Consider the following 57,671-nt stretch of genomic DNA (forward strand, 5'->3'; position numbering starts at 1 on the left):
CGTCTTCCCGTGGTCAACGTGGCCGATCGTGCCGATGTTAACGTGCGGTTTCGTCCGTTCGAACTTTGCCTTACCCATGGTGGCCTCCTCTAGTTCCTTGATGGCGGGCGCTGCCGAGGGGCGCGCGCCCGGCCCGTGTCACGTTCAGGCGTATTTCGCCTGGATCTCGTCGCTGATGTTCTGCGGGACCGGCTCGTAATGGTCGAACTGCATCGTGAACACGGCGCGGCCCGAGGACATCGAGCGCAGCGTGTTGATGTAGCCGAACATGTTGGCCAGCGGCACCATGGCGTTGATCACGTTGGCATTGCCGCGGGTATCCTGGCCCTGCACCATGCCGCGACGGCTGGTCAGGTCGCCGATGATCCCACCGGTATATTCCTCGGGCGTCACCACCTCGACCTTCATGATCGGCTCAAGCAGCCGGGCACCGGCCTTCTTGAGACCTTCGCGCATCCCTGCGCGGGTCGCGATTTCGAACGCCAGAACCGACGAGTCGACGTCGTGGAAGGCACCGTCGACGAGCGCGACCTTGAGGTCGATCACCGGGAAACCGGCCAGCGGGCCCGAATCCATGACCGACTTGATGCCCTTCTCGACGCCGGGGATGTATTCCTTCGGCACCGCACCGCCGACGATCCGGCTTTCGAACGAGTAGCCCTCGCCCGGTTCGGTCGGCATGATTTCCAGCTTGACGCGGGCGAACTGGCCCGTGCCGCCGGTCTGTTTCTTGTGGGTGTAGTCGACCTCGGCCTTGTGGCTGATGGTTTCGCGATAGGCCACCTGCGGAGCGCCGATATTCGCCTCGACCTTGAACTCCCGCTTCATGCGGTCGACCAGGATGTCGAGGTGAAGCTCGCCCATGCCCTTCATGATGGTCTGGCCGGATTCGATGTTGGTCTCGACGCGGAAGGACGGGTCCTCGGCCGCGAGACGCTGCAGCGCCAGAGCCATCTTTTCCTGGTCGGCCTTCGATTTCGGCTCGACCGCGATCTCGATCACCGGATCGGGGAAGGTCATGGTTTCCAGAACCACCGGCTTGGAGACGTCGCAAAGCGTGTCGCCCGTGGTGGTTTCCTTCAGACCGGCCAGCGCGATGATGTCGCCCGCAAAGGCTTCATCGATTTCCTCGCGGTTGTTCGAGTGCATCATCATCATCCGACCGACGCGCTCTTTCTTGCCCTTGGTCGAGTTGAGGATCGACTCACCCTTCTTCATCACGCCGGAATAGATCCGGGTGAAGGTCAGCGAGCCGACAAAGGGGTCGTTCATGATCTTGAACGCCAACGCCGAGAAGGGCTCGTCATCGGCAGCATGACGGGCGATGTTGCGCTCTTCGGTCTCGTCATCGGGCAGGAAGCCCATATAGGCGGGCACGTCCAGCGGCGAGGGAAGATAGTCGATCACGGCGTTCAGCAGCGGCTGCACGCCCTTGTTCTTGAAGGCCGAGCCCGCGGTCACCGGCACGAAGGCCAGCGCCAGGGTGCCCTTGCGGATCAGCGCGTGCAGCGTTTCGGTGTCGGGCTCGTTGCCTTCCAGATAGGCCTCCATCGCGTCGTCGTCCTGTTCGACGGCGAGTTCGATGAGGTTCGAGCGCCATTCATCGGCCTCGTCCTTCAGCTCGGGACGGATCTCCTGACGGGTCCAGGACGCGCCCAGATCCTCGCCTTTCCAGGTCCATTCTTCCATCGTGACGAGGTCGATGATGCCTTCCAGCTTGTCCTCGGCGCCGATCGGCAGGGCGATCGGGCACGGGGTCGCGCCGGTGCGGTCCTTGATCATCTTCACGCAGTTGAAGAAGTCGGCACCGATCTTGTCCATCTTGTTGACGAAGACGATGCGCGGAACCTTGTAGCGGTCCGCCTGACGCCAGACGGTCTCGGTCTGCGGCTCGACACCGGCATTGGCGTCGAGAAGGCAGATCGCACCGTCGAGCACGGCCAGCGAGCGTTCGACCTCGATGGTGAAGTCGACGTGGCCGGGGGTGTCGATGATGTTGAACCGGTACTTGGTGTCCGAGGTCCCTTCCGCGGACGGATCTTCCTGGCGCTGCCAGAAGGTCGTGGTCGCAGCCGAGGTGATGGTGATCCCCCGCTCTTGCTCCTGCTCCATCCAGTCCATGGTCGCGGCGCCGTCATGGACTTCGCCGAGCTTGTGGGACTTGCCGGTGTAAAAGAGGATGCGCTCGGTCGTCGTGGTCTTGCCCGCATCGATGTGGGCCATGATCCCGAAGTTCCGGTAGCGTTGAAGAGGATAAGCGCGGGCCATTGGAAGGGTCCTAGAGGCTAAAGGTCAGTTACCAGCGATAATGGCTGAACGCTTTGTTCGCGTCGGCCATCTTGTGGGTGTCTTCGCGTTTCTTGACGGCGGTGCCGCGGGACTGGACCGCGTCCATCAGTTCGCCGGCAAGCCGTTCTTCCATGGTGTTCTCGTTGCGCTTGCGGCTGGCATCGATCAGCCAGCGGATCGCAAGGGCCTCGCGGCGCTCGGGGCGCACTTCGACCGGAACCTGGTAGGTGGCACCGCCGACCCGGCGCGAGCGAACCTCGACGGCGGGTTTCACGTTGTCGAGCGCTTCGTGGAAGACCTCGACCGGAGCGCGTTTCAGGCGGGTCTCGACGCGGTCGAGCGCGCTGTAGACGATGCGTTCGGCGACCGATTTCTTGCCGTCGACCATCAGGTTGTTCATGAACTTCGTCAGCACGCGATCGCCAAACTTGGCGTCGGGCAGGATTTCGCGCTTCTCGGCAGCGTGACGGCGGGACATCTACGTCTCTCCTTACTTCGGACGCTTCGCGCCGTATTTCGAGCGGCGCTGCTTACGGTCTTTGACGCCCTGGGTGTCCAGCACACCGCGGAGGATGTGATAGCGGACACCGGGAAGGTCTTTCACCCGGCCGCCGCGGATCAGCACGACCGAGTGTTCCTGCAGGTTGTGGCTTTCGCCGGGGATGTAGCTGATGACCTCGAAGCCGTTGGTCAGACGCACTTTGGCGACTTTCCGCATGGCCGAGTTCGGCTTCTTCGGAGTGGTGGTGTAAACGCGCGTGCAGACGCCGCGTTTCTGCGGGCAGGCCTGCAGGTGCTGCGACTTCTGGCGTTTCACTTTCGGCTGCCGCGGCTTGCGGATCAGCTGTTGGATCGTCGGCATTCCGGTTCCCCGTATTGCAACCCGTTCAAATCTCGTCTTCGGTGCGCACCCGCCATTCTCAAACGGCAACGCGAAAACCGCATGCGTTCCCCTGTTCGCGGGAACGACGCGGTGTAGCTCCAGAGGATCGGGGCATGGGAGCCCGGATCATGACCACATCAGTTTCGGTATCAGGCGCGGCAGGTGGATCCACCAGCCCGAAGTGGGCGCGGTATAGGGCGAGTCGAACGGGGTGTCAACACCGCTTGGCCCGCCCGGGCCCCGCGCCCTGCCCCGGCTAGCGCATCCGAAGCGGAACCGGCCCCTGACGGATCGCCAGCCGCCGCTCGCGGTGGAAGGTGTAAACCCCCGTCGCGACCACGATCGAGGCACCGAGAATGGTCAGCCCCGACGGCCATTCGCCGAACACCGCCGCCCCCAGCAGCAGCGCCCAGAGAAGCGCGGTATAGCGGAATGGCGAGACCACGGCCACGTCGCCCACGCGCATCGCCGCGACCGAGGTGACATAGCCGAAGATCAGGAAAAGCGTCGCCCCGGTCAGCTGTGCCCAGGCCAGCGGCGCGATGGGCAGCCAGCGCGCGTCGCTGACGGCAAGCCCGGTCGCGGCGAACAGCATGACCCCCAGCGAGGCGGAGGTCGCGACCGCGGTCGAGGGCACCGCCCCCGACAGCCCTCGGGTCACGAGGTCGCGCAGCGTGACGCAGGCGACCGAGATCAGCGCATAGACCGAATAGAGGGTGAAGCCCTCGGTCCCCGGCCGGACGATCAGCAGGACGCCCGCGAACCCGACCAGGATCGCCAGCCAGCGCCGCCAGCCGACAGGGGCGCCCAGGAAGACCGCGCCCGCCAGCGTCACCGCCAGCGGGATCGCCTGGATGATGGCGGTCACATTGGCCAGCGGCGCGTGAAAGAGCGCGGTGATGTAGAAATAGGCCGCCCCGACCTCGGCCAGGGTCCGCAGCGCAATCCGGCCCTGATCGCGGCGCGGCAGGCGCAGCCTGAGGCCGCCCGTGGCCAGCCCGAAAACGATCAGAAGCGCCGAGGTGCCAAGCCCGCGCAGGAACACCGCCTGAAAGAACGGTACGCTGTCCGAAGCCGCCTTCATGCAGGCATCGTTGAAGGTGAAGGCGGCCATGCTGATCATCATCAGGACGGCGCCGCGCATGTTGTCGGAGAGGGTGGTCATGGAACTGCCTTAGCATCCCGGGCGCCCGGGCGAAGGTCTGTTTGCGGCATTCTCGACAAAGCGGCAAGAAACCTTTGTCGCCAATGCGCTATCCGCGCGGGACGGCCTGCCGAAAGACTGCCGAAAGCCGGTCTGGGGCCTGCACGGGGCCTGCACGGGGCCTGTCTGGGGCCTGTCCCGGACGCGACCGGGGAAAGAAAAACGCCCCCGCCGGTACGGGCGGGGGCGTTCGATGGTCAGGCGGTCTGCCGGATTACTCTTCGCGGCTTTCCGGGGTCTCGACCAGACCCAGATCGTCGTCGTCCAGCGGGCCGAAGGGATCCATCGGCGCGGCCAGGGCGGCGGCTGCCACCGCATCGGCCTGACGTGCCTCGATCACCTTCTGGTCGCGCTCGGCCGCGATGCGGCGCACGCGCTGGCTGGCCCCGCCGGTGCCCGCCGGGATCAGTCGGCCGACGATGACGTTTTCCTTCAGGCCGACCAGCTTGTCGCGCTTGCCCTGCACGGCCGCCTCGGTCAGCACCCGCGTCGTTTCCTGGAACGAGGCCGCCGAGATGAAGGACCGGGTCTGCAGCGAGGCCTTGGTGATCCCCAGAAGGATCGGTTGGCCCTCGGCGGGACGTCCGCCGCGCGCCAGCACCTTGTCGTTGGCTTCGTCGAACTCGGACTTGTCGACATGTTCGCCCTTCAGAAGCGTCGTGTCGCCGGAGTCGGAGATCTCCCACTTCTGCAGCATCTGCCGGACAATGACCTCGATGTGCTTGTCGTTGATCTTCACGCCCTGCAGCCGGTAGACGTCCTGCACCTCGTCGATCATGTAGTTCGCCAGAGCCTCGACACCCATGATGGCGAGGATGTCATGCGGCGCCGGGTTGCCGTCCATGATGTAGTCGCCCTTCTGCACGAAGTCGCCTTCCTGCACCGGGATGTGCTTGCCCTTCGGCACCATGTACTCGACCGGCTGCAGCGTGTCGTCCGCAGGCTCGATCGTGATCCGCCGCTTGTTCTTGTAGTCGCGGCCGAACCGGACATAGCCGTCCACCTCGGCGATGATGGCGTGATCCTTCGGACGCCGCGCCTCGAACAGTTCCGCCACCCGCGGCAGACCGCCGGTGATGTCCTTGGTCTTGGCGCCCTCGCGCGGGATCCGCGCCACCACGTCACCGGCCCGGATGTCCTGCTGGTCCTCGACCGACAGAATGGCGTCGACCGACATCGGGTAGGTCACCGGGTTGCCCGCCTCGTTGCGCACGGGTTCGCCGGTTTCGGGATCGACGATGATGATCTCGGGCTTGAGCTCGTTGCCCTTGGGCGCGGTCCGCCAGTCCGACACGATCTTCTGGGTCATGCCGGTGGCATCGTCGGTGTCCTCGCGGACCGAGATCCCGGTCACGAGGTCCACGAACTTGGCGCGCCCGGCCTTCTCGGCGATGATCGGCAGGGTGTAGGGGTCCCATTCGAAGAGCTTGTCGCCCCGTTTCACCCGGGCCTCCTCGGCCACGAAGACCTTGGTGCCATAGCCCAGCTTGAAGCTCGCCCGCTCGACGTCGTTGTCGTCGACGATCGCCAGCTGCATGTTGCGGCCCATCACGATGTGTTCGCCCGCCGCATTGGTCAGCAAGTTCGGGTTGCGGAACTCGATCCGGCCCTCCTGGCTGGCCTCCTGGAAGGATTGCTGACCGCCCTGGGCGATGCCGCCGATGTGGAAGGTCCGCATCGTCAGCTGCGTGCCAGGCTCGCCGATCGACTGCGCGGCGATGATGCCGACAGCCTCGCCGATATTCACCTTGGTGCCGCGTGCCAAGTCACGGCCGTAGCAGGCCGCGCAGACGCCCTCTTCGGCCTCGCAGGTCAGCGGCGACCGGATCCGGACGGTGGCGACACCGGCCTTCTCGATCGCATCCGCCTTGCGTTCGTCGATCAGCTCGTTGCGGGTGACCAGCACCTCGTCGGTGCCGGGTTTCAGCACGTCATCGGCCGCGACACGGCCAAGCAGCCGCTCCGCCAGGGTCGCCACGACCTCGCCGTCGTTGATCGCCGCCTCGCAGGTGATGGCGTTCTCGGTGCCGCAATCGTCGCTGCGCACGATGCAGTCCTGAGCGACGTCGACCAGACGCCGGGTCAGATACCCCGAGTTCGCCGTCTTCAGCGCGGTATCGGCCAGACCCTTCCGGGCACCGTGGGTCGAGTTGAAGTACTCGAGCACGGTCAGGCCTTCCTTGAAGTTCGAGATGATCGGCGTCTCGATGATCTCGCCCGAGGGCTTGGCCATCAGGCCGCGCATGCCGCCCAGCTGTTTCATCTGCGCGGGCGAGCCCCGCGCCCCCGAGTGGGACATCATGTAGACCGAGTTGGGTTCCATCTCGGCGCCCGCGTCATCGACGCGGACCGCAGAGATTTCCGCCATCATCGCGGTGGCCACCTCGTCGGAGCATTTCGACCAGGCATCGACGACCTTGTTGTACTTCTCACCCTGGGTGATCAGGCCGTCCATGTATTGCTGCTCGAACTCCTTGACCTGGTCGCGGACGCCCTCGACGATCTCCCACTTGGTATGCGGGATCACCATGTCGTCCTTGCCGAACGAGATCCCGGCCTTGAACGCCTCGCGGAAGCCCAGCCCCATGATCTGGTCGCAGAAGATGACCGACTCTTTCTGGCCGCAATAGCGGTAGACGGTGTCGATGACCTGCTGGACCTCTTTCTTGCGCAGCAGCCGGTTGACCAGCTCGAACGGCGCCTTGGCGTTCATCGGCAGCAGCGCGCCAAGCCGGATCCGGCCGGGCGTGGTGTCGTAGCGCTTGTAGACCTCGTTGCCATGCTCGTCGATCTGCTTGATCCGCGCCTTGACGCGGGCATGCAGATGCACCTCGCCCGCGTCCAGCGCATGCTGGACCTCGTCGACATCGGCGAAGGCCATGCCCTCGCCCTTCATGCCCTTGCGCTCCATCGTGATGTAGTAAAGCCCGAGGATCATGTCCTGGGACGGCACGATGATAGGCGCGCCGTTGGCGGGCGACAGCACGTTGTTGGTCGACATCATCAGGACCCGCGCTTCCAGCTGGGCCTCGAGGCTCAGCGGGACGTGCACGGCCATCTGGTCGCCGTCGAAGTCGGCGTTGAAGGCCGAACAGACCAGCGGATGCAGCTGGATCGCCTTGCCCTCGATCAGCGTGGGCTCGAACGCCTGGATGCCCAGACGGTGCAGCGTCGGGGCCCGGTTCAACAGCACCGGGTGTTCGCGAATGACCTCGTCGAGGATGTCCCAGACCTCGGGACGTTCCTTCTCGACCAGCTTCTTGGCCTGCTTGACGGTCGAAGAAAGACCCTTGGCCTCGAGCCGCGAATAGATGAACGGCTTGAACAACTCGAGCGCCATCTTCTTCGGCAGCCCGCACTGGTGCAGCTTGAGTTCGGGACCGGTCACGATCACCGACCGGCCCGAGAAGTCGACCCGTTTCCCCAGAAGGTTCTGCCGGAACCGGCCCTGCTTGCCCTTCAGCATGTCGGACAGCGATTTCAGCGGCCGCTTGTTGGCGCCGGTGATGACCCGGCCGCGGCGGCCGTTGTCGAACAGCGCGTCGACCGCCTCCTGCAGCATCCGCTTTTCGTTCCGGACGATGATGTCGGGCGCGCGCAGCTCGATCAGCCGTTTCAGACGGTTGTTCCGGTTGATCACCCGACGGTAGAGATCGTTCAGGTCCGAGGTCGCGAACCGGCCGCCATCGAGCGGCACCAGCGGCCGCAGTTCCGGCGGAATGACCGGAATGACCGTCAGCACCATCCATTCCGGACGGTTGCCGGATTCGATGAAGCTCTCGACAACCTTCAGACGCTTGATGATCTTCTTCGGCTTCAGTTCGCCGGTGGCTTCCTTCAGCTCCTCGCGCAGCTTCTCGGCCTCGGCCTCGAGGTCGATCTGAGACAGCATCTCGCGGATCGCCTCGGCCCCGATCCCGGCGGTGAAGGCATCGGTGCCGAACTGGTCCTGCGCGTCGAGATACTCTTCCTCGGTCAGCATCTGGCCGTAGCTCAGGTCGGTCAGACCGGGCTCGATCACCACATAGTTCTCGAAGTAAAGCACCCGTTCCAGATCGCGGAGCGTCATGTCCAGCATCAGGCCGATGCGGGAGGGCAGCGACTTCAGAAACCAGATATGCGCAACCGGGGCGGCCAGCTCGATATGGCCCATCCGTTCCCGGCGGACCTTCTGCAGCGTCACCTCGACGCCGCATTTCTCGCAGACGACGCCGCGATACTTCATGCGCTTGTACTTGCCGCAAAGGCACTCGTAGTCCTTGATAGGCCCGAAGATCCGCGCGCAGAAGAGACCGTCACGTTCGGGCTTGAACGTGCGGTAGTTGATGGTTTCGGGTTTCTTGATCTCGCCATAGGACCACGAAAGGATCCGTTCGGGCGAGGCCAGCGACACCTTGATCTCGTCGAACTGCTTGGGCGAGGCCAGCGGGTTGAACGGGTTGGTGGTCAGTTCCTGGTTCATTTTGAAGTCCTCAAATCAGCGCAAAGAGATGGGCAAGGGCGCGATTTTTCGCAGAAAAATCGGGCACCCTTATTCCTCATCCTCCACGTCCAGGAGTTCCATGTTCAGCCCGAGGCCGCGGACTTCCTTCACCAGAACGTTGAAGGATTCCGGCACGCCGGCCTCGAAATTGTCCTCGCCCTTGACGATCGATTCGTAGACCTTGGTCCGGCCCGCCACGTCGTCCGACTTCACCGTCAGCATTTCCTGCAGGGTATAGGCGGCGCCATAAGCTTCGAGCGCCCAGACCTCCATCTCCCCGAACCGCTGACCGCCAAACTGCGCCTTGCCGCCCAGGGGCTGCTGGGTGACGAGGCTGTACGGACCGGTCGAGCGCGCGTGGATCTTGTCGTCGACCAGGTGGTGCAGCTTCAGCAGGTACTTGACGCCCACGGTGACTTTCCGGGCAAAGCGCTCGCCCGTCCGGCCATCGAAGAGTTCCGACTGGCCCGACGTGTCGAAGCCCGCGCGGGTCAGGGCGTCGTTGACGTCCTGTTCCTTGGCGCCGTCGAAGACCGGAGTCGCGATCGGAACGCCGCGGACCACGGTCGAGGCGGACTCGACCAGAGACCTCTCGTCCATGTCGCGCAGGATCTCCTCATAGGCCTCCTCGCCATAGGCAAGCCGCATCGCCTCGCGCACCGGGGTCAGATCGCCCGAGCGCTTGTACTCGCCAAGCGCGTCGTCGATCTTCAGCCCCAGACCGCGCGCGGCCCAGCCCATATGGGTCTCGAGGATCTGCCCGACGTTCATCCGCGAGGGCACGCCGAGCGGGTTCAGCACCAGATCGACCGGTGTACCGTCGGCCAGGAAGGGCATGTCCTCCATCGGCACCACGCGGGAGACGACCCCCTTGTTGCCGTGACGGCCAGCCATCTTGTCGCCGGGCTGAAGCTTGCGCTTCACCGCGATGAAGACCTTGACCATCTTCATCACGCCCGGAGGCAGATCGTCGCCGCGGCGGACCTTCTCGACCTTGTCCTCGAAGCGGTGCTCGAGCGCGCGTTTCTGCGCCTCGAACTGGGCGTTCAGCGCCTCGACCTGACCGGCATCGGCCTCGTCTTCCAGCGCCAGCTGCCACCATTGCCCCTTGGACAGGGTCTCGAGCAGCTCTTCGGTGATTTCCGAATTGGGCTTCACGCCCTTCGGACCCTTCACCGCGACCTTGCCGAGGATCATCGACTTCAGACGCGCGTAGATGTTGCGCTCGAGGATCGCCTGTTCGTCGTCCCGGTCGCGGGCCAGTCGTTCGACCTCTTCGCGCTCGATCTGCAGCGCACGCTCGTCCTTGTCGACGCCGTGCCGGTTGAAAACCCGCACCTCGACGACGGTACCGTAATCGCCCGGCGGCAGACGCAGCGAGGTGTCGCGCACGTCCGAGGCCTTTTCGCCGAAGATCGCCCGCAGCAGTTTCTCTTCGGGCGTCATCGGGCTTTCGCCCTTCGGAGTGATCTTGCCGACAAGGATGTCGCCCGGCCCCACTTCGGCGCCGATATAGACGATGCCCGCCTCGTCGAGGTTGCGCAGGGCTTCCTCGCCGACGTTCGGGATGTCGCGGGTGATCTCTTCCGGCCCGAGCTTGGTATCGCGGGCCGCGACCTCGAATTCCTCGATATGGATCGAGGTGAAGACGTCATCGCGCGCGATGCGTTCCGAGATCAGGATCGAGTCCTCGTAGTTGTATCCGTTCCAGGGCATGAACGCGACGATCACGTTCTTGCCGAGCGCCAGCTCGCCCATGTCGGTCGAGGGACCGTCGGCGACGACCTCGCCCTTCAGGACGGTGTCGCCCACCTTCACCAGAGGCTTCTGGTTGATGCAGGTGTTCTGGTTCGACCGCTGGAACTTGCGTAGCCGGTAGATATCGACGCCCGGATCGCCGGGTTCAAGATCCTCGGTGGCCCGGATCACGATCCGCTGGGCATCGACCTGGTCGATGATCCCGCCGCGGCGCGCCATGATCGCGGCGCCCGAATCCTGCGCCACCACCTGCTCGATGCCGGTGCCCACGAAGGGCGCATCGGCCTGCAGAAGCGGCACCGCCTGACGCTGCATGTTCGCGCCCATCAGCGCGCGGTTGGCGTCGTCGTTTTCCAGGAACGGAATCAGCGAGGCCCCGACCGACACCAACTGCTTCGGCGAAACGTCGATCAGGTCGACGCTTTCGCGCGGCGCCATGGTGTATTCGCCGGCCTGCCGGGTGTTCACCAGATCGTTGATGAACTTGCCCTCGCCGTCGAGATTGGCGTTGGCCTGGGCCACGGTGTGCCGCATCTCTTCGGTCGCGGACATGTAGTGGACCTCATCGGTCACCTGCCCGTCGATCACCCGGCGATACGGGGTCTCGATGAAGCCGTACTTGTTCACCCGCGCATAGGTGGCAAGGCTGTTGATCAGACCGATGTTCGGGCCTTCCGGCGTCTCGATCGGGCACATCCGGCCGTAGTGGGTCGGGTGCACGTCGCGAACCTCGAAGCCCGCGCGCTCGCGGGTCAGACCGCCCGGCCCAAGCGCCGACAGACGCCGCTTGTGGGTGACTTCCGACAGCGGGTTGGTCTGGTCCATGAACTGCGACAGCTGCGACGAGCCGAAGAACTCGCGCACGGCGGCAGCGGCCGGTTTGGCGTTGATAAGGTCCTGCGGCATCACCGTGTCGATTTCGACCGAGGACATCCGCTCCTTGATGGCGCGTTCCATCCGCAGCAGGCCGACGCGGTACTGGTTCTCCATCAGCTCGCCGACGGAGCGGACCCGGCGGTTGCCGAGGTGGTCGATGTCATCGACCTCGCCCTTGCCGTCGCGCAGTTCGACCAGCGCCTTGATGCAGGAGATGATGTCGTCGCGGCGCAGCGTCCGCTGGGTGTCGGGCGCGTCGAGATTCAGACGCATGTTCATCTTCACCCGGCCCACGGCCGACAGGTCGTAGCGTTCGGAGTCGAAGAAGAGCGACTCGAACAGCGTGGTCGCCGCCTCGACGGTCGGCGGCTCGCCCGGGCGCATGACGCGGTAGATGTCCATGAGCGCGGTGTCGCGGCCCATGTTCTTGTCCGCCGCCATGGTGTTGCGGATGTAGGGACCGACGTTGATGTTGTCGATGTCGAGCACCGGGATGTCGGTGATGCCCGCATCCAGCAGCTCTTTCAGCGTGCCGCCGGTGACGTCGCCGTCCTTGTCGACGGTCCAGGTCAGTTCGTCGCCGGCCTCGACATAGATCGCGCCGGTGTCTTCGTTGATGATGTCCTTGGCGACATAGCGGCCAACGATATGTTCGAACGGCACCATCAGTTCGGTGACCCGGGCCTCTTCGATCAACTTCTTGACCTGACGCGGCGTGACCTTGTCACCGGCCTTGCAGATCACCTCGCCGGTGTCGGCATCGACCAGGTCATAGGTCGGACGGGTGCCGCGCACGCGTTCGGGGAAGAACTTGGTGACCCAGCCGCGGTTGCGTTCCAGCCGGAACGTCACCGTGTCGTAATAGGCATCCATGATGCCTTCCTGATCGAGCCCCAGCGCGTAAAGCAGGGTCGTCACCGGCAGCTTCCGGCGGCGGTCGATGCGCGCGAAGACGAGATCCTTGGCGTCGAATTCGAAATCGAGCCAGGAGCCGCGATAGGGAATGATCCGGCAGGCGAACAGCAGCTTGCCCGAGGAATGGGTCTTGCCCTTGTCATGGTCGAAGAACACGCCCGGCGACCGGTGCATCTGGGACACGATCACCCGTTCGGTCCCGTTCACGATGAACGTGCCGTTGGCGGTCATGAGCGGCATGTCGCCCATGAACACGTCCTGCTCCTTGATGTCCTTCACCGACTTGGCGCCGGTATCCTCATCGAAATCGAACACGATCAGGCGCAGCGTGACCTTCAGCGGGGCCGAAAAGGTCATGTCGCGCTGCTGGCATTCCTCGACGTCGTATTTCGGCCGCTCCAGCTCGTAGCGGACGAATTCAAGAACGGCGGTCTCGTTGAAATCCTTGATCGGGAAAACCGACTGGAACACCCCCTGGATGCCCTCGCCATCGGCGGGCGCGGGCCCCTCGCCGGAGTTCAGGAACAGGTCGTAGGAGGATTTCTGGACCTCGATGAGGTTCGGCATCTCCAGCACTTCGCGGATCTTGCCGTAATATTTGCGGAGTCGTTTCTGGCCAACGTAGCTCTGCGCCATCTGTGGTCTCGCCTTTCGTCTGTCGCGGGCGCATCCACCGTCGGGCCCCGGTGGCGCGCCGCTCGCGATGAGGGGGATAAGGTTCCATTCCTGCGGTCCGTCCCACCGGCCGCTCCCGAACCTCGAACCGCACCTTGGAAAGGGCTTTAGAAAGCAAGCCCTTTCCAAGACAGGTTCGGCTGGGCCCGGACAAACCGCCGGACCCAGCCAACATCTTTCAGGTCACGGGCGCTCGGCCCGCGATCCCGATCACTTGAGCTCGACTTCGGCGCCAGCCGCTTCGAGTTTGCCTTTGATGTCCTCGGCTTCGGCTTTGGAGACTTGCTCCTTGACGGCCTTGCCGCCGGCTTCGACCAGGTCCTTGGCTTCTTTCAGACCAAGACCGGTGATCGCGCGGACTTCCTTGATGACGTTGATCTTGTTCGCGCCAGCCGATTTCAGGATGACGTCGAATTCGGTCTGCTCTTCGGCAGCGGCGGCTTCGCCACCGGCAGCCGGGCCGGCCATCATGACGGCGCCGCCGGCGGCGGGCTCGATGCCGTACTCGTCTTTCAGGATGGTTTTCAGTTCCTGGGCCTCGAGAAGCGTGAGGTTCACGATCTCTTCGGCAAGTTTCTTCAGATCAGCCATGTTCTGTTCCGTTCTTTCACATTGTCTGTTCCAACGCGAGGCATCTGCCCTTCACGCGGGATCACAAGTTGCTCAAGCGGCTTCCGCACGCTCCTCGATGGTCGAGAGGATGCTCGCGATGTTGGAAGCGGGCGCGCCAATCGCACCGGCGATGTTCGCGGCGGGTGCACCGATGCAGCCGACGATCGAGGCGATAAGCTCCTCGCGCGACGGCATTTCGGACACTGCCTTGACACCGGCCCGGTCCAGGGCCGTCTCGCCCATGGCACCGCCGAGGATCTCGAATTTCGAGTTGTCCTTGGCGAAGCCTTCCGCGACCTTGGCAGCAGCCACCGGGTCCTCGGAATAGGCAAGAACGGTCATGCCCGTCAGAAGAGTGGCCATGCTGGCGCAGGGCTTTCCTTCCAGGGCGATCTTGGCGAGCCTGTTCTTGGCGACGCGAACGGACCCACCCGCTTCGCGCATGCGTGCGCGCAGGTCCTGCATCTCGGCAACCGTGAGACCCGCGTAGTGGGCAACCACCACGACGCCAGAGCTTTCGAAGATCTGGCCGAGTTCGTCGACCACTTTCTCTTTCTGGGCTCTATCCACAGTTTCACTCCAATTTGGGGGTTTCCCCCCGGCTCTAGGTTTGCCGGCCTGACTGCCGGCTTTCGGGTCCGTATGGGTCCCGAGGCCAGGATCGCCCGAGGGTTTCCCCGCGGAAATCTGTCTCGTTTCCCCATCTCGGGAAGGACATTAAGCGAGGCTTGCGCCCTGCACCCTCCGTCTCGGACAGGACGGGGCGTTTCCGCCCCGCCATTCCCGGGCACGAGTCCCGGGAATTCTCGCGAAGATAGGAGTTAACCTATCTTAAATCAATTCCCGGTTGCCGAAGTCACGTCGACCGACACGCCCGGGCCCATGGTCGAGCTGAGGCTGACCTTCTTCATGTAGGTGCCCTTGGCGCCGGTCGGCTTGGCCTTGACCACGGCATCGACGAAGGCGCGCACGTTCTCGGCCAGCTTGCCGGCGTCGAACGAGGTCTTGCCGATGCCGGCATGGATCACGCCCGCCTTCTCGACCCGGAACTGGACCTCACCGCCCTTGGCGGCCTGAACCGCCGTGGCAACGTCCATCGTCACGGTGCCGACCTTGGGGTTCGGCATCAGGTTGCGCGGGCCCAGGATCTTGCCCAGACGGCCGACGATCGGCATCATGTCCGGCGTGGCGATGCAGCGATCGAATTCGATCGTGCCGCCCTGGATGGTTTCCATCAGATCCTCGGCGCCGACGATATCGGCGCCCGCCGCCTTGGCTTCATCGGCCTTGGCGCCGCGGGCGAAGACCGCCACGCGCACGGTCTTGCCGGTGCCGTTCGGCAGGGTGACGACGCCACGGACCATCTGGTCGGCGTGACGCGGATCGACGCCGAGGTTCAGCGCGATTTCCAGCGTCTCGTCGAACTTGGCCGAGGCATTGTCCTTGACGAGGCTCACCGCCTCTTCGACCGACAGGTTGTCCTTGCCAGCGAAGGCTTCCCGCGCGGCGCGGACACGTTTCCCATGTTTCGCCATCGCGCTTACCCCTTCACCTCGATGCCCATCGAGCGGGCCGACCCCAGGATGATCTGCATCGCGCCCTCGACATCGCTGGCGTTCAGATCCTTCATCTTCGCCTCGGCGATCTCGCGCACCTGGGCCACGGTCACAGAGCCCGCGACCTCACGGCCGGGCTTTTCCGACCCTTTCGGACGGTTGCGCTTGCCGACCGGCTTCAGGCCCGCCGCCTTCTTGAGGAAGTAGGACGCCGGGGGCGTCTTGATGTCCATCGAGAAGGACTTGTCCTGGTAGTAGGTGATGACCGTCGGGCACGGGGCGCCGGGCTCCATGTCCTGGGTCTTGGCGTTGAACGCCTTGCAGAATTCCATGATGTTGATGCCGCGCTGACCGAGCGCGGGACCGACGGGCGGCGACGGGTTCGCCTGACCCGCCTTCACCTGAAGCTTGAGCTTCCCGATTACCTTCTTGGCCATCCGGCCATCTCCTTCTTGTCACCGCGCCGGTCCCTCGCGAGGGCGGCGCTTAGGTTTAGTGGTGCGGTCCGCGGGCGCGCCCGCTCGCCTCCCACAGATTCACGTCAGAGCTGCCCCTTGGACACCTGCGTGAATTCCAGCTCGACCGGGGTGGCCCGACCGAAGATCGACACCGTCACCTTGAGGCGCTGGTTGTCGTCGTCCACTTCCTCGACCATGCCCGAGAAGCCCTCGAACGGGCCGTCGGTCACACTCACGTTTTCGCCGATCTCGTAGGTGATCAGCGACCGCGGCTGGGCCTCGCCTTCTTCGACGCGGTTGAGGATCTGGTTCACCTCTTCGTCGCGCATCGGCATCGGCTTGCCCTGCGGCCCGAGGAACCCGGTCACCCGGTTGATCTGCGTCACCAGGTGATAGCCGCGGTCGGTCATCTCCATGCGCACCAGCACATAGCCGGGCATGAAGCGCCGCTCGGTCGTCACCTTCTTGCCGCGCCGGACCTCGATCACCTCTTCGGTCGGCACCAGGACTTCCTCGATCTCTTCCTCGAGACCGGCATCCGCCACGGCTTGCTTGATCTGTTCGGCAACCTTCTTCTCGAAGTTCGAGAGAACGCTCACCGAATACCACCGCTTCGCCATGTTGCCCCTTACCTCGTGTCCGACGGCCGTTCAGGCCGCGATGATCTTGCGTTGTCCGGAACAAAAAACAGCGCGCAACCCGAATCGATGCACGCCGGAGCCCAGAAAAGTAGCGATGCCCTACCGTTCCCACCGCCGGAATTCAAGCCCCGGGGAGATCGCGGCGCCGCATCTCAGCCGAAAAACCCAAGCAGAAGCTGCAATCCGCTTCGGATCAGCCAGTCGACAAAGAAGAAGAAGACCGCCGTCAGAGAGGCCATCACGAAGACCATGATGGTGGTCAGGAACACCTCGCGCCGGGTCGGCCAGACCACCTTCGAGATTTCCGAGCGGGTCTGCTGAATGAACTGGAGGGGGTTCGCCATGGGCCTGCGGGGTCCGTTCTGCCTGTCAACCGCGCCGAGATACGCGCTTGGGCGCCGCTTTGCAAGGGCAGCGCCCGCCGCGACCGCTGCCTGCCGCTTCCGCCTCTCCTGATCCCGGGCGCGGCGACCCGGCACACGGATGCAGGGCCGCGCCTTTCCTGGATCGGCAATCGCGTCGAGTTTTAGCCACTGCCTGTCCCGGGGTTCACCGGTTGTTCAGACACCGGGCGCAATGAACGGTTGAGATCACAAGGGGTCGGATTGGTGGAACATCCTTTCAGAACAGTATCCGGAAAGCTTCTTCTCGCGACTGGTGCGGCGGTGTCGGTGATTGTCGTCGGCTTTTCGGTCTACAGCGGCTGGCAATCCTCTCAGAGGGTCGACCGCGAGGTGATGGAGCTGGCCTCGGAAAAAGCCGCGCTCGTTGCCCAGAAGGTCGCCGTTCAGGTGACCGAGGCCACCTCGGCCGGCGCGGCGCTGGGCGGCGGGCTCGCGGGGTATCTGGGCACAGGCCATGCCGACCGGTCCGACATCATCGCGATGATCGAGGGCATTCCGGCCCAGTACGACAATATCTTCGGCGCCTGGATGGCCGGCATTCCCGGCGGCGGCACGAACGATCTGCTGACCGGCGAGGGCGGCATGAACGAGGACGGGGTGTTCGCGCCCTGGTGGCACAAGGGCGCGGATGGCGGGCTCGAATTCGCCACCTTCAACGTCGGTGCCGACGATGGATGGTTCAAGGTGCCGACCACGACCGGCAAGCCCAGCATCACCGAACCCTACATGGGCGAAGGCAACTTCATGATGACCAGCGTCGCGCTGCCCATCCGGGTCGGGGACGAGATCGTCGGCATCGCCGGTGTCGATATCGGGCTGGGCGATCTGACCGCGATGCTCGACGACCTGTCCGCGTTCGAGGGCGGGAAGAGCCTGCTGGTCAGCCAGGGCGGCAACTGGCTGACCGCCAGCGACCCGTCCAGGCTGAACAAGCCCTATGACGACACGGGCGCCGACGTCGTTTCAGCCGCACTTGCGGACGGCCGGATGCGCGTGATCCGCGATATGCCGGACCGGGCCACGCGGCTGGTCTATCCGTTCACGGCGCCAGGGATGAACACGACCTGGGCGGCGCTGGTCGACGTGCCGGCCGAAGTCTTCGCGGCCCCGGTGCGGGCCGAGATCGCCCGGACGATGGTCAGCGGCGCCCTGATCCTGGCGATGGCGCTGGGCACCATCTACCTTGCCTCGATGGCGATGGTGCGCCGCCCGCTGGCCCGGATGCTGGCGGCGGTCGACGAACTGGCCTCGGGCGATTATGCCAAACCCGTCCCGGGACGCGAGCGGGGCGACGAGATCGGCGCGATGGCGCGATCGGTCGAAGCGCTTCGCCAAGGGTTGCTGGACAAGGATGCGCTTGAAAAGGGCCAGGAACGGTCGAGGGCTGAACAGGCCAGCGTGGTCCAGAGCCTCGCGGCGGGGCTGAAAAGCCTGTCCGAAGGCGACCTGACGCGCTCGATCGAAGAGACCTTCGGGGCCGAATACGAACAGCTGCGTCAGGACTTCAACGCCACCATCGACACGCTGAACGCGCTGATGGGCGAAATCGTCGAGAACTCGACCGAGATCACCACCCGCGCCGAAGAGATCAGCGGCGCCTCCGACGACCTGTCGCGGCGGACCGAGAATCAGGCCGCCACGCTGGAAGAGACCGCCGCCGCCATGGACGAGATGACCGCCAGCGTGCGGGCCGCCGCCGACGGCGCGGCCCAGGTCGAGAACGTGGTGCGTGAGGCGCGCGGCAATGCCGAACAATCGGGCCTCGTGGTCAAGGAAGCCATCGGCGCGATGTCCGAGATCAAGAAATCCTCCGACGGCATCAACCAGATCATCGGCGTGATCGACGACATCGCCTTCCAGACCAACCTTCTGGCGCTGAACGCGGGCGTCGAGGCGGCGCGGGCGGGCGAGGCGGGCCGGGGCTTTGCCGTTGTGGCCTCCGAGGTGCGGGCACTGGCCCAGCGGTCCTCCGAGGCCGCGAAAGAGATCAAGACGCTGATTTCGTCCAGTTCCGATCAGGTCGAATCCGGCGTGGCGCTGGTCAACCGGACCGGCGAGGCGCTGACCGACATCGTCGAGCGCGTCAGCAACATCGCTGAACTGATCGGCGAGATCGCGACCGGCGCTCAGGAACAGTCGGTGGGCTTGGGCGAGATCAATGTCGGCATCAACGAGCTGGACAAGGTCACCCAGCAAAACGCCGCCATGGTCGAGGAGGCGAACGCGGCCGCGGTGACGATGAAGCAGGAGGCGGGCAATCTGCAAAGCCTCGTCGCCCGGTTCCGTCTGAAGGGCAGCGCCCCCGCCGTCGCCCGCCCGCGTAGCCCGTCGCCATCCGCCTATGCGGAAGCTGCGTCATCCGGCACGGGGAGCCAGCCGAAACGGGCCGTGAACGACGCTGGCTGGACGGACTTCTAGGCCGCCCTCCGCGACGCCCGGACAGAGGACCCATCGGCGGGCCCAGTGTCTCCGGAGCCGCCATCGCGTCCACTCCGCGCCCGGCCGCACGAGGACAGGCTTCGGTCCCTTCGCCGCGACGATCAGGCCGCCGCCGCCTGCCCCAGATAGGCCGTCAGGGTGGCACGGGTTCCCTCGGCCCAGAGGCGGCGCAGCCAGTCCGAAAAGGCCGGGGCTCGGGCGAGGCCCCCGTAGATCCGGGCCTGAGCCAGCCAGACGGCCGGGTCCTGCCGCGCGGCCAGCGCGGCCTCGGACAGGGACGGCCAGTGGGGGTCGTTGGGCTCGATGGCGCTGTCATCCTCGCGGGTTCCCGCGCACATCCGGGTCCAGAGCGCCTCGGTCAGGGCAAGCCCCTGCACCGAGCGACCCGCCGCCAGCCGTTCGCGCAACACCGGCAGCACGAAACCCGGATGCCGCGAAGACCCGTCGAAGGCGACGCGCCGGGTGGTGTCGTGGATCGCGGCATTGCCGAAGCGCCGCGCGATGAGGTCGAGACAGGCGGCCGGGGTCCTGCCGGGGACCGGCGCGACATGGGCCACGATTTCCTCGCTTTCGACCTTGCGAAAGAAGCCCGACAGGTCGGGGTCCTGCATGCAGGCGGCGATGGTCGGCAGGCTCAGCAATTCGCCCGCATTGGCCAGCACCCGATGGCCCGCATTCAGGATGCGGATCTTCGTCCGCTCATAGGCATGCACGTCGTCGGTCAGCGTGGCCCCCGCCTCTTCCCAAGGCGGCCGCCCGGCGCGGAAGCTGTCCTCGATCACCCATTGGCGGAAATTCTCATGCCTGACCGGGGTGCGATTCCCGATGCCGCGCGAGCAGACCAGGTCCAGCTCGCGCGGGCCGGTCGCGGGCACTATGCAATCGACCATCGCGTTGGGAAATGCTGATCTTTCGGTCGATCCAGTCCGCAAGATCCGGGTCCGACGGCCGGGCAAGCCCGACGACGGTCTGGCGCAGCATCGCGCCATTGTTCTGCAGGTTGTCGCAGCATTGCCCGGTGAAGGGCCCCGGCCCCGCCGCGCGGCGCACGCGGAGCGCCGCCACCATCGCGCCGAAAGCCGTCGCGGGACGGTCGGGATGGGCGGGATCGAGCCTGCCGCCCGCATCGAAGTAATAGCCGCCCTCGGTCACGGTCAGCGAGACGATGCGGATCGCGGCGTCGGACATGGCGCGGATGAGAGCCCCATGGTCCTCCTCGACCGGCAGGAAATCGATCATCGCGCCCGTCACCTCGGCCCAAACACCGTTCGGATCGAGATCTATCAAGGTCGTCAGACAGTCCTGCGCCAATAGCCGGTCGCGCATGTCCGCATCCTGCGGGCGCACCCCGCCCCGAGGATCGCCCAGTCGAGGGCCAGCCCTTGCTGCATCAGCCGGTGCAGATACCAGGCCTGATGCGCCCGGCGGAAATTGCCAAGGCCGATCTGCACGATGCCAGGGCGCAGCCGGGCGCGGTCATAGCGCGGCCGGGCGATGGCCTCGCGCAGATCGGAGAGGGAGCGCACGCTCAGCCGGATCGGGGACGTTTCGCCGGGAGCGTCGGCCGTCAGCTCATCCAGTTCCCGCCATCGACATTACGGGTCTGGGCGACGATGTAGCCGGCCTCGCTGAAGGCCAGAGACACTGCCATTCCGGTCAGATCCTCGGCCCGGCCCATGCGCACGTAAGGCACCGCCGCGCCGACCTCGGCCTTCTTCTGGCCGGGCGCCTTGCCCTCGTGGCGCGCCAAGACAGCGTCGACCCCGTCCCAATGTTCGCCATCGACCACACAGGAGGCGATCGCGTTCACGTTGATGCCATGCCGGATCAGGTTCAGCCCGGCCGACTGGGTCAGGCTGATGACAGCCGCCTTGCTGGCGCAATAGACCGCGACCAGCGGTTCGCCGCGCCGTCCGGCCTGACTGGCCATGTCGATGATCCGGCCCCTGATCCCCGCCTCGATCATGTGGCGCGCGACCGCCTGCAGGGTGAAGAGCGTGCCCGCCACATTGACTGCAAAGGCCCGGGCGTAATCCTCGCGCGCGATCTCGGCGATGGGGGCGGCGATGAAGAGGGCTTGCGTTGTTGATCAGGATGTCGATCCGGCCCAGCGCGGCCGCGGTTTTGGCGACGCCCGCCTCGATGCTGTCCTGCCGGGTCACGTCCATCCCGACGGCGATGGCGCCCTCGCCCAGTTGGGCGGCGGCGGCGCGGGCTCGACCGATGTCGAGATCGGCCAGCGCGACGCGCGTTCTCGCGCAGACAGGCACGGGCGAAGGCCGACCCGATGCCCCGCCCGGCGACGGTGATCAGCGCGGTCTTTCGCTCAAGCCGCCTCATCCGGTCCGAAGCCCCGCCGCGTCGAAGCGGTGCATCGCATCGGGCCGGGGCGTCATGTGGATACGGTCACCATGGTTGAAGCCGACCTCGCCATCGGCGCGCACGGTAAAGGTTTCCGCCAGCCCGGTGCCATGGACATCGAACATGGTGTCCGAGCCCAGATGCTCCGACACGCCGACCGCGCCCGACCACTCGCCCCCGGATGTGGAAACGGCGATGTATTCGGGACGGATGCCCAGCGTCCGGACCCCGACCCGGCGAGCCGCCTCGCCCTCGATGCAATTCATCCGCGGCGCGCCGATGAAGCCCGCGACGAAGAGGTTCTGCGGTGTGCGGTACAGTTCGAGCGGTCTGCCCACCTGTTCGATATGACCCGCGCGCAGCACCACGATCCTGTCGGCCTTGGTCATCGCCTCGACCTGATCATGAGTCACGTAAACCTTCGTCGTGGTCAGCCTCTCGTGCAAGTCGCTGATCTCAAGGCGCATGCCGACCCGCAGCGCCGCATCGAGATCGGACAACGGTTCGTCGAAGAGAAACGCCGCCGGTTCGCGCACGATGGCCCGGCCGATGGCGACGCGCTGGCGCTGACCGCCCGACAGTTGCCCGGGACGGCGGTCGAGAAAATGGGTGAGGTTCAGCACCGAGGCCGCAGCCTCGACCCGCCGGTCGATCTCGGCCCGGTTCATCTTCGCCATGCGCAGCGGAAAGGCGATTTTCTTGCGCACGCGCATATGCGGGTAAAGCGCATAGGACTGGAACACCATGGCAAGGCCGCGCCTGGCGGGCGGCACGTCGGTCGCGTCCTTGCTGTCGATGCGGATCTGGCCGCTGCTGACATCCTCGAGCCCCGCGATCAGGCGCAGCAATGTGGACTTGCCCCAGCCCGAAGGCCCGACGAAGACCGTGAACTCGCCATCCTCGATGGTCAGGTCCAGACCCAGTTGCCGCGCAGGCAGATGCCGTAGACCTCGTTGTCCTTGTCGGTCGGCTGCAGCGCGGCCTCGGCCACGAAATCCCAGGTCGGCGCCTCGGGCATCGTCAGCCTGGCCTGCTCGAACAGGGCGGTGCGGTACATGATCATCAAGCTTTCGCCGTAGAAGGGCGCATAAAGTGTGCCGTCGTGCGAAAGCCCGTCGCGCATCGCGGGCAGGATGTCGTCGGCATCACAGGCGGCCGGCAGGTCGTCCAGCGGTACCAGCCAGCCATTCGCGCCCCCAGATCGGGGTTTCGTACATGCCGATGGTCATGATGTCGAACTGGCCGCCCTTTGCGGAGATGTCGGTCGTCACCCGCTGGCGCAGCACGTTTTCCTCAAGCGTCATCCATTCGATCTGATGGCCGGTCTTTTCGGCGAAGTCGCCGGTGAGCCCCTGCATGCGGATCATGTCGCCGTTATTGACGGTGGCGATCGTGATGACATCCGCCTGCGCGATGCCCGCTGCCGTCAGGTAACAGGCCATCCCCGCACGAAATGCGTGTTTCGCGTACATCCGTCTCCTCCCTGAATCTGGATGTGACGCAATAACGCTACAGGCGGCACTGCCGCTGCGCAGGTTTTTTTACGCGCGACTGGTTTTGGGATCTCAGGCCGAGTCCCGCATGACCAGCCGTCCCTCGAAAAGCGTCGCCTGCCCGGCCGACGCATCGCTTGCGATCCCGCGAAACAGCGTTTCGACCGCCAGCCTGGAAATCGCCTCGCAATCCTGCGCCACGGTGGTCAGCGGCGGGCAGGCATGGCGCGAGAGCGGATGATCGTCCTGCCCCGCAACGCGCAGCGCGCAGCCGTCGCCATGCCCGACCCTCAGCCCCGCCTCGTAGCAGGCGGTCAGAAACCCGATGGCCAGCCGGTCGTTGCTGCAAAGAACGGTATCGGTCCGGACCCGCCCCTCGGCCAGCGCCCGCGCCCCGCCGTGCCGCCCGATTTCCTCGAAGTTCCAGCCCTCGCCCTTGACCCGGATGACATGGGGCGTCTGGCCGAGCCGCTCGATCGCCTGGAGGTAGCCCAGCCGCCGCTTGCAGGCATTGGGGTTCGAGGGGGTCTTCATCTCGAAAAGGCAGGGCGGCTCGCCGGTGCGGCACAGGTAGTTGACGATCAGCGTCGCGAATTGCGGGTTGTCCGACCCGACGAAGGTCAGACCCGCCACATCGACCATGCTGTCGAACAGCACCGTCGGGACATCGGCACAGAATTTCTCGATCGCGCGCAGGTTCGAGACCCGGCCCAGCGGCGCCAGCAGGACGCCCGCCGGCTTCAGCGCCCGCAGGCTGTCGAGGATGTCGTTTTCCAGCGCCGGATCATCATGGGCACCGTACAGCGCCGGCCGGTATCCGGCAGCAATGCAGCGCTGTTCAAGATCGCGCGCGATCTCGGCGAAGAAGGGATCGGCCAGACAGGGCACCACGATACCGAGATTCTTGGTCAGCTTGCGGTTCTGGTTCATCGCGAAGATGTTCGGGCGATAGTCATCCTTTTCCAGCGCGCCCTCGATCCGCACCCGGGTCGGGGGGCGCACGCTGGCCGGGTCATGGAAAAACTTCGAGACGGTGGGCCGCGACAGTCCGCTGGCCGCCGCGAATTCCTCCATGTTCCTGATCTTTCCGTCGCTCATCGGGCCCCGCAGCCGGAACGGACCCGCGCGACGCCCCGGGCCGCTGTCTTCCCAGATCGGTTTTTCTTGCCGCGCGGAAAGGTACAGGCCCATTCTGGCAGCACCGACAGACCCCACAGCGCCTATCTGTCGCCCGCCCCCCCTTTACGGGGACTCGCCGATCCGGTCTGTCAAAGCAGGATCCGGCCGGTCAGGCCAGGACCATTTCCGGCACCTCATCGGGCACGATCAGCCGGGCCGCAGTTGCCGCAACGATATCCTCGACCGCAACGCCCGGCCCCCGCTCGCGCAGGACAAGACCCTCGTCGGTGGGCTCGATCACCGCCATTTCGGTCACGATCAGGCTGACCCGGCGCAGCGCGGTCAGCGGCAGGGTGCATTCGGGCACGATCTTCGGATCGCCCTTGGCGGCATGGACCATCGCCACGATCACCCGGCGGGCGCCGGTGACCAGATCCATCGCGCCGCCCATGCCCGGCACCATCTTGCCCGGAACCATCCAGTTGGCCAGATGGCCCTTTTCGTCCACCTGCAGCCCGCCCAGCACGGTCATGTCCAGATGCCCGCCCCGGATCAGCCCGAAGCTCATCGCACTGTCGATCGAGGCGGCCCCCGGCACCGCGGTCACGAAACCGCCGCCCGCATCTGTGAGGTCGCGGTCCTCCATCCCGTCCGGCGGCCGCTGGCCCAACCCGATCACCCCGTTCTCGGCCTGAAAGAAAACACGCATGTCGTCGGGCACGAAATTCGCCACCATAGAGGGCAGGCCGATCCCCAGATTGACCAGCATCCCCTCGCGCACCTCCTGCGCCACGCGGCGGGCGATCACTTCCTTGGCGTCCATCAGATCAGCCTTTCCAGAATATGGTCGACCAGCACCCCGGGCGTCTTGACCGCATCGGGCGGGATCATCCCCACGGGCATGATGTGATGCGGCTCGGCGATCACCGTGTCGGCGGCCATCGCCATCACCGGATTGAAATTATGCGCGGTCAGCGTGTATTCGAGATTGCCGACGTAATCGCATTGCCGCGCCCCGATCAGCGCGAAATCGCCCCGGATCGGCTTTTCCAGCAGATAGGTCTTGCCGTCGACCTCGACCGTCGGCTTGCCCTCGGCGACGACGGTGCCAAGCCCCGTGGCGGTCAGCACGCCGCCAAGCCCGACGCCGCCCGCGCGGATGCGTTCGACCAGCGTGCCCTGCGGCACCAGCTCGACCTCGAGATCGCCCGCGATCATCTGGCGCTGGGTTTCGGGGTTCAGGCCGATATGGCTGACGATGCACTTCGCCACCAGCCGGGCATCGATCAGCTTGCCGATGTCCTTGCCCGGCCGCGCGGTGTCGTTGGCGATCACGGTGAACCCGCCTACCCCACGTTCGACCAGCGCGTCGATCAGCCGGTGCGGCGAGCCCACCCCCATGAAGCCGCCGATCAGCAGCACCGCGCCCTCGGGGATCATCTCGGCGGCTTCGGCAGGTTTCAGCGCGCGCTTCATGCCGCGGCCTCCGCGCGCCGGGCCAGCATGTCGCGGGCCGCGCGGGCGATGACGATTTCCTCGTCGGTGGGAATGATCAGGATGCGCACCCGGCTGAAATCGGTCGAGATGATCCGTTCGCCCCGCATGTTGCGGGTCTCGTCCAGTTCCATCCCGATCCAGCCCATGCCCGCACAGACCTTTTCGCGGATCAGGGCCGAGTTCTCGCCGATGCCGCCGCAGAACACCATGGTGCTGATCCCGCCCAGCGCCGCAACCAGACCGCCCAGTTCGCGGCGGATGCGGAAGACGAAATAGTCGATGGCCTGGCGCGCCTCTTCGGTGCCCGCGGCTTCCAGCGTGCGCATGTCGTTCGACAGGCCCGACAGGCCCAGAAGCCCCGACTTGCGGTACAGCTCGTCCTCGATCTCGGCCGGGGTCATGCCCTCGTTCATCAGCATGTAAAGCAGCACGCCCGGATCGAGCTGGCCGCAACGGGTGCCCATCGGCAGCCCGTCCAGCGCCGAGAAGCCCATGGTCGAGGCGACCGAGCGCCCCCCCATCAGCCCGCACATCGAGGCGCCGTTGCCCAGATGCGCGACGACGGTGCGCCCCATATGCAGATGCGGCGCGATCTGGTGCAGCGTTTCCGAGATGTACTGATAGCTGAGCCCGTGGAACCCGTAGCGCCGCACGCCCTGGTCGTAATATTTGCGCGGGATCGCGAAAGTATCGTTGACCCAGGGGTGGTTGCGGTGGAAGGCGGTGTCGAAGCAGGCCAGTTGCACCGCCTCGGGGAACAGCTTCAGCGCCGCGCGCGCGCCCGCCAGATTATGCGGCTGATGCAGCGGCGCCAGCGGCTCGAACTGGGCAAGGCGGTCCATCACCGCCTGGGTCAGCTCGACCGGCTCGTCATAGTCGGGCCCGCCATGCACCACCGGGTGACCGACGGCGTCAAGCTTGGCCTGAGGGCGTTGTTCCTTCAGGAACTCGACCGCCCGGGCCAGGGCCGTGTCGTGATCGGGCACATGGTTGCGGCCGAATTCCTGGTCGATCAGCACGAACCCGTCCTGGCGCTTGGCCTTTATATGGGCGCGCTCGCCCGCTCCGATCCGCTCGATCGAGCCGACGATGCGCGGGTCGGGGTCCTCGACCGTGCCGTTCAGACGGAAAAAGCCGAATTTCAGCGAGGAGGACCCCGCATTCAGGGTCAGAACATGCGACATGGGTCTACTCCGCTGCCCGCCGGGCCGGCATCAGCCCGTGCAGCCGGGCATTGTGCAGCGTCGCCACGGCACAGGAGGCCAGCCGCGCCTTGTCGTCGTCCGACCGCGAATTGAGGATGATCGGCACGGTCGCCCCCATCACCACGCCCGCGCCCTCGGCGTGACTGATATAGGCCAGTTGCTTGGCCAGCATGTTGCCCGCATCGAGGTTCGGCACCACCAGCACCTCGGCCCGCCCCGCCACCTGCGAGGTGATGCCCTTGGTGCGCGCGGCCGTCAGATCGACCGCGTTGTCCATCGCCAGCGGCCCGTCGACCATGCCGCCCTTGATCTGGCCGCGCTCGGCCATCTTCGACAGAAGCGCCGCATCGAGCGACGAGGGAATGTCGGGGTTCACCGTCTCGACTGCGGACAGCACGCCGACCTTCGGCACCTCGATCCCGATGGAAATGGCCAAGTCGATGGCGTTCTGTACGATGTCGACCTTGGTGCGCAGATCGGGCGCGATGTTGATCGCGGCGTCGGTCACCAGCAGCGGATGCGGCACCCCCGGCACGTCCATCACGAAAACATGGGTGAAGCGCCGCCCGGCGCGCAGACCGTTCTCTTTGCGCAGCGCGGCCTTCAGCAGCACGTCGGTATGCAGATGCCCCTTCATCAGCGCCGCGGCCCGGCCGCCCGCCACCAGATCGACCGCAAGATGCGCGGCGCGGTCGTGATCCGTCGCCTCGACGATCTCGATCCCGGCCAGCGAGGCGCCGATCTCGGCCGCGGCCGCCGCGATCTTCGCGGGATCGCCGATCAGGATCGGCGCGATGATCGTGTGTCGCGCCCCCAGAAGCGCCCCGCCCAGCGAGCGCGCCTCTTCGGGGCAGACCACCGCCGTGGGCAGCGGCGCCAGCGGTTCGGCCTGCGCGATCAGCGCGTCGAAATGCCGGTGGCGCTCGATCACCAGACCGGGAATCTCCAGATCGTTGAACACAAGCTTCTTAGGCGGCGCCTTGACCTCGGCCTCGCCGTCCAGCACCAGCGCCCCGTCCGAACAGCGTTCGACCCGGGTTTCCAGAACGATCCGGTTCGGCGGGCGCTTCTCGACCACCCTCACCCGGGTCAGAAGCTCGTCCCCGGCATGAGCGCGTTCATGAAAGATCAGGCTCTGGCTCTGGTAAAGCGTTCCGGGTCCGGGCAGGAGGTTGCCCAGCACCGCCGAGATCAGCGAGGCCTCCCACATCGCGGGCGCGACCGCCTCTGTCGCCCCGTCGCCGTCGCCATCGACCCGCCCCAGATGCATCGGGTTGTAGTTGCCAGAGGCGCTGGCGAAGACATAGAAGTCGTCTTCCGTGCAGATCCGGACGATCTCGGCGCTGTCACCCACCGAGATCTCGTCATAGGTGCGGTTTTCCGTAATCTTCATTCGGCCGTCTTTCCTTCTGCACCCGCCTTTGCCCGGCCCGAAGGCTTCGGGGTCTCGCTGACGCTGTCTTCGGGTCCGGGATGTTCGACCGCATCGCGGGTGGCCCGGGGGGCATCTGCGCCCGGAGGCGCCAGCGGGTCGTCGATGACATCGGCGGTCAGCGGTTTCAGGCCCAGCACAGACCGGAACCGTTGCAGCATTTCCAGCGTGTGCGGCGCCATCTCGTCGATGGGTCCCGGCACATATTGCACGACGCGCACCGCCAGCTCGCGTTCCTCGGGATCGCGCAGCAGCTTGGGCAGGGTTTCGATGGCGCCCTCGGGATCGTAGGTCGCGATCAGCGTCTGTTCGTGCAGGATGCGCGCCCGGCACTCGGCCGTCAGCGAGGCGAAGGGCTCGTCGCGGTTCAGCACCCGGGCCGAGCGTTCCAGCCGGTCGCGCCGCACCGACCCGCGGCTTTCGGCCAGCAGGATCAGCATGCGGATCACCGCCTCGACGAAGCCGCCCTGATCGACATGCGACAGCACCGTCTGCACGATCGGCAGGGCGCGCAGCTCGGCCGTCGACTTGCGGGTGCGCCGCAGCGCCTCGGGGGCACCGAAGGCCCGCGCCCAGGGCGTGTTCCAGAGCGCGAAGAAGCTCATCTCGTACCAGGCGTCGCGCATGTCGCGGCCGAAATCGATCCATTGTTCGGTCAGATCGGCGGCAAAGCGTTCGGCCCAGAGGAAGGGATTGTCGATGGCCGCCGGGTTGCGGTCGTCGCGCACCTTCTCGGCCGCGGTCGAGATCGGCGCGATCCAGGGGTTCATCGACGACATCATCGCCCGCTGCAGCCGCAGCGGATGCATCCGACGCGTGGCCTCGGCCGCCTGCGCGTTGACCGAGGCCCGGACGATCGGGCGGACCATCGCGTCATAGGCTTCGGACTGGATGTGACTCATCCGCGAGACCGCGGCAAAGGCCGCCTCTTCGTCGCGCCCGCCCGAGATCTTTTCCAGATCCGCGAAGGTCCGTTCGGCGAAGCTGACCAGGAACTTGCGGTTCTGACCCCGGCCTTCGGCGGCGTCGATCCTCATTTCGTAAAGACCGGGCGCCAGCGCCTCGATGGTCTTCAGCGTCGAGGACACCTCGGTATGTTCCTTCTTGGCGATCTTCGAGGACACGAAGATCCCCAGATGCCCGACCTCTTCATGCACCATATAGACGATGCGCTGGCCACGGATGCGGATCTCGTCGACCCCGGCATAGCCGTCGAGGATCCAGTTCAGCGCCTGCTGCGGCGGCGTGATGTTGTCGCCATGGCTGGTGAAGACGATGATCGGCGCCTGGATCATCTTGAGGTCGACCGGCCGGCCGGGTTCCAGCATCGCGGTGTTCTTGGTCAGCCGGTTGCCGACAAAAAGCTGTTCGACGACCCAGCGGATCTCGGGCTCGTTCAGCGTGAAGAAGCCGCCCCACCAGCGTTCGAATTCCAGAAAGCGCTGGCGCGCGCCGGGTTGGTCGATATCGCGGAAGATATCGTAATACTTGCGGAAATAGTTGCGGCTGGGGTTCAACAGCTCGAAATTCGTCACAAGGTTGGCGCCGTCGAAGCGGCCGCCCCCCAGATCGGACCACAGCATCGGCTGCACGGTGCCGCCGAGGATGCCGCCATTATAGCGCATCGGGTGCCGACCGACCTCGCCCGACCAGGTCGCGACCGGGGTGCCGTTCAGCACGATCGGCCCGGTCAGGTCGGGATTGGTCGCCGCCAGCAGAAGCGTCGCCCAGCCGCCCTGACAGTTGCCCATGACCACGGGCTTGGCGGCCTCGGGATGAAGCCGCGTCACCTCGCGCACGAATTCCGCCTCGGCCCGGCAGACATCGGCGATCGTCTGGCCCGGCTTCGGATCGCGCCCGAAGGCCACGAAATAGACCGGATGGCCCTCTTTCAGCGCCACGCCAACCTGGCTGTCGGGCTTGAACCCGCCGATGCCGCCGCCATGTCCCGCGCGCGGGTCGATGATGATATAGGGCCGCTTGTCATCCCACACCTCGATCCCGTCGCGCGGCAGGATCCGCAACAGCTGATAATTGCAGGGATGCGGCAGGTCGGCCCCGTCGATCACCACCTCGTAATCGTAGATCAGCACCGGCGGGCAGCCCGCCGCCTCGTGCTCGCGAAAGATGTCGCCGCGCTCGCGCAGCGTATCCATGGTCAGCACCCAGCGTTCGCCGGCATCGCGCAGATAGTCGCGATAAGAGGCGGCGAGGCTCGCGGGCGTCAGGTCGGTCCCCGAGCTTCGCGCCGCATCCATCAGCCGACGCATCTGCGCCAGCAGATCGCGCGCCCGGGTCGAATGGGTGTCGAGCATGCGGTTGCCGTGCCGCCCGGCCACCTCGCGCATCAGATCGGCGTTTTCCAGCGCGGCGCTGGCCACAGCCGTCATCAGCGCCAGCCGGTCCTGCGCCATCGCTCCCGAGCCCCCGATCAGGGCGTGCATCATCTCTGCGGCGTCGTCGGAGGAACTGCGTTCCACATGCATGTTCATGGTCGTCTCCTTCAGCCGATGATCGAATAGCCGCCGTCGATGGCGTGAACGCCCCCCGTCACGTTGGACGCCTCGCGGCTGGCGAGAAACGCGCAATAGGCTCCGACATCCTCGATCGTGGCCAGGTGATGGGTCGGCGCCCGCTCGGCCGCCGCATCGAGCAGTTCGTCGAATTCCGCGATCCCAGAGGCCGCGCGCGTCGCCAGCGGCCCGGGCGAGAGCGCATGCACAGAGATCCCCTTCGGCCCCAGTTCGGCGGCGGCATAGCGCACCGTCGATTCCAGCGCGGCCTTGACCGGCCCCATGACGTTATAGTGTTCGACCACGCGCGTCGCTCCGGCAAAGGACACGGTCATGCAGGTGCCCCCGGCGGGCATCAGCGCCTCCGCTCTCCGAATCATTCTAAGGAAAGAGTGTACCGAAATGTCCATCGCCAGCGAAAAGCCTTCGGCCGAACAGTCGACGACGCGGCCGTGCAGGTCATCGCGCGGGCAGAAGGCAATCGAATGCACCACCGTGTCGAGCCGCCCCCAGCGCGCCCCGATCTCGGCGAAGACGGCATCCATCTCGGCCTCGTTGCGCACATCGAGCGGCAGGAAAATCTCGGCGCCGATCTCCTCGGCCAGCGGCCGGACGAAAGGTTCTGCCTTCTCGTTAAGATAGGTGACCGCGATCCGGGCTCCCTGGGCGCGCAGCGCACGGGCGCAGCCCCAGGCGATGGACTTGTCGTTCGCGATCCCGACGATCAGTGCCGTCTGGCCTTCCAGTGAAAACATGCGTGCTCCCTAAACCGCTGCGGCCCTGCCCTTGCATCTGCAGCGTCTTTGCACCTGCAGCATAGCGCGCTTCGGATCTCTTTGCACCTGCAGCGTAAGCGGCGACGATGACAAAGCTGTGGCAGGGGGCGGAAAAGGCGCGGGCCGCACTGCGGCCTTCGCGAGCCGGGCGCTTTCAGGCGGCGGAACCGCCGAGCGCGCGGAGCGCCCGAAGCTCGGGGCCGTCCTCGCCCTCGATCCCGTCCAGCACCAGATGCAGGGTCTCGACCAGACGGACCATATGCTGCACCTCGGCCTCGCCGAACCGCCCCGACGCGCGCGAGAGCCCGGCCAGGCTGCGCGAGGTCGCGGGGCCGACCGAGACCGTCACGCCATTGGCCACGCCAAAGGACCGCGCGGCGGCGAACACGCCGGCCGGGTCGTCAAGCGCGGGATCGTCCCAGTGGATGGCGCCGGTAGTGCAGAACCCCCAGCGGACCGACGGGTCGCTGACCACCAGCCCGTTCAGGTCGTAGTGATCGCACCACGCCTGCGGATAGGTCCGGTACATTACCAGCGGCCGGGTAAAGCGGATATGCAGCGCCACCACGAAACCGGTATCGCAGCCTTGCCGCAGCGCTTCCAGCAGTTCGGCGACCTTGTTTACCCTGTTCATTGACATCCGCCGCGCCCCGCAAACGCCCATGGAAATCCGGTGCCGCTCCTGCTACCAAAGCGCCGCATAGTTCAAGCCCTTCCCGACCAGATGTATAGCCGATGGATCTTCGCAAGAAACTGACCGACCGCCTCGCCACGCTTGCCCCTGCAGGGTTCTATGTCGGGCTGCGGCTCGGGTTCGCCTATCCCGCACAGGAAATCAACCGCCTGCCCGGAGACTGGACGGATCACTATGCGCGCAGCGGACTTATCGTGCAGGACCCCGTTTTTCGCTGGGTCTATGCGCGCACCGGCGTCGTGTCCTGGGCATCGCTGGCCCATGACGATCCTGCCGACGTCTTCGGGCAGGCGGCCGCCTTCGGACTGCGCTTTGGGGCCGTGGTCTCGGTGATGCGGCCGGGCGACTCGGGACGGCGCAGCTATGGCACCTTCGCCCGGTCGAATCGCGCCTTTGGCTCGACGGAAATGGCCGAACTTCTGGGCATCGTCACGCGCCTGCACGCGGCCGACTCCGGAGAACGGCCCCTGACCCGCGCCGAAACCGAGGCACTTCGGCTCCAGGCCGATGGCCTGCGCCTGAAGGAGATCTCGGCCGAGCTCGACATCTCGATGAGCGCGGTGAAGGCGCGGCTGGCCAATGCCAAGCGCAAGCTCGGCGCCGCCACCACCTCGCAGGCGACATCTCTGGCGCGCTGCCGCGGCGTGATCTGACGCCTGCGGCACGCCGCATTGTTCCGAATTTCGCAATCTTCCGGCGCCCCGACCTTTCCGGGCCGAGGCGCGCCACAGGACGCGGTGCCCGGCGCCTGGCAAGCCCGGTTCACCCCCAGAGGCTTGCAGATTTGCATCTGCGGCGCACCGGGCGCGTTCGTATTGCGGCCCGCTTTACTGAATTTCGCCCAACGACGGGCAGGAATGCGGAGGTCAATTCAATTCTTGCTGAGCGAGCCGGTTCCGCATGGTGGAACTTCGCATGTTCAATTAGTATATGTATCGCCGCAATCAATTTATTAATAGACGCCCGCGGACGAAAGCCCGCTTTTAAAGACGCCGAAAGCATGGCGCCGCTTAAAATGCGCTCCGGCCGCCATTTCGCCCTTGGCAAAGACAATTTCTCGGTACAAAGTCCCGCCATTGCAGACGACTAACAGTCGATCCCCACTCGATCGAAGGAAAACCGAGATGCCAAAAGACCTAGAAACCCTGACGCTGAAGGAGCTCAAGGAACTCCGCAAGGACGTCGATACCGCGATCTCTTCTTTTCACGAACGCGAGAAGGCAAAAGCCCGCGCAGTTCTTGAGGCAACCGCCAAGGAAATGGGTTTCTCTCTGGACGATATCCTGGGCAAGAAGGCGCGCCGGGTGAAACCCACGGCGAAATACCGCAATCCCGAAAATCCCGCCGAAACCTGGAGCGGTCGCGGACGCCGTCCGCGCTGGCTGGAAGAGGCTTTGTCGAACGGCGCAAGCCTCGAGGATTTCGCCATCGCCTGACCCCTCTCCCGGGGCCGGGCGCCACAGGGGAGGCGCCACCCCGGGACGTTCCTGATCTGCGCCTCCCGGGAACCGGTCCGGCGGGACGACCCCTGGCGGGCAAGACAAAACCCGCCCCCCCCCTTTTCCTTGCCCGTGCAGCGCTCTAGACAGGCGGCACAATCCTTGCACCGGGAAGGGCTCGCATGACCCGCGTCTTCATCACCGGCACGGCCGGATTCATCGGGTTCCACCTCGCCGATCTTCTGCTGTCAGAGGGCATGACCGTCCATGGCTATGACGGCATGACCGACTATTACGACGTGTCGCTCAAGCGCCGCCGCCTGGCGCAACTCGACGGCCGCGAAGGTTTCGCGATGACCGAGGCGATGCTCGAGGATAACGAGGCGCTGTCAAAGGCCGTCGACGGCTTTCGCCCCGACATCATCGTCCATCTCGCGGCCCAGGCCGGCGTCCGCTACAGCCTCGACAACCCGCGTGCCTATATCGATTCGAACCTCGTCGGCACCTTCAATGTGATGGAAGCCGCCCGGCGCCAGTCGGTCCGCCATCTGATGATGGCCTCCACCTCGTCGGTCTATGGCGCCAATACCCAGATGCCCTTCGCGGAAACCCAGAAGGCCGACCTGCCGCTGACGATCTATGCAGCCACGAAGAAGGCGACCGAGGCGATGGGCCATGCCTATGCGCATCTGCACGATCTGCCGACCACGATGTTCCGCTTCTTCACGGTCTACGGGCCCTGGGGTCGCCCCGACATGGCGCCGATCAAATTCGCCAGCCGCATCGTCCGGGGCGAGCCCATCGACATCTACAATCACGGCGACATGTACCGGGATTTCACCTATGTCACCGACCTGGTGCGCGGCATCCGCCTGTTGATGGATGCCGTCCCCGAACGGCCCGCCGACGGCTGCGTGCCCGAAGGCGACAGCCTGAGCCCGGTCGCCCCGTTCCGGGTGGTCAATATCGGCAATTCCGAAAAGGTGCGGCTGCTCGACTTTATCGACGCGCTCGAATCGGAGCTCGGAACGCCTGCGATCCGCAACTACATGGACATGCAGCCGGGGGACGTTCCGGCCACCTGGGCCGATGCCTCGCTGCTGCAACGCCTGACCGGGTATCGCCCGCAAACCCCCATGCCCGAGGGCGTCGCCCGGTTCGTTGCCTGGTTTCGGGCAAACGACGCCTCCTGAGGGACGCAATCCGCAGGAAAACAACGGAAAGCGGCACCGTCCCCGCCGTTGCCCCTTGCCGGGCGACGGCCTGCGTGGTTACGTGACAGGAGGAAGGGTTTCCTGCTTGGCGACAATCCCGTTTCGCGAATACTATTTGTTTAGAGCGGTTGCCTAAGACGACATCATGACCGCGTATTTTCAGATTGCTGCCCAGACGTTCCGCGCCCTTGCCTGCGCGGCCTTGGTGGCTGTTCCCCCGTCTGCAGTCTCGGGCCAGACCATTCCGCATCCAGGCGCCGTCCGGCTGGCGATCCAGAATGCCGACGCCCATGCCCCACGCGCGAAATCGGTGGTCGATCTGCAGGGGCTTCGCGCCTCGCAATCCGCGCTGTCGCGCGATGGCACCCGGGTTCGGCTGACCTCGCTCAATCCTAATGCCAACGGCTGGTTCCTGCTGGAAATCGACCGCCCCGGCCAGCGGAGCGAGGCTTATCACCTCGAAAATCCAGACCCGCTGACCCGCGATGTCGCGCTCAGCGACGATCCGGTTCCGGCGATCCTGCTGACCGAGAGCCAGACCCGGTACAAGTGCCGCCCCTGGACGGTGGCGACGCCCGAACTGTCCGACGCGCGCGCCTCGGGCCTGCCATTTGCGCCGATCTGCGACAGCCATCTTTACCTGCGCAACCCGGTGTCGGGCGCGCGCACCAATCTTGAACGGACGGCCGAATTCCTGCGCGACAATGTCTGGTTCGGGGAATCCCTCGTCGGCTTCGTCAAGGATACGCTTTACAAGGACCGCTATCTCGCCAGCGGCGAGGTTCTGACCGGCGCCGATCCGGGCGAGGTGAACCGCCTGCTCGGCCGGGCCGACCTGCGCGATTTTCCGGTCATGTATACGACCATGACCTTCGATCTTGTCGGCGCCAGCCCCGAACGCATGGAGATGGGCGCCTGGTATGCCGTGCGCGGCGCCCCCGGCATCTATGCCTCTGCCATGCAGCCGCGCATGATCAGCCCCGAAATCCTCGGGCGCCGGGGCGAGACCAACGCGCTCGACGGGGTCGAGTCGCGGGCCGATGTCTATCTCGTGGCCTTCGACATGACGAATTTCGACATCGGCTACGAAACCGGAACCGAACATCCCCGGCTCGAATGGTCCTCGCGCCCCTCGCGTGGGGGCCAAAGCTGGAACCTGCCCGGCCCGGACGGGTTCAACACCGCGCGCCCGCTGGCAACGATGGGCATGGTCAATCCCGAAGAGGCCCGCCGGATCGCGGCCACCTTTACGGGTGGGTTCAAGCGCGACCATGGCGCCTTCCGGTTCGGGCCGATGGCCGGGTTCAACAACGGCCACCATTACGGCTTTATCGTGCACGGAACGGTGCTCAGCACGCTGCAGCCCGGGCTTTCGACGCTTTACGTGCTGGATGACGGCACCGTTCGCATGAAGACCTGGGCCGAGGCCGACGATGCGCTGCTGCCGCAGATCCGCTTTGCCCGGCAGAATGGCGTGCCGATCATCGAACGCGACCCCGCGACCGGAAACGGCATGGTCGGCCCGCTGGTCCGGCAATGGGGGGCGGGCAACTGGTCGGGCTCGGCCAATGCCGATCTCCGGACTCTTCGCGCCGGAGCCTGCATGAAGACCGCCGCAGGCCGCCAGTTTCTGATCTATGGCTGGTTCTCGACCGCGACGCCCTCGGCCATGGCCCGCACCTTCCAGGCCTATGGCTGCGATTATGCCATGCTGCTGGACATGAATGCCATCGAACACACCTACATGGCGCTTTACACGCCGGAAAAAGGTGGCGGCATCGACGCGCGCCATCTGGTCGCCGGCATGAGCCGGATCGACGAGAAAAGCCGCGACGGCCATGTCATTCCGCGCTTCATCGGCTTCCCGGACAACCGCGACTTCTTTTACCTGATGCGCAAGGAGCCGTTGCCATGACCCGCATTCTGGGCCTTCTCACGATCTGGCTCGTCCTTGCCACAACGCCCGGCACCGCGCAAAGCTTGGCCGAGTCGAACGCCCAGCTCTTTCGCGAACTGCAATCGGTGCGCGGCGTCGACGGCGCGGCGATCGAGAGGATCCAGCAGATCTTCGCACGCTCGCGGGTTCTGGGGCAGGGCAATCCGGCGATCACCCGCCACGCCATGACCCGCGAAGAGTGCAACGCCCGCGCCGGCGGCAACGCGCTGGCCGCCTATGCCGACAAGCGGTTCGAACGGATCTGCGGCGCCAAATACATGGCTCCGCTTTACGATCCGCGGACCGAACGGCCCGAGGACGCGAAGGCCTGCATCGACCAGTTCGAATATCCCGATATTCCCTGCAGCTATCCGGTGGTCTGGGTGAAGGCCAAGGAAGCCGCCGAAATCTGCGCCGCCGAGGGCAAGCGGCTGTGCGACGCGCATGAATGGGAAGGCGCCTGCGCCGGCGCGCTGGAGCCGCCGGACTACCGCTTCGACCTGGCGCGCGGCCAGTCGGACTCGGGGGCCGTCAACCGGATGCGCGCCGCGCATAACGCCAAATACCAAAGCTCCGCCAGCTGGAGCTATGGCCCGGCCTTCCGTACCGGGGTCTGTGCGCAGGACAGCGTGAAAAGCCCGACCTGCCCCGGCGGCGGGTTCGGCAATTGCGGATCCAACACCTACCCGACCGGAAGCTTCAACAGCTGCACCAGCCCGCTGAAGGTCTATGACATCAACGGCAACGCCGCCGAACACATGAACCTGCCGCTCGCCCCCGACCAGATGGCCAGCGCGGGCAGCACGCGGCTTGGTGTGACAGAGATGAAAGGGTCCTGGTTCATCTGGGACAAGTATCGCGCCCATCCCGACTGGTGCCGCTGGCGCGCGCCCTTCTGGCACGGCGCGCGGGTGATGAGCCCGGCAAGCCACGAGAATTACCACCTCGGCTTCCGCTGCTGCAAGACACTGGACTGATCGCCCCCGGCGCCGGCGGCGCCTGGGCCGCCAACCGCGCGGCACGGGCGGACGGCACATGAGATCAGCAAGATGCCCGGGTGCGATCCCCCCCTCTCATGCGCGGACGGAAGCCTGCGCCCCCTGACTTCGGGATCTTGCCGCAAGGGTCTTGGTGCGCCCGACCCTCCGGTCGCGCCGGTCGGCCTCCCCGCGAACCGTGCCGGAGACGCCTGCAGACCTGCGGATTTTCCAGTGTGCCGAAGCGAGAGGCACCGGCGCTGGTGGCACCGGCGCTCCCGCGACGCATCAGGGCCGCAGCACGAACATCACGTAGTCGGGGGCAAGGCGCTCGACGACTTGGGCCGCGCCAAAGATCTCGTTCAGCTCCGCAAAGGACGAGGACGAACAAATGCCCCGGATCGGCCGACCTGTCAGGGCGCGCAGCCTGGGCCCAAGGTCGTCCTTGTGAGCGAGATAAACGAACGGGCGTCCGTTCGAAGCATAGAATGACACGGCCCCTGGCGAGAAACGGGTCTTTCTGTCCCAGCCGCAGGCGACCAGTGTCTCGTCGTCCTGCAACTGCGCGCCCACGGTCGGCAGTACGGTCGATTGCGCGGCCTGGTCACGGGACGATTGCCCGGACAGCAGGATGGCGGGTTTCAGCGGCCCCAGCAGCAGCAGCGACATGATCCCGGTGACGATCCATTTCCGGCGCAAAGTGGCCTGCGACTGGAAGATCCAGACCGCCACGACTGCGCAGAACAGCGGCACGAGGTTCAGGGTATAGCGCGGATAGACCGGGCCACCGGCCAGGACGATGCTGGCGACATATCCCACCACCACGGCCGTGAAGCCAAAAAGCCGCGGGTCGCGCAAGAGCCAGGGCAGGACGAAAAGCCCGGCGATGGCACCGAGCCTCAGGAAAGGTTCGTCGCGGATCACGATCCCCCAGACATCCCCGAGACCGCGCATCCCGGAGGCGGCATCGGGGGAAAACCGGCCGATCAGTTCGTTGTCGACGGCCGATCGAATGGCCGCAGGGCCGTGCAACAGGATCTGCAAGAGCGGCCAGGCGGCCGCGAGGCACAGTGCCAGAAGACCCGCGGCCGGAAGGATCCGGGACCTCAGGCCGGGCAAGGCCACGCCCAGAAGCCGCGCGGCCAGCGCCGCCCCGGCGACGAAGACGGCCACGGCGGCAAGGGCGCCGGGCGATTTCTGCAAGGCACCAAGACCGACCGCCACCGCGGCCCACCACCAGTTCGACGGGCTCTGCACAGCGCGCCAGGCAAAAAGCAGAGCGAGCGTGACGAAGGCGGCCGACCCGGTCTCGAGCATGCCGGACATGGCATGGGACCAGAACTCGGTCGAACTGGCCAGCAGGATCACGGCGGCGGGCGCGGCATGGGGATGCGCGGGCGCGATGCTGCGCGCCAGAGAGGCCGTCGCGATCAGACAGACGACCGAAAAGATCCAGGACGGGATCCGGATCGCGACGGTTTCGTCGACCCCCGCGCCCAGAAAGACCGCGCCCATCCAGTATTGCAAAGGCGGCTTCTGGAAATTCGGAAGGTTCGAGGAATAGACGGTCGTCCAGTCTCCGAAGCGCAGAAAACCGCTCGTCCGGTCGAGGGTGAGAAATTCGTCAAAGCGGTAGAGCTGGCCGACCGGCAGTTGCGTGAGGTAGAAAAGTGCCAGACCCGAGATCAGGATCAGGCCAAGCTTCTGCGGATCGCGGAGCCAGGAGTTCATGAAATCCTCTTCTCTTCGGCCAGGAACGGATCGGGCGATGGGAGTACGGACAAGGACGGGTAGGCTGCCCGCAACGGGTCATGCCGGGTGATGGCGGAAAAGTCCATTCCGCAGTGGAGAGAGGCGCCGTCTCACCCACGCTGCGGGATTACCCTCCGCCATGCGCCGAAATCCGCGACAAGCGAGAAAATTCGCCCCAGGGTCAGGATCCACACCCGGTAACTGACGGTTGCCGCGAGAGCGATGGCCGGGAGGAGGACCTTTGGGCAGCGGTCATAGCGGGTCGCTACGCGTCTTCACTCCTTGAGCCTGCCGACCATGATCTCGATCCGGTTGCGGCGCGTGTATCGGCGCTTATCGTATTTGACCGGGGTCTTGCGTTGCTTCCGGCCAGGGATGCAAGCGCGTATCCCTTTGTCTTGCAAAGCTTCTTGGAACCAATCGGCATCATGGCCGCGATCCCCGAGCAGCCAGTCGATTTTTGGGAGGCTGTTGAGCAACGCCCTTGCGCCGATGTAGTCACCGACCTGACCGGTGGTGACGAACAGGTCGAGCGGGCGCCCCTGGCTGTCGCAGATGACATGCCGTTTGGTATTCATGTGTCCACTTAACCTTCTTTCCATGCTAATTTGGGAAAGGCGGACCCCGCGACGGATGGAACAGCGAAAGCGACGAAACCCAAGGCTCGCGACGCGAAGACCAAGATCGCGCAAACCCGCATGAGCGTTCTGGAACTGGCAAAAGAACTCGGCAACGTCGCCGAAGCCTGTCGCCAGCGCGGCATGGACACCACCAGCTTCTACGAGTGGAAACGTCGGTTTCAACGCGGTGGGTCGCCGTCGCGCATCTACCCGACACAGACCGCGGCCAACGCGCGGAGGTTCCAGCGCGACCTCGAGCGCGCGGCCCCGATGAAGATCACCCGCGTGCTGACCGATAACGGCAAGGCCTTCACCGACCGGCTGTTCGGCCTGCGCAAGCGCAGCCCCACCGGACAGCACGAGTTCGACCGGCTAAGCGCGGACCTCGGCATCGAGCATCGTCTCGCGCCACCGATGCGGCCGCAGACCAACGGCAGGGTCGAGCGCTTCAACGGCCGGATCGAGGATGTCCTGCAGAGCCATCGCTTCCGGAGCGGCGCAGACCTGGAGCAGACCATCCTGCGCTACGTCCACCTCTACAACAGCCAGCTTCCACAATCAGCCCTGAAGGGTCGAACGCCCATCGACACCCTCAAGGACTGGCAACGTCAAAGGCCCGAGATGTTCAGGAAGCGCGTCTGCAATCACGCGGGATGTGACAGCTAAAGACAGTTGCGCCCTTGCGCTTGATGACAATCTGCGCCCTGTAACCTATGGTGCCGTCTTTCCGCGGCCGGGGGGTGATGGTGCCCATACAACCAGTCCTGCAAGAGTCGATTTTAGTCCGGCATTGTAGGACCGATCTCTGCAAACCGGGAAAAATAGAGCGGAACGAGGCGAGACGAAGGCAAACGAGCGATGGCGCAATACACAGAAAATAAAAGAAAATATAACGCTATCAACGCCGCCCGCCTTTCGGTCGCGCCGATGATGGACTGGACAGACCGACATTGCCGCTACTTCCACCGGCTGATGAGCCGCTCGGCCCTGCTTTATACCGAGATGGTGACGGCTCCCGCCCTGGTCCGGGGGGGCGCCCTGCATCTGCTGGACCACGCGCCAGCGGAACACCCGGTTGCCGTTCAGCTGGGCGGCTCGGACCCCGCGGAACTTGCCCGGGCCACGCGGCTGTGCTGCGAGGCCGGTTATGACGAGGTGAACCTGAATGTCGGCTGCCCCTCGGACAAGGTGCAGTCGGGCGCGTTTGGCGCCGTCCTGATGAAGACCCCCAGCCTTGTCGCTGAATGCGTTGCCGCAATGCGGGCGGCGGCGACGGTCGAGGTCACCGTCAAGTGCCGGATCGGAGTCGACGATCAGGACCCGCAAGAGGTGTTGCCGGCCTTTCTTCAGACGATCTCGGCCGCCGGAGCAACGCGGTTTACCATTCACGCGCGAAAGGCGTGGCTGCAGGGGCTCAGTCCGAAGGAAAACCGCGATGTGCCGCCACTTGACTACGATCTGGTGCACGAGATGAAACAGGCCTTCCCGGAATTGCACCTGTCGGTCAATGGCGGGATCGGCACACTGACCGAGGCCAAGGGATTTCTGGAAGACGGGCTCGACGGGGCGATGATCGGGCGCGCCGCCTATCACGATCCCGCCGGGATCCTGCTGGGCGCGGACGAAGAAATCTTTGGCCAGCCCGGACGCAAGACCGCGCGACAGGTGGCCGAAGAGATGCGTCCCTATATCGCGCGCCACCTGGGGGCCGGAGGCCGGTTGCACGCCGTCACCCGCCACATGCTGGGGCTTTTCGCCGGACGCCCCGGGGCGCGAACCTGGCGGCGTCTGCTGTCCGAAGGCGCGGCCGGACCGGGGGCGGGTCTCGACGTATTCGATGCGGCGCTTGAGGCGATGCCTCCGATGCCCGAGCCTCTGCCGGTGGATGCGGCACGGAACGCCTGACCGCTTGCTCGCCGGTCCTGGCTGTCGCAAGGCGCGCCGTCGGCGGTGCGGCGTACAGGGCTGACCGATGCCGACGCCGCCTCCGATGAGCGTCGTCTCTGTCACCCGCATCGCGCGCGAGCCGGAGCCAAGAAGCCTCTCGGGCCGCCCGCTGGACGTTTGCCCGTCTCTGTCAATGGGGAACGACCTTGTTACGGCCAACCCTATGGGGCGGCGTCAGCCGAGCCAGATCCTTCCGAAAGCCCCCCGCTCCGATGCCGAACCTTCATTGCCGGGCCAGAGGGCGCATGCGTCTCCGCTTTCATTGAAGAGACCGACAAGCAAGCGGCGGGACAAGGGGCGCCCCGTCTCGACCATCCGGGTCGGCCAAGTCCGAAACTGAGGGCAAGATCGCATCGTTCCCGGCCCCCTCCCAAAGCAGCAGGATGCGCCCGGTTCCGCCCTGATCCAGCAGGTCCTGGAGCGTGGTAAAGGTTGCCCCTTTCCCGGAGCCGGGCCGTTTCCGGCGTCTGGCAACCCGCAGCCCGGGCCAGCTACCGCCGCCCCAGCCTGCGTGTATCGACCCGGCGGACTCTGCCTGGGTCAGGCCAATGCTCTGAATGCCTCGCCCAGCGTGGGGACCCTTCGCCGTCTGTCGCTTGATGCAGTCGTCCAACTGTCCACCTTCGCCACGTTCTCCCGCGTGGCATAAGCAGGATTTCACCTCGCGTCGGGCCGAGGGCTTTAGGCGGGCCGCACCCCCCTGGCCCAAAGCGCAAACCGCCCGTCGGATTCGACCTGCACGTCGACGAAGCCCGCGCGCGTCATATGGGCACTGAGCGAGCCGATCGTGAACCCGGTCCGATGCGCCATGAAATCGTTCCCACCCTGGATCGAAGGCCTGTAGCCGTAAAGGATATCGATGGGCGAGATCGGCCCCGCGGCCGAGATATAGGCAGGCTCTTCGAGCAACCCCTGGGCCACCAGCATGGCGACGCGCTGCAGATCGGGCATCGTCATCAGCGCAAATCCGCCCGGTCGCAGCACCCGGCAGAATTCGGACAGCGCCAGCGGCACTTCATGGGCGCGCAAATGCTCGAGATTGTGGGACGACCAGACCGCGTCGACCGAGCCCTCGGCCAGCACCCGCATGTCAGTGATGCTGGCCACAATGTCGGGCATCACCGAGGGATCGATGTCCAGGCGAAGCTCGCGCCAGCCATCGGTCGGAAAGGCATCGGTCGGAAGCTTGGCGGGGTCGGCCATGCCGCAACCCACATGAAGTACGGTCTTGAGAGTGGCAGTCACGTCTTCCGGGTCGAGGGTGAGGGTGTCCATGAAGGAGCTCCGGGTTCAGGATCGGGGTTCGCGCAGGCTTTCGCTCAACCCGTTGAGAACCGGATCGAGGAAATAGGTCAGGAGGGTCCGGTGACCGGTGGCGATGTCGCTGGTCAGCGTCATGCCGGGCATCAGCCCGTCGGGCAAGGCGACGTCGCGGTCGAAGGCCACGCGCGCGGCATGGCGGGCCGGGCCGCCGCCTGTCGGCACGCTGGAACTGGGCGCCACATCGGTCAGCCGCCCCGCGATCAGGCCATGGCGGCGCCAGGGAAAGGCATCCACCTTGATCCGCACCGGGTCACCGGGATGGACCAACCCCACATCACGGGACAGCAGCCCGATCTCGGCATGCATCGCACCGCTTGTGGGCGCGATCACCACCACCGGATCGGCGATGGTCATCAGCGAGCCCGGCCCCCCCTCGGCCACCGACAGCACGACACCGGCCTGCGGCGCGCGCAGATCGTAAAGCCGCGCGCGGTCGGTCGCCTGCGACAACTGGCGGTCGATCACCGCCAGCCGCGGCCGGAGCCCGGCCAGTTCCTCGAGACGGCTCTGGCGCAGGTCGCTGTCGAAGGCGGCAAGGCGGGCGGCGGCGGTTTCGCGTTCCTGGCGCAGGGACAGCAGCTGGGCCATGTTGTCCCGGCTGCTGGTCTCGGCATCGAGCCGCAGCAGCCGGGCCTGGTTGACCGCCAGGCGGGTGCCGCTTTGCCGCGCCAGCAGGGTTTCGTGCATGGTCTCGATCTCGCGCGCCGTCGCGACCGCCTCGGCCAGGGCAGGAACGCTTTCCAGCGCCGCGTCGATCCCGCCGTCGATCTGGGCAAGCGCCGTGACCAGCTGGTCGCGCTGGGCGGCCTCGGTTGCGGCGCGCTCGCTCTGGATCCGGGCCTGAAGGGCAAAGTCCTCGCCCTCGCCCGTGACCGCGCGATTGTCGAGTTCGGCCTCGATCCGGGCGATCTGGGCCTCGATTGCCACGCGCTCGGCGGTCAGAACGGCAGCGTCGGTCGCAGGATCGCGCGCATCGAGCCGCGCCAGAAGCTGGCCCGGCTCGACCGCGTCGCCCGGGCGCACCAAAAGCCGGTCGAGCACCGCCGAGCCCAGAGGTTTCATCACCACAGGCGGATCGTCGGTCACGATGCGTCCCTCGGCAGTGACCACGACGTCGATCGGAACGAAAGCCGCCAGCGTGACCAGCGCGACCAGAAGCACAGCGGATCCGAACGGCCAGAGCCGCAGCAGCCAGGGCAGAGGTTCCTCGCGGACCTGTACCAACGGCGGCTGGAACGGAAGCGCGTCGCGCGCGACTTTGCTCATGGGCGGGCGCTCATGCCATATGCTCGGTCTGCTGGCGCCAGAGCATCGCATAGGTCTCGCAGCGCGACAGAAGGGTCTCGTGCGGAGCCATGTCGAGCAGTCGGCCCTGATCGAGCACGAGGATCTGATCTGCCCGGACCAGCGAGGACAGCCGGTGCGAGACCACAATCATGGTGCGGCCATGAGCGATGGCGGCGAGGTTGCGGTTGACCAACGCCTCGGATTCGGGGTCGAGCGCCGAGGTGGCCTCGTCCAGGATGAGGATACGCGGGTCGGCCAGCAGGGCGCGGGCGATGGCAATGCGCTGGCGCTGCCCGCCCGACAGGTTGGCGCCGCTTTCCTCGACCATGGTGTCGAAGCCCATCGGCAGGCGCCGGATGAATTCGTCGGCGCCCGCCAGCGTCGCCGCGCGCAGCACGGCCTCGAGCGGGGCACCGGGCACCGCGACCGCGATATTGTCGCGGATCGAGCCGCGAAACAGCAGGTTGTCCTGCAGCACGATGCCGACCTGACGGCGCAGCGACGACAGAGCGATGTTGCGGATATCGATGCCGTCGAAGAGGATCAGGCCCTGTTGCGGCGTCTCGATCCCCTGGATCAGGCGCGTCAGCGTGGTCTTGCCCGAACCCGAGCGCCCGACGATGCCCACGACCTGCCCCGGCGCGACCGTCAGGCTGACCCGGTCGAGCGCCGGGGTCGCGGCGCCGGGATAGGCAAAGCCCACCTCGCGCAGTTCGAGCGCCCCCGACAGCATCGGCTGCGCCAGCTGGGCGTCATCCTGCCGTTCGGGTGGGTGATCCATGATTTTGCGCAGCATGCGGATCGACAGCGCGGCCTCCTGCCATTCGTTGATCAGGCCCACGATCTGCACCAGCGGCCCCGAGACGCGACCAGACAGCAGCAAGATCGCGACCAGCGTGCCGACCGTGATCGTGCCCTGAAGCGCCAGCCCGACGCCGACCGCGACCACCGTGACCTGCATCATCCGTTCCAGAAGCCCGGTCAGTGTGCCGGTCAGCGCCGAGATCCGGCCCAGATCCCATTGCTTGCGCACAGACTGGGCAAGGCTGTCTTCCCACAGCCGCTGGCGCGCGGGTTCCACCGCCAGCGACTTGACCGCGCGCATGTTGTGCAGCGTTTCGACCAGCAGCGCCTGGCGTTCGGCCTCGACCCCGTAAAGCGCGTTCAGCCGGCTCTGCAGGATCGGCAGCATCAGCCCGATGCAGCCCGCGATGGCGATGGCGTAAAGCGCGATGATCAGCGTCAGCGTGCCCGACAAAAGCGCCAGCGTGGTCAGCAGAAGCGGCAGCAGGGCCGCATCCAGCATCGTCTGCAGAAGCCGCCCGGTCAGGAAATGGCGGATCTTGTCGGTCTGCTGGATGTTGCGGGTCATTACCCCGGCGGGCGTCGTCTCGAACACGGTCATCGGCAGGCGCAACAGATGGGCCACGCTTTGCGAGCCGATATCGGCATCGATCCGGCCGCCCGCGATCTGGCTGAGCCGCTGGCGCACATAGCCGAAGCCCGCATCGAAGAGTACCAGCAGCACATAGACCGCGGTCACCGACATCAGCGTGTACCAGGCCTGATGGGCGATCACCCGGTCGATCATCACCTGCAGCAGCAAGGGCAGCGAAAAGGCGATCAGGTTGCCGGTGACGACCGCCACGGCCACCCCGGCAAAAAGGCTGCGCTCGCGCCGAAGCGCGGGCAGGAACCAGCGCAGGCCGAAGGCCCGGGCCGCGTCGGCCTTGCCATCCGTCCGCCCGATCAGGATCAGCCGGCCGGTCCAGCGCAGTTCGAATTCTTCCCAGGGAACGCTGCGCACGCCATCGGCCTCGTGCCGTGGATCGAGCAGCGCCGCGGTGCGCGCCTTCTCGACCAGACCGGCATGGACCAGCACGATCCAGCGGCCCTGTTCGACCTCGGCCAGCACCGGCAGCCCCTGCCCCAGCCGCGAGGCCATGCGCCATCCGGCCTTGCCGATCAGGCGGCAGCGCAGGCCCTTGGCCGCGAACAGCGCCATCAGACCGGGCGCGAGGTCGTCCCGTCCCAGATCGGGCAGCTCGTCAGGGCTGAGGATGATGCCGTTATGGGCGGCGATCAGGAACGCGCCGCGCAGCGTCGACAGCTGCGGCGTATCGAGCGCGAGGGTTTCGGACAGTTGGGAATCGTGGACCGACATGCGCCATGTGTACGCAAGCCACCATTAACGGGCGGTTGTCGGGAAACGGCGCGGGACAGAACTCCCGGCGGGGGCGGACCCCGCCGGGAGCGACGGATCAGCCCGCCCGGTTGGCGCGCCAGTAGGCGCGGGACACGGCGAAGACGGTGCCGCTGAGCGCGATCAGCGCGATCAGGTTGGGAATGGCCATCAGGGCGTTCATGATGTCGGCCACGATCCAGATCACGCCCAGATTGGCGACCGCTCCGACGACCACGCCGGCCACCCAAAGCAGGCGGAACGGCAGGATCACCTTCGACCCGAACAGGTATTCGGCCGCCCGTTCGCCGTAATAGCTCCAGCCGAGGATGGTGGTGAAGGCGAAGACGATCAGCCCGAGGCTGACGATCAGTTCACCGCCCGGCAACCCGGTCTGGAAGGCCAGCGCCGACAGCGCGGCCCCGGTCTCGCCGCTGGTCCAGACCCCGGTGGTGATGATGACCAGAGCGGTCATCGAGCAGACAAGGATCGTGTCGATGAAGGTCCCCAGCATCGCCACGTTGCCCTGGCGCACCGGATCGTCGGTCAGCGCCGCGGCATGGGCGATGGGCGCGGACCCGAGCCCCGCCTCGTTCGAGAAGACGCCGCGCGCCACCCCGAAGCGGATCGCGGCCATCACCGCCGCCCCGGCAAAGCCGCCGGTCGCTGCGGTGCCGGTGAAGGCATCCTCGAAGATCAGCGCCAGCGCGCCCGGCACGGCCTGGTAGTTGACGGCAAGAATGACCAGCGCGCCAAGGATGTACAGAACCGCCATCAGCGGCACCAGCCATTCGGCGACAGCCCCGATCCGCCGGACCCCGCCCACGATCACCACGAAGGTGACAACGGCCAGCGCGATCCCGGTCCACAGATGCGGGATGCCGAAGGTCGACTGGACCGCATCGGCCACCGAGTTGGCCTGCACCGTGTTGCCGATCCCGAAGGCGGCGATGGTGGCGAAGAAGGCGAAGATCCAGGCCAGCCAGGCAAAGCGCGGACCGAGCCCGTTCTTGATGTAATACATCGGCCCGCCGACATAGCGGCCATTGGCATCGACCTCGCGGTAATGCACGGCCAGCACCGCTTCGGCATATTTGGTGGCCATGCCGACCAGCGCGGTCAGCCACATCCAGAACACGGCGCCCGGACCGCCCAGGAAGATCGCGGTCGCAACGCCCGCGATGTTGCCGGTGCCGATCGTCGCCGAAAGCGCGGTGGTCAGCGCCTGAAACGGCGTGATCTCGCCTTCATGGCCTGCACCGCCCTTCTTGCGGCCCTCCAGCATCATCTTGAAGCCGTAGCCCAGCTTGCGCTGCGGCAGGAAACGAAGTCCCACGCACAGATAAAGCCCGGTGCCCAGCAGCAGCACCAGAACCGGCGGCCCCCAGACGAAAGAGTCGATCGAGTTGAGTATCTCCAACATTTACTTTTCCCTGTTAGTTGTCGGATGGTCCGCCACGGCCGGAACGGAGAGCGGGAATAGGGTCGGCCCCGGCGCGCTGACGCGGCCGGGGGACCGATCCGCAGGCGGCCGGCCGATCCGGTCGGCGAAAGGCACAAGACGCGGCGCGAAGCGGAAAAAGGTCGACCTCTGTCGGGCCCCGAGGCGGAGCCGGACAGCGGGACCGTCGCGACGACACGAACAGCCCCGCGGAGCGCAGGGCCATGACACGCGGCGCGGAAGGCGCTGGCGGGACAGAGGATAGCGTGGCAGAGCGCAGACCTGCGCTCCGCCGTCCGATCGTCATCGGCTCACGCCAGCTCGGCTGCCGCCCGGTCCGACCAGGTGTGGCCCGAGCGTCCGTGGTAGAAGCCGTTCACGAAGGGTGCCTCGATGCCCAGCTCGCGCAGTTTGGCATCGCCTTCGGCCGGGGCCATCCGGCCCTGCAGCACGTCGTCGAACAGGCGCGTCACCGCGATCATGTCGCAGGTATGGGGCATCACCCGGTAATGGGTCACGCCAATCGACTTCAGATCCTCGATATCCGGCATCAGATCGAGATAGCCATAGCTGAGCGTCTGGATGCCGTTGACCGTCAGGAAGGGCTTTTCGTCCATCGTCTTCAGCGTCATGCCGTCGAGATCCTCGCCGCAGACGAACTGGCAGTTGTCCTTGGTCCGGGCATGCGCCCGGGCATGGTAGCAGCGCGCCGACAGCGCCAGCGAGGCCCGGCCGAAGACCTGCACCTCAAGCCCGACGCCCAGCTCGGCCGCCTTCTCGCCCAGCTTGGCAACCGCGGCCCGCGGCAGCTCGGGCAGAAGCGCGAAATGGGTCGCGCCCTGCTCGTGCAGATAGGCCATCGTGTCTTCGTTATAGACGTTCAGCAGCGCCCCGATCCGGTGCGGCTTGTTCTTGAGGTACAGAAGTGCCGCGGTGTTGTTGACCTCAAGGTCGCGGCCCTCCTGCTCGGCCCATTCGCGCAGCAGGTTGCGTTCGCGCTTGATCACCACTTCCGAGAACGAGCAGAACACGACCTTTTTGCCCGCGCGTTCCAGCCGGTCGGCGACCTTGTCCAGATGGTGGTCGTCGAAGAATGGCGTCCGCTTGGAACAGATCACCTCGCCCAGATAGACGGTCGAGACCGGGCTTTCGTCGGCGATCCGGTTGTAAAAGTCGAGCTTCATCTCGGCGGGCCAGTGGAACAGGTTCGGGCCCAGCGTCAGTTCGGCAGCCATCGGGCTTACCTCCATTTCTTGGTCTTGAGCGCACCCTCGGTGTGTTTCTGACCCTCGGTCAGCGCCACCAGGTCGGCCAGCTTGGGTTCCTGCCCCGCCATGATCGAATCGACGGCCTCGCGGAAGGCGGCGACCACTTTCTTGACATAGGCGCGGCTCCGCTGGCGGCCCTCGATCTTGAAGGCATGCACGCCCGCATTGATCAGGTCGGGCAGCATGGTCGAGGCGTTCAGGCTGATCGGCTCTTCGAAGGCATAATAGCCGTCATCGCGGGCGTCGCACTTGTAGCGGCCCTTGCAGATCGTCGGATAGCCCGCGGTCTCGTCCGGCTTGAACCGGTCGATCATGTAATCGCCCAGGATCGTCGACATGCTGCCATCCTCGGCGCGTTCGTATTTCACGCAGGAGGCGGGCGAGCAGGCCCCGTCCATGTTGGTCGACTGGCCGGTGACGTAATTGGTCAGCGAGCAGCGGCCCTCGACCATCAGGCCGTGGTTGCCGAAGATGAAGGTCTCGACCTCGCAGGGGATCTCTTCGACCAGGCCCTTGATTTCCGAGATCGTCATGATCCGGGGCAGCACGACCCGTTTCACCCCGAATTCCTGCACGTAATACCGGATCGCCTCGGGCGACGAGGCCGCCGCCTGCACCGACAGGTGGATGCGCATCTGCGGGTGGTTTTTCTGGATATAGGCCGCGACCGCGATATCGGCGACGATGCAGGCATCGGCGCCCAGCCTGGCCGACAGGTCGGCCGCGTCCTTCCACAGCTGCACATTGCCCGCGGGCGGGAAGGTGTTCAGCGTGATCAGCACCTTGGTGCCGCCGTCATGGGCGTATTTGATGGATTTCTCCATCTCGTCGGGGGTGAAGTTCAGCCCCACGAAATTCCGCGCATTGGTGGCGTTCTGATAGCCGCAATAGACCGCATCGGCCCCGGCATCGACGGCCGAGCGCAGGGCGGCGGGCGTGCCCGCCGGGCAGATCAGTTCGGGTTTGATCATGAGTGCGACCCTTTCCGTTTCTGGGCGTTCTCGGCCGCCCGGCGCAGCATGTTCAGCGCCCCCCGGCCCGGCGCGCCGAACATGTCGGCCACGCTTTCGGCAATCGGCTCTTCCACGTCGTCAAGCGCGTTCCGGAGGCAGACCACCGCCTCGGTATCCCCGGTCACGATCAGATCGCGCGAGAAGAACAGCGCGTCGCCGTCCTGTTCGGTATCCATCAGCGTCAGCAGGTCCAGGAACTTGCCCGAGATCCGCGCGCAATGCGGCGGCAGGATGCGGCGACGGTTCAGCGCCTTGAAGTCCAGCGCCTCCGGATCGGGCCGCAGGTACAGCATGAAGGGCATGTCGACCGGGTCGATCAGGAAATAGGCGTGACGGTGATGGCCCAGCCGGTCGAACATGTCCGGATTGTCGGCCGCGATCTTGGTCACGATACGCTTGAGGACCGGCTGCAGAAGAAACAGCGGCAGCGGCGGCAGGAAGGGAAACCCTCCGGACGCGCCGGGCAGGCGTGGAGTTTGGGGTGCGGTTGTCATGGCTGGTCGATACCCGGATGTGGGAGAATCCGGATTGACTTAGGTCAAACCTGTTGCACTGTCCGGGGCACCAATTGCCGCAGGGATCGCGCGAACGCCTGTGCTGCAAGGCAAAGCGCCCGCCGGACCCGGCGGTTTGTGCTCTCACAACTGCGTGAAACGCGCGGTTCGGACGGGGACATGCCCCTGCCCTGCGCGCTCAGTCCGGCACGTCGATCGGCGGGCGGCAGACCATATCGGCGTGGATCGTGCTGAAATTGGTTCCCACCTTGCGCACCCCCAGAAGCATCTGGCTGGACATGGCGTCGCCCCGTGCCTGAAGCTCGGGGCTGGGCATCACGGTGAAGACCGCCGAGGTCCGGCCGGGCCGGGTGGCGCTGGGACCGCGCGGGGTCACCAGATAGATCCGCCGGTCGGGGCTGGCGCGAAGCTGACTTTGCGCGAATTCGCCGGCCGCGCACCAGAGCTGGGCCCCGCCGTCGCCGGGCCTCGCCAGCACCTCGAATTCGCCGGGAGTGCCCGTCGGATCGACCCGGTTGCCATGGTCGGTCAGAATCGCGTGCGGCGCGCGGGTCGGTCCGCCTTGCGGAACGCAGGCAGCCAGGCTGGAGGCGGCGGCAAGAATGGCAAGGCAGGGCAGAAGGCGCATGGGGGTCATCTCCGTCCGGGCCGCGAAACTGGCATGCGGACCCGTTCTCCCTTGGATAGAACCGCGGCCCGGCCCCGGCAAGGGGGGTGCGATCACGGCTTCGGCACGGCTGCCATACCTGCGCCCCGGCCAGGCGGGCTATCAGGGTCCGCCCCCAGCGCCGCCCCGAAGTCCCGCCAGACGGCTTCGTCCCAGTATCGCGATGCAGCACCCGAGGTCGACGGCAGCACCCAGACCGGCAGCCCGTCATGATCGAACTGGCCATAGCCCAGCCGCTTGACCCCCAGAAAGACCTGCGCGGCGCGCTTGCCGTTGAAAGCCAGGCTGCGGGGCCGCCAGATCTCGACGAAGCGGGCCAGGCGGTCGGGGTCGTGGGCGGTGGCCGGGACGGCCGCGTCCATGCCCCAGGCGCCCTTGGCCAGATCGGTCAGCCCGATGCCCAGCGCCAGCAGCCGCGCCTCGCAGCCGACGGCCAGCGGTTCGGGCACCAGCCCCGCCCGGCAAAGCACGGGCCAGAAGCGGTTCCCCCGCCCGGCATAGTAAAGGCCCAGCTCTGCCGAGCGGGGCCCCGCGGCCATGCCGCAAAAGACGGTACGCAGATCGGGCGCGACATAATCGGGAAGGATGTCCTCCGATCCCATGGCCGCGCCCTCCCGGGGCGTCCGTTACTGGTCGAGGAAGCTTCTGAGCTTGCGCGACCGGCTGGGATGCTTGAGCTTTCTCAAAGCCTTGGCCTCGATCTGGCGGATCCGTTCGCGGGTCACGCTGAATTGCTGGCCGACCTCTTCCAGCGTGTGGTCGGTATTCATGCCGATGCCGAACCGCATCCGCAGCACCCGTTCCTCGCGCGGGGTCAGCGAGGCCAGAACCCGCGTCGTCGTCTCTTTCAGGTTCTCCTGAATGGCCGAATCGAGCGGCAGGACCGCGTTCTTGTCCTCGATGAAATCGCCAAGCTGGCTGTCTTCCTCGTCGCCGATGGGCGTTTCGAGAGAGATCGGCTCCTTGGCGATCTTCATCACCTTGCGGACCTTCTCCAGCGGCATCTGCAGCTTCTCGGCCAGCTCTTCCGGCGTCGGCTCGCGGCCGATCTCGTGCAGCATCTGGCGGCCGGTCCGGACCAGCTTGTTGATCGTCTCGATCATGTGCACCGGGATACGGATGGTGCGCGCCTGATCCGCGATGGACCGGGTGATCGCCTGCCGGATCCACCAGGTGGCATAGGTCGAGAACTTGTAGCCGCGGCGGTACTCGAACTTGTCGACCGCCTTCATCAGGCCGATATTGCCTTCCTGGATCAGGTCGAGGAATTGCAGCCCGCGGTTGGTGTATTTCTTGGCGATCGAGATCACCAGACGCAGGTTCGCCTCGACCATTTCCTTCTTGGCCTGGCGGGCTTCCTTCTCGCCCTTCTGGACCTGGCTCACGATGCGGCGGAATTCCTGGATGTCGACGCCGACATACTGGCCGACCTGGGCCATCTCGGCACGCAATTCGCTGACCTTGTGGCCCGACCGTTCGGTAAAGGCCGCCCAGCCGCGCCCGCCCTTGCGGGCCATGTGATCCATCCAGTTCGGATCGAGCTCGTGGCCGCGATATTCGTCGATGAATTCGCGCCGGTTGATGCGGGCCTGGTCGGCCAGCTTCACCATGGCGCTGTCGATCGACATGATCTTGCGGTTGATCCCGTAAAGCTGGTCGATCAGCGCCTCGATCCGGTTGTTGTGCAGATGCAGCTCGTTGACCAGCAGCACGATCTCGGCGCGCAGCTTCTGGTATTCGGCCTCGTCCTTGTCGGAAAAGCGATGGGTCGTGCTCAGCGTGGCCTGGATCCGCTTGTCCTGGATCTCGGAAAGCTTGGAATAGTCCTCGGCGATCTGGTCGAGGGTTTCCAGCACGCGCGGTTTCAGCGCCGCCTCCATGGCCGCGAGGCTCATGTTGGCCTGTTCCTCGTCCTCGTCATCGTCGTCGCGGCGGATCGGGTTGCCGTCGGCGTCGAGTTCGGGGCTGTCTTCGTCCTTGCGGCTGTTGGGGTTCGCGGCCTCGACCTCGAGCCCGTCGACGACCGGCTCGTCTCCCTCGTCCTCCTCGAGCGAGCGCCCGAAGGTGGCATCAAGGTCGATCACGTCACGCAGCAGGATATCTTCGTTCAGAAGCTCGTCGCGCCAGATGGTGATCGCCTGAAAGGTCAGCGGGCTTTCGCAAAGCCCCGCGATCATCGTGTTGCGCCCGGCCTCGATCCGCTTGGCGATGGCGATCTCGCCCTCGCGCGACAGCAGTTCGACCGAGCCCATCTCGCGAAGATACATCCGCACCGGATCGTCGGTGCGGTCCAGCGTTTCGGACGTACTGGTGGCCAGCGCAACCTCGCGCGAGGTGGAGGTCTCGACCACTTCGGTCGATTTCTCCTCGCCCTCTTCGGCCTCGTCTTCCTCGATGATGTTGATGCCCATCTCGGACAGCATCGACATCACATCCTCGATCTGTTCCGAAGACACCTGGTCGGGCGGCAGCACCTGGTTGAGCTGGTCATAGGTGATGTAGCCGCGCTCCTTGGCCTCGGCGATCATCTTCTTGACCGCAGCCTGGCTCATGTCGAGCGCGAGGTCGGCGTCCTGCTCGTCGGTCTTGCTGTCGTCCGTGTCCTTGGCGGCCATGAAGGTCTCCTTGCAGGATGGCTGATTCGTCCACCGGGTCAAACCGACTCAATAGCGCGAATCAACGGGAAGAACACCTGTGTACCCCCGATTCGTTGATCAAATCTCAACTTTCCGGGGCATTGCGGCGTGACGTTCTTCCTTTGCCATAGTCGATTCGGTCCAGAAGTTCGGCGAAGGCATCGCGTTCGTCCCGGTCCACATGCGCCCCGTTCGGGGCAAGCTCGAAGTCGGCCTCGTCCTCCTCCTCGGAGAGGCCGGCGCCGTGCCGCGCCCGGGCCGCCTGGCTCAGGCGCCAGGTCACCCCCTCGTCGGCAAAGCCTTCCAGGGCGCGCATGCCCTCCTCGATATCCCGTTCTGCCCCGCGAAGCCGGATCAGACGGTTGAACTCGTGCGAGATGCAAAGTGCGGCCTTTTCGGTGTCGCCCGGGGCATGAACCGGCGGCGCAATGCGCACATGGCTGAGCGAGAAGAGCTTTTCAAGGGGTTCGGGTCCGATGCGCCGTTCGACCGCGGCCAGCATGGCCTCGCGGTCGTCCTGCGGCGGCAGGCTCAGCAGCGCCTGTTGCAGCGCCGCATGGTCGGGCGCGGCGCAGACCAGCGCCTCGAGCTCGCCCGCGAATTGCGCGATCAACTCGGGATGGGTGATCAGCGCGGCCAGAATCACCGCCTCGCGCAGCTCTTCCTCGAAGCGCGGGATCGCCTGCACCAGCTCGGAACTTTTGGTGCTGGCAACAGGCCTTAGGCGCGGCTCGCGCGGCCAGCCGCCCTTGCGGAACCCGCCGCCGCTGCGCGCCGGACGGAACAGTTCCCAGCGCAGGCGCTTCAGATCTTCGGCGTAATGATGGCGCAGGGTCTGGTCAGGGATCCTGCCGATGGCGGCGGTAAGATCGCGTTCCAGCGCGGCGCGGCGTTCGGGGCTGTCGAAGACCCGGCCCTCGGTCGCCCGGTCCCAGAGGATCTGAACCATCGGCCGGGCCTCGTCGAGGATCTTGCGCATCGCCCCGGCGCCGCCCGCCCGGATCACCTCGTCGGGGTCCTGACCGGGCGGCAGGATCGCAAAGCGCAGCGCCTGCCCGGCCTCAAGCAGCGGCAGCGCCAGATCCATCACCCGCCGCGCCGCGCCGATCCCGGCCTTGTCGCCGTCGAGCGCGATCACCGGCTCGGGATGAATGCGCCACAACAGCCGCAACTGGTGTTCGGTGACGGCGGTACCCAAAGGCGCCACGGCCGCACCGAACCCCGCCTCGGACAGCGCGATCACGTCCATATAGCCCTCGGCCACGACCAGCGGCTGGCCCTTGCCCGCCGCCTCGCGCGCCCGGTCGAGGTTGAACAGCGTATGCCCCTTGTCGAAAAGCTCGGTCTGGGGCGAGTTCAGGTATTTCGCATTGTCGTTCGGGTCCATCGCCCGGCCGCCGAAGGCGATGACCCGGCCGCGCCCGTCGCGGATCGGAAAGAGGATCCGGTTGCGGAAGACGTCATAGGGCTGACGCCCCTTGTCCGAGGGCCGCGCCAGACCGGCCGCGAGAATCAGGTCCGGGTCGAGCCCGCGCCCGGTCAGATGCGCCCACAGCCCCTGCCAGCCGGGGGGCGCAAAGCCGATCTCCCAGCGCGCCTGCGCCTCGGGACTCAGCCCGCGCCGCGCGAGATAAGCCCGCGCCTCGGCGCCCGCGCCGGTCTGCAACTGCATCCGGTAATGCCGCTGGGCAACCTCCATCACCTCCAGCAGGCGGGTCTGGCGGTCTGCCCTGACCTTGTCGGCGGGATCGCGCACCGGCATCGGCATCCCGGCCTCGCGGGCGAGGATCTCGACCGCCTCCATGAAGCCGACATTTTCGGTTTCCTGCACGAATTTGACCGCGTCGCCCTTCGCCTGGCAGCCGAAGCAGTAATAATAGCCCTTACGGTCGTCGACATGGAAACTGGCGGTCTTTTCCTGATGGAACGGGCACGGCGCCCAGAGATCGCCCTTGCCCTGGTTCGACTTCCGCGCGTCCCACATCACCTTGCGCCCCACCACCTGGGCGATGGAGGTCCGCGTCCGCAACTCGTCGAGGAATCCGGGGGGCAAGCTCATGCCGAACAATATCGGGCGCGGGGGGCGGCTGTCCATATCGGCCGGGCCTGCGGGCGGCAGCGAGTCGCCGCCAGACGCGGGACGGCGGCCGGTTTCGGCTCAGCCCCGCCCGGCCTTTTCCTGCAAAAGCGCGGTCAGGATCTCGGCCATCGCCTTGGCCTCGCCCGCCGAGGTCACGCCGCCCACGCCCACCCGGCGACCGAACCGCCACCAGACCCCCGGCGCCCAGGCGCGCGGCAGGGCCTCGGTCAGGCTCAGCGAAAACCCGTTCGAGGGCTTGAAGGCCAGCATGCCCCGGTCGAGCCCGGAAATCCGCTCGATCCGCGCCAGCTCGCGCCCGCGGTCGTCGAAAAGACCCTCGCGCGTCAGCACCAGCCGACGCGCCGTCGCCCGGCGCATCGCCTCGGCCAAAGCCAGCGCCCCCGCTCCCATCGCCAGCAGGAACGCACGGTATCCGATGCCAGCGGGCGGATGCACAAGCGCGATCTGCAACAGCAGCCCCGCCAGTGCCAGCAGCACGCCCAGACCGATCACCCGGCGCACGGCCGACACCCTGAGCGTTGCCAGTTCTTCCGTCATTTCCGCCCCTTTCGCCCCGCGCCAGACGCGGCCCGCATGAAATTCGTGCAGACGCGGCGATGCTGCCCTGTGATTCCGGCAGAGTATCGCGTAGGCTCGCCTCTTGTTGGGCGAGAGGGTCGGCGTCAACCCGCGACCGGACAGACGCGGCGAAAAAGCACCTTGCCCGAGGCGACGAAGTCGCCATCTTTGGGGGGAAGCCAATTCATTTTGGTGGACAGGATCAACACAGGTGGATCATGACTGACAAAACTTCGGAAAAGCCCGCGCAACTCCTGGAAGACCCGACTCCGTTCTCGAATCGGATGAACTGGCCTCTGCTCAGCGCGTCCAACTCGAAAACCGAGCTGAAAACGGACGATCCGACGCCGTTCTCCAGCCAGTTCAAGTGGCCGCTGCTGTCGGGCCGCAAGTCCCAGGTCGAGCTGACCACCGGGACGACCCCGCTTTCCGACATGATGAAATGGCCGCTGCTCAGCGACAAGGCGACCATGTTCGACACCGAGCTTCCCTCGGCCGAAGGTGGCAGCAAG

At 65.9% G+C, this 57,671-nt stretch carries 42 protein-coding genes and 6 pseudogenes (1 of these 48 running past the window's edge); 10 read left to right on the top strand and 38 right to left on the bottom strand.

What is annotated here, in order from left to right; genetic code table 11:
* Positions 1-144: 144 nt before the first annotated feature.
* The 12 genes from fusA to secE form a co-directional block, all read right to left on the bottom strand.
* Positions 145-2,268 (bottom strand): elongation factor G, encoded by a 2,124-nt coding sequence (gene fusA / locus DSD19_RS19605; RefSeq protein ID WP_113670825.1) that lies wholly within the window; start codon positions 2,266-2,268, stop codon positions 145-147.
* 28 nt (positions 2,269-2,296) lie between these two features.
* Complete coding sequence (gene rpsG / locus DSD19_RS19610; protein WP_075784657.1) at positions 2,297-2,767, bottom strand: 30S ribosomal protein S7; 471 nt, start codon at positions 2,765-2,767, stop codon at positions 2,297-2,299.
* A gap of 12 nt (positions 2,768-2,779) precedes the next feature.
* Entirely contained in the window at positions 2,780-3,151 is a 372-nt protein-coding gene (gene rpsL, locus DSD19_RS19615; RefSeq protein ID WP_042456862.1) for a 30S ribosomal protein S12, read from the bottom strand.
* Positions 3,152-3,428: 277 nt separating this feature from the next.
* A complete protein-coding gene (locus tag DSD19_RS19620) occupies positions 3,429-4,337 on the bottom strand; it encodes a DMT family transporter (RefSeq protein ID WP_113670826.1) in 909 nt (302 codons plus the stop codon).
* Between the two features lie 253 nt (positions 4,338-4,590).
* Entirely contained in the window at positions 4,591-8,838 is a 4,248-nt protein-coding gene (gene rpoC / locus DSD19_RS19625; protein WP_113670827.1) for a DNA-directed RNA polymerase subunit beta', read from the bottom strand.
* 69 nt (positions 8,839-8,907) lie between these two features.
* Positions 8,908-13,044 carry a DNA-directed RNA polymerase subunit beta gene (rpoB, locus tag DSD19_RS19630; RefSeq protein ID WP_075784654.1) on the bottom strand — a complete coding sequence of 1,379 codons (4,137 nt, stop codon included), beginning with the start codon at positions 13,042-13,044 and terminating at the stop codon, positions 8,908-8,910.
* Positions 13,045-13,293: 249 nt separating this feature from the next.
* Positions 13,294-13,674, bottom strand: a complete 381-nt coding sequence (gene rplL, locus DSD19_RS19635) for a 50S ribosomal protein L7/L12 (RefSeq protein ID WP_075784653.1) — start codon at positions 13,672-13,674, stop codon at positions 13,294-13,296.
* A 72-nt stretch (positions 13,675-13,746) separates the two neighbouring features.
* Positions 13,747-14,265 (bottom strand): 50S ribosomal protein L10, encoded by a 519-nt coding sequence (rplJ, locus tag DSD19_RS19640; protein ID WP_075784652.1) that lies wholly within the window; start codon positions 14,263-14,265, stop codon positions 13,747-13,749.
* A 266-nt stretch (positions 14,266-14,531) separates the two neighbouring features.
* A complete protein-coding gene (rplA, locus tag DSD19_RS19645; protein ID WP_113670828.1) occupies positions 14,532-15,230 on the bottom strand; it encodes a 50S ribosomal protein L1 in 699 nt (232 codons plus the stop codon).
* A gap of 5 nt (positions 15,231-15,235) precedes the next feature.
* A complete protein-coding gene (gene rplK, locus DSD19_RS19650) occupies positions 15,236-15,688 on the bottom strand; it encodes a 50S ribosomal protein L11 (protein WP_075784650.1) in 453 nt (150 codons plus the stop codon).
* Positions 15,689-15,792: 104 nt separating this feature from the next.
* Positions 15,793-16,329: a transcription termination/antitermination protein NusG gene (nusG, locus tag DSD19_RS19655; protein ID WP_075784649.1), complete on the bottom strand. Its 537-nt coding sequence runs from the start codon at positions 16,327-16,329 to the stop codon at positions 15,793-15,795.
* Between the two features lie 173 nt (positions 16,330-16,502).
* On the bottom strand, positions 16,503-16,694 hold the full coding sequence (gene secE / locus DSD19_RS19660) for a preprotein translocase subunit SecE (protein ID WP_075784648.1): 192 nt from the start codon (positions 16,692-16,694) through the stop codon (positions 16,503-16,505).
* A gap of 321 nt (positions 16,695-17,015) precedes the next feature.
* On the opposite strand from secE, the gene DSD19_RS19665 reads away from it, so the two are divergent.
* Positions 17,016-19,172, top strand: a complete 2,157-nt coding sequence (locus tag DSD19_RS19665) for a methyl-accepting chemotaxis protein (protein WP_243628158.1) — start codon at positions 17,016-17,018, stop codon at positions 19,170-19,172.
* Between the two features lie 122 nt (positions 19,173-19,294).
* On the opposite strand, the pseudogene DSD19_RS19670 reads toward DSD19_RS19665, so the two are convergent.
* The 12 genes and pseudogenes from DSD19_RS19670 to DSD19_RS19725 all read right to left on the bottom strand — a co-directional run bounded on the left by DSD19_RS19670 (position 19,295) and on the right by DSD19_RS19725 (position 32,223).
* Positions 19,295-20,731: pseudogene (locus DSD19_RS19670) on the bottom strand (mannitol dehydrogenase family protein).
* 29 nt (positions 20,732-20,760) lie between these two features.
* Positions 20,761-21,533, bottom strand: a pseudogene (locus DSD19_RS19675) (L-iditol 2-dehydrogenase).
* Positions 21,530-22,471: pseudogene (locus tag DSD19_RS19680) on the bottom strand (ABC transporter ATP-binding protein); the annotation flags it as partial. The pseudogenes DSD19_RS19680 and DSD19_RS19675, both read right to left, overlap by 4 nt.
* Positions 22,468-23,026 (bottom strand): annotated as a pseudogene (locus DSD19_RS19685) (ABC transporter substrate-binding protein); the annotation flags it as partial. The pseudogenes DSD19_RS19680 and DSD19_RS19685, both read right to left, overlap by 4 nt.
* A 93-nt stretch (positions 23,027-23,119) precedes the next feature.
* On the bottom strand, positions 23,120-24,145 hold the full coding sequence (locus tag DSD19_RS19690; RefSeq protein WP_113670904.1) for a LacI family DNA-binding transcriptional regulator: 1,026 nt from the start codon (positions 24,143-24,145) through the stop codon (positions 23,120-23,122).
* 190 nt (positions 24,146-24,335) lie between these two features.
* The gene (locus tag DSD19_RS19695; protein ID WP_075784975.1) at positions 24,336-24,989 is read right to left on the bottom strand and encodes a 3-oxoacid CoA-transferase subunit B; all 654 of its coding nucleotides are present in this window, start codon (positions 24,987-24,989) and stop codon (positions 24,336-24,338) included.
* Positions 24,989-25,642, bottom strand: a complete 654-nt coding sequence (locus DSD19_RS19700; protein WP_075784974.1) for a CoA transferase subunit A — start codon at positions 25,640-25,642, stop codon at positions 24,989-24,991. Before DSD19_RS19700 ends, DSD19_RS19695 begins: the two co-directional genes overlap by 1 nt.
* The gene (locus DSD19_RS19705) at positions 25,639-26,847 is read right to left on the bottom strand and encodes an acetate/propionate family kinase (protein WP_113670830.1); all 1,209 of its coding nucleotides are present in this window, start codon (positions 26,845-26,847) and stop codon (positions 25,639-25,641) included. Before DSD19_RS19705 ends, DSD19_RS19700 begins: the two co-directional genes overlap by 4 nt.
* A 4-nt stretch (positions 26,848-26,851) precedes the next feature.
* Positions 26,852-28,261, bottom strand: a complete 1,410-nt coding sequence (locus DSD19_RS19710; RefSeq protein WP_113670831.1) for a bifunctional enoyl-CoA hydratase/phosphate acetyltransferase — start codon at positions 28,259-28,261, stop codon at positions 26,852-26,854.
* Positions 28,258-30,792, bottom strand: a complete 2,535-nt coding sequence (locus DSD19_RS19715) for an alpha/beta fold hydrolase (RefSeq protein WP_243628161.1) — start codon at positions 30,790-30,792, stop codon at positions 28,258-28,260. Before DSD19_RS19715 ends, DSD19_RS19710 begins: the two co-directional genes overlap by 4 nt.
* A gap of 11 nt (positions 30,793-30,803) precedes the next feature.
* A complete protein-coding gene (fabI, locus tag DSD19_RS19720; protein ID WP_075784970.1) occupies positions 30,804-31,568 on the bottom strand; it encodes an enoyl-ACP reductase FabI in 765 nt (254 codons plus the stop codon).
* A 175-nt stretch (positions 31,569-31,743) separates the two neighbouring features.
* Positions 31,744-32,223, bottom strand: coding sequence for an autoinducer binding domain-containing protein (locus tag DSD19_RS19725; protein WP_165828193.1), 480 nt, complete (start codon positions 32,221-32,223; stop codon positions 31,744-31,746).
* 101 nt (positions 32,224-32,324) lie between these two features.
* Between DSD19_RS19725 and DSD19_RS19730 the strand changes: the two genes are divergently transcribed.
* From DSD19_RS19730 to DSD19_RS19750, 5 genes are all read left to right on the top strand, one after another.
* Positions 32,325-32,936, top strand: a complete 612-nt coding sequence (locus DSD19_RS19730) for an autoinducer binding domain-containing protein (RefSeq protein WP_075784968.1) — start codon at positions 32,325-32,327, stop codon at positions 32,934-32,936.
* A gap of 423 nt (positions 32,937-33,359) precedes the next feature.
* The gene (locus DSD19_RS19735; RefSeq protein WP_371412644.1) at positions 33,360-33,719 is read left to right on the top strand and encodes an H-NS family nucleoid-associated regulatory protein; all 360 of its coding nucleotides are present in this window, start codon (positions 33,360-33,362) and stop codon (positions 33,717-33,719) included.
* Between the two features lie 185 nt (positions 33,720-33,904).
* On the top strand, positions 33,905-34,915 hold the full coding sequence (locus DSD19_RS19740; RefSeq protein WP_075784966.1) for an NAD-dependent epimerase/dehydratase family protein: 1,011 nt from the start codon (positions 33,905-33,907) through the stop codon (positions 34,913-34,915).
* 226 nt (positions 34,916-35,141) lie between these two features.
* On the top strand, positions 35,142-36,851 hold the full coding sequence (locus DSD19_RS19745; RefSeq protein ID WP_133260485.1) for a hypothetical protein: 1,710 nt from the start codon (positions 35,142-35,144) through the stop codon (positions 36,849-36,851).
* Complete coding sequence (locus DSD19_RS19750) at positions 36,848-37,849, top strand: hypothetical protein (RefSeq protein ID WP_113670833.1); 1,002 nt, start codon at positions 36,848-36,850, stop codon at positions 37,847-37,849. Before DSD19_RS19745 ends, DSD19_RS19750 begins: the two co-directional genes overlap by 4 nt.
* Before the next feature lie 288 nt (positions 37,850-38,137).
* Here the strand turns inward: DSD19_RS19750 and DSD19_RS19755 are convergent, their stop codons facing one another.
* Together DSD19_RS19755 and DSD19_RS19760 are read right to left on the bottom strand one after the other, a co-directional pair.
* A complete protein-coding gene (locus DSD19_RS19755) occupies positions 38,138-39,580 on the bottom strand; it encodes a glycosyltransferase family 39 protein (RefSeq protein WP_113670834.1) in 1,443 nt (480 codons plus the stop codon).
* A gap of 218 nt (positions 39,581-39,798) precedes the next feature.
* Positions 39,799-40,194, bottom strand: a pseudogene (locus DSD19_RS19760) (IS5 family transposase); the annotation flags it as partial.
* A gap of 15 nt (positions 40,195-40,209) precedes the next feature.
* On the opposite strand from DSD19_RS19760, the pseudogene DSD19_RS22825 reads away from it, so the two are divergent.
* From DSD19_RS22825 to dusA, 3 genes and pseudogenes are all read left to right on the top strand, one after another.
* A pseudogene (locus DSD19_RS22825) lies at positions 40,210-40,413 on the top strand (hypothetical protein); the annotation flags it as partial.
* Positions 40,414-40,635: 222 nt separating this feature from the next.
* Positions 40,636-40,887, top strand: a complete 252-nt coding sequence (locus tag DSD19_RS22830) for an integrase core domain-containing protein (RefSeq protein WP_371412649.1) — start codon at positions 40,636-40,638, stop codon at positions 40,885-40,887.
* A 192-nt stretch (positions 40,888-41,079) separates the two neighbouring features.
* A complete protein-coding gene (dusA, locus tag DSD19_RS19770) occupies positions 41,080-42,126 on the top strand; it encodes a tRNA dihydrouridine(20/20a) synthase DusA (RefSeq protein WP_113670835.1) in 1,047 nt (348 codons plus the stop codon).
* A gap of 723 nt (positions 42,127-42,849) precedes the next feature.
* Here dusA and DSD19_RS19775 read toward each other — a convergent pair.
* The 12 genes from DSD19_RS19775 to DSD19_RS19830 form a co-directional block, all read right to left on the bottom strand.
* Positions 42,850-43,443 (bottom strand): methyltransferase domain-containing protein, encoded by a 594-nt coding sequence (locus DSD19_RS19775; protein ID WP_113670836.1) that lies wholly within the window; start codon positions 43,441-43,443, stop codon positions 42,850-42,852.
* 15 nt (positions 43,444-43,458) lie between these two features.
* The gene (locus DSD19_RS19780; RefSeq protein WP_075784959.1) at positions 43,459-44,757 is read right to left on the bottom strand and encodes an HlyD family type I secretion periplasmic adaptor subunit; all 1,299 of its coding nucleotides are present in this window, start codon (positions 44,755-44,757) and stop codon (positions 43,459-43,461) included.
* A gap of 10 nt (positions 44,758-44,767) precedes the next feature.
* A complete protein-coding gene (locus tag DSD19_RS19785; RefSeq protein WP_113670837.1) occupies positions 44,768-46,942 on the bottom strand; it encodes a peptidase domain-containing ABC transporter in 2,175 nt (724 codons plus the stop codon).
* Between the two features lie 97 nt (positions 46,943-47,039).
* Positions 47,040-48,380 carry a sodium:alanine symporter family protein gene (locus DSD19_RS19790; RefSeq protein WP_207802496.1) on the bottom strand — a complete coding sequence of 447 codons (1,341 nt, stop codon included), beginning with the start codon at positions 48,378-48,380 and terminating at the stop codon, positions 47,040-47,042.
* A gap of 332 nt (positions 48,381-48,712) precedes the next feature.
* Positions 48,713-49,636, bottom strand: a complete 924-nt coding sequence (locus DSD19_RS19795; protein ID WP_243628165.1) for a U32 family peptidase — start codon at positions 49,634-49,636, stop codon at positions 48,713-48,715.
* 5 nt (positions 49,637-49,641) lie between these two features.
* Complete coding sequence (locus tag DSD19_RS19800; RefSeq protein ID WP_075784956.1) at positions 49,642-50,640, bottom strand: peptidase U32 family protein; 999 nt, start codon at positions 50,638-50,640, stop codon at positions 49,642-49,644.
* Complete coding sequence (locus DSD19_RS19805; protein WP_237399789.1) at positions 50,637-51,176, bottom strand: SCP2 domain-containing protein; 540 nt, start codon at positions 51,174-51,176, stop codon at positions 50,637-50,639. Before DSD19_RS19805 ends, DSD19_RS19800 begins: the two co-directional genes overlap by 4 nt.
* Positions 51,177-51,375: 199 nt before the next feature.
* Complete coding sequence (locus DSD19_RS19810; RefSeq protein ID WP_075784955.1) at positions 51,376-51,825, bottom strand: hypothetical protein; 450 nt, start codon at positions 51,823-51,825, stop codon at positions 51,376-51,378.
* Positions 51,826-51,917: 92 nt separating this feature from the next.
* Positions 51,918-52,466, bottom strand: a complete 549-nt coding sequence (locus tag DSD19_RS19815) for a mismatch-specific DNA-glycosylase (RefSeq protein ID WP_113670840.1) — start codon at positions 52,464-52,466, stop codon at positions 51,918-51,920.
* A 24-nt stretch (positions 52,467-52,490) separates the two neighbouring features.
* Positions 52,491-54,479 (bottom strand): RNA polymerase sigma factor RpoD, encoded by a 1,989-nt coding sequence (gene rpoD / locus DSD19_RS19820; RefSeq protein ID WP_075784953.1) that lies wholly within the window; start codon positions 54,477-54,479, stop codon positions 52,491-52,493.
* 106 nt (positions 54,480-54,585) lie between these two features.
* Complete coding sequence (dnaG, locus tag DSD19_RS19825; protein WP_113670906.1) at positions 54,586-56,559, bottom strand: DNA primase; 1,974 nt, start codon at positions 56,557-56,559, stop codon at positions 54,586-54,588.
* 99 nt (positions 56,560-56,658) lie between these two features.
* Entirely contained in the window at positions 56,659-57,138 is a 480-nt protein-coding gene (locus tag DSD19_RS19830; protein WP_075784951.1) for a hypothetical protein, read from the bottom strand.
* Positions 57,139-57,443: 305 nt separating this feature from the next.
* Between DSD19_RS19830 and DSD19_RS19835 the strand changes: the two genes are divergently transcribed.
* Positions 57,444-57,671, top strand: partial view of a hypothetical protein gene (locus DSD19_RS19835; protein WP_075784950.1) — the 5' portion only. 66 nt of this gene lie beyond the right edge of the window; 228 of the gene's 294 nt are visible here — the first part of the coding sequence; it begins with the start codon at positions 57,444-57,446; its stop codon lies off the right edge, out of view.

This window comes from Rhodovulum sp. BSW8 (assembly GCF_003314725.1).
Taxonomy (GTDB): domain Bacteria; phylum Pseudomonadota; class Alphaproteobacteria; order Rhodobacterales; family Rhodobacteraceae; genus Rhodovulum; species Rhodovulum visakhapatnamense.

Excerpts from the sequence above, each read along its gene's own strand:
- rplK (WP_075784650.1), bottom strand. The coding sequence starts at position 15,688 with ATGGCCAAGAAGGTAATCGGGAAGCTCAAGCTTCAGGTGAAGGCGGGT.
- DSD19_RS19620 (WP_113670826.1), bottom strand. The coding sequence starts at position 4,337 with ATGACCACCCTCTCCGACAACATGCGCGGCGCCGTCCTGATGATGATC.
- rpsG (WP_075784657.1), bottom strand. The coding sequence starts at position 2,767 with ATGTCCCGCCGTCACGCTGCCGAGAAGCGCGAAATCCTGCCCGACGCC.
- DSD19_RS19810 (WP_075784955.1), bottom strand. The coding sequence starts at position 51,825 with ATGCGCCTTCTGCCCTGCCTTGCCATTCTTGCCGCCGCCTCCAGCCTG.
- DSD19_RS19795 (WP_243628165.1), bottom strand. The coding sequence starts at position 49,636 with ATGGCTGCCGAACTGACGCTGGGCCCGAACCTGTTCCACTGGCCCGCC.
- fusA (WP_113670825.1), bottom strand. The coding sequence starts at position 2,268 with ATGGCCCGCGCTTATCCTCTTCAACGCTACCGGAACTTCGGGATCATG.
- DSD19_RS19780 (WP_075784959.1), bottom strand. The coding sequence starts at position 44,757 with ATGAGCAAAGTCGCGCGCGACGCGCTTCCGTTCCAGCCGCCGTTGGTA.
- rpoC (WP_113670827.1), bottom strand. The coding sequence starts at position 8,838 with ATGAACCAGGAACTGACCACCAACCCGTTCAACCCGCTGGCCTCGCCC.
- fabI (WP_075784970.1), bottom strand. The coding sequence starts at position 31,568 with ATGTTTTCACTGGAAGGCCAGACGGCACTGATCGTCGGGATCGCGAAC.
- nusG (WP_075784649.1), bottom strand. The coding sequence starts at position 16,329 with ATGGCGAAGCGGTGGTATTCGGTGAGCGTTCTCTCGAACTTCGAGAAG.
- DSD19_RS19700 (WP_075784974.1), bottom strand. The coding sequence starts at position 25,642 with ATGAAGCGCGCGCTGAAACCTGCCGAAGCCGCCGAGATGATCCCCGAG.
- DSD19_RS19750 (WP_113670833.1), top strand. The coding sequence starts at position 36,848 with ATGACCCGCATTCTGGGCCTTCTCACGATCTGGCTCGTCCTTGCCACA.
- rplL (WP_075784653.1), bottom strand. The coding sequence starts at position 13,674 with ATGGCTGATCTGAAGAAACTTGCCGAAGAGATCGTGAACCTCACGCTT.
- DSD19_RS19815 (WP_113670840.1), bottom strand. The coding sequence starts at position 52,466 with ATGGGATCGGAGGACATCCTTCCCGATTATGTCGCGCCCGATCTGCGT.
- DSD19_RS19800 (WP_075784956.1), bottom strand. The coding sequence starts at position 50,640 with ATGATCAAACCCGAACTGATCTGCCCGGCGGGCACGCCCGCCGCCCTG.
- rplA (WP_113670828.1), bottom strand. The coding sequence starts at position 15,230 with ATGGCGAAACATGGGAAACGTGTCCGCGCCGCGCGGGAAGCCTTCGCT.
- dusA (WP_113670835.1), top strand. The coding sequence starts at position 41,080 with ATGGCGCAATACACAGAAAATAAAAGAAAATATAACGCTATCAACGCC.
- dnaG (WP_113670906.1), bottom strand. The coding sequence starts at position 56,559 with ATGAGCTTGCCCCCCGGATTCCTCGACGAGTTGCGGACGCGGACCTCC.
- DSD19_RS19730 (WP_075784968.1), top strand. The coding sequence starts at position 32,325 with ATGGATCTTCGCAAGAAACTGACCGACCGCCTCGCCACGCTTGCCCCT.
- rpsL (WP_042456862.1), bottom strand. The coding sequence starts at position 3,151 with ATGCCGACGATCCAACAGCTGATCCGCAAGCCGCGGCAGCCGAAAGTG.
- DSD19_RS19725 (WP_165828193.1), bottom strand. The coding sequence starts at position 32,223 with ATGAACAGGGTAAACAAGGTCGCCGAACTGCTGGAAGCGCTGCGGCAA.
- DSD19_RS19785 (WP_113670837.1), bottom strand. The coding sequence starts at position 46,942 with ATGTCGGTCCACGATTCCCAACTGTCCGAAACCCTCGCGCTCGATACG.
- DSD19_RS19715 (WP_243628161.1), bottom strand. The coding sequence starts at position 30,792 with ATGAACATGCATGTGGAACGCAGTTCCTCCGACGACGCCGCAGAGATG.
- DSD19_RS19830 (WP_075784951.1), bottom strand. The coding sequence starts at position 57,138 with ATGACGGAAGAACTGGCAACGCTCAGGGTGTCGGCCGTGCGCCGGGTG.
- DSD19_RS19775 (WP_113670836.1), bottom strand. The coding sequence starts at position 43,443 with ATGGACACCCTCACCCTCGACCCGGAAGACGTGACTGCCACTCTCAAG.
- rpoD (WP_075784953.1), bottom strand. The coding sequence starts at position 54,479 with ATGGCCGCCAAGGACACGGACGACAGCAAGACCGACGAGCAGGACGCC.
- DSD19_RS19690 (WP_113670904.1), bottom strand. The coding sequence starts at position 24,145 with ATGAGCGACGGAAAGATCAGGAACATGGAGGAATTCGCGGCGGCCAGC.
- DSD19_RS19805 (WP_237399789.1), bottom strand. The coding sequence starts at position 51,176 with ATGACAACCGCACCCCAAACTCCACGCCTGCCCGGCGCGTCCGGAGGG.
- DSD19_RS19755 (WP_113670834.1), bottom strand. The coding sequence starts at position 39,580 with ATGAACTCCTGGCTCCGCGATCCGCAGAAGCTTGGCCTGATCCTGATC.
- DSD19_RS19705 (WP_113670830.1), bottom strand. The coding sequence starts at position 26,847 with ATGTCGCATGTTCTGACCCTGAATGCGGGGTCCTCCTCGCTGAAATTC.
- DSD19_RS19710 (WP_113670831.1), bottom strand. The coding sequence starts at position 28,261 with ATGAAGATTACGGAAAACCGCACCTATGACGAGATCTCGGTGGGTGAC.
- secE (WP_075784648.1), bottom strand. The coding sequence starts at position 16,694 with ATGGCGAACCCCCTCCAGTTCATTCAGCAGACCCGCTCGGAAATCTCG.
- DSD19_RS19740 (WP_075784966.1), top strand. The coding sequence starts at position 33,905 with ATGACCCGCGTCTTCATCACCGGCACGGCCGGATTCATCGGGTTCCAC.
- DSD19_RS22830 (WP_371412649.1), top strand. The coding sequence starts at position 40,636 with ATGCGGCCGCAGACCAACGGCAGGGTCGAGCGCTTCAACGGCCGGATC.
- rpoB (WP_075784654.1), bottom strand. The coding sequence starts at position 13,044 with ATGGCGCAGAGCTACGTTGGCCAGAAACGACTCCGCAAATATTACGGC.
- DSD19_RS19695 (WP_075784975.1), bottom strand. The coding sequence starts at position 24,989 with ATGGACGCCAAGGAAGTGATCGCCCGCCGCGTGGCGCAGGAGGTGCGC.